The 57,671-nt window shown below is 73.0% G+C and carries 33 protein-coding genes; 20 read left to right on the top strand and 13 right to left on the bottom strand.

The window, feature by feature from the left end:
• The first annotated feature begins 30 nt into the window (after nt 1–30).
• The 9 genes from ACFRMQ_RS02095 (at nt 31) to ACFRMQ_RS02055 (ending at nt 23,371) form a co-directional block, all read left to right on the top strand.
• Complete coding sequence (locus tag ACFRMQ_RS02095; RefSeq protein ID WP_380725898.1) at nt 31–7,578, top strand: SDR family NAD(P)-dependent oxidoreductase; 7,548 nt, start codon at nt 31–33, stop codon at nt 7,576–7,578.
• A gap of 209 nt (nt 7,579–7,787) precedes the next feature.
• Nucleotides 7,788–8,219: a hypothetical protein gene (locus ACFRMQ_RS02090; protein ID WP_380725896.1), complete on the top strand. Its 432-nt coding sequence runs from the start codon at nt 7,788–7,790 to the stop codon at nt 8,217–8,219.
• Between the two features lie 109 nt (nt 8,220–8,328).
• Nucleotides 8,329–8,796: a nuclear transport factor 2 family protein gene (locus tag ACFRMQ_RS02085; RefSeq protein ID WP_380725894.1), complete on the top strand. Its 468-nt coding sequence runs from the start codon at nt 8,329–8,331 to the stop codon at nt 8,794–8,796.
• A 35-nt stretch (nt 8,797–8,831) separates the two neighbouring features.
• Nucleotides 8,832–10,442: a benzoylformate decarboxylase gene (mdlC, locus tag ACFRMQ_RS02080; RefSeq protein WP_380725892.1), complete on the top strand. Its 1,611-nt coding sequence runs from the start codon at nt 8,832–8,834 to the stop codon at nt 10,440–10,442.
• 507 nt (nt 10,443–10,949) lie between these two features.
• Entirely contained in the window at nt 10,950–11,636 is a 687-nt protein-coding gene (locus tag ACFRMQ_RS02075; protein ID WP_380725890.1) for a hypothetical protein, read from the top strand.
• A gap of 20 nt (nt 11,637–11,656) precedes the next feature.
• Nucleotides 11,657–15,661 carry a DUF6603 domain-containing protein gene (locus tag ACFRMQ_RS02070; protein ID WP_380725888.1) on the top strand — a complete coding sequence of 1,335 codons (4,005 nt, stop codon included), beginning with the start codon at nt 11,657–11,659 and terminating at the stop codon, nt 15,659–15,661.
• A gap of 13 nt (nt 15,662–15,674) precedes the next feature.
• On the top strand, nt 15,675–18,053 hold the full coding sequence (locus tag ACFRMQ_RS02065; RefSeq protein ID WP_380725886.1) for a hypothetical protein: 2,379 nt from the start codon (nt 15,675–15,677) through the stop codon (nt 18,051–18,053).
• Nucleotides 18,050–21,898: a hypothetical protein gene (locus ACFRMQ_RS02060; protein WP_380725884.1), complete on the top strand. Its 3,849-nt coding sequence runs from the start codon at nt 18,050–18,052 to the stop codon at nt 21,896–21,898. The genes ACFRMQ_RS02065 and ACFRMQ_RS02060 overlap by 4 nt, the downstream gene beginning before the upstream one ends.
• 99 nt (nt 21,899–21,997) lie before the next feature.
• Nucleotides 21,998–23,371, top strand: coding sequence for a hypothetical protein (locus ACFRMQ_RS02055; RefSeq protein ID WP_380725882.1), 1,374 nt, complete (start codon nt 21,998–22,000; stop codon nt 23,369–23,371).
• Between the two features lie 19 nt (nt 23,372–23,390).
• Here ACFRMQ_RS02055 and ACFRMQ_RS02050 read toward each other — a convergent pair whose 3' ends face one another.
• Together ACFRMQ_RS02050 and ACFRMQ_RS02045 are read right to left on the bottom strand one after the other, a co-directional pair.
• Nucleotides 23,391–29,057 (bottom strand): beta-ketoacyl synthase N-terminal-like domain-containing protein, encoded by a 5,667-nt coding sequence (locus ACFRMQ_RS02050; RefSeq protein WP_380725880.1) that lies wholly within the window; start codon nt 29,055–29,057, stop codon nt 23,391–23,393.
• 299 nt (nt 29,058–29,356) lie between these two features.
• On the bottom strand, nt 29,357–29,998 hold the full coding sequence (locus ACFRMQ_RS02045; RefSeq protein ID WP_380725878.1) for a TetR/AcrR family transcriptional regulator C-terminal domain-containing protein: 642 nt from the start codon (nt 29,996–29,998) through the stop codon (nt 29,357–29,359).
• 58 nt (nt 29,999–30,056) lie between these two features.
• Between ACFRMQ_RS02045 and ACFRMQ_RS02040 the strand changes: the two genes are divergently transcribed.
• Both ACFRMQ_RS02040 and ACFRMQ_RS02035 read left to right on the top strand, forming a co-directional pair.
• Nucleotides 30,057–31,592 carry an FAD-dependent monooxygenase gene (locus tag ACFRMQ_RS02040; RefSeq protein WP_380725876.1) on the top strand — a complete coding sequence of 512 codons (1,536 nt, stop codon included), beginning with the start codon at nt 30,057–30,059 and terminating at the stop codon, nt 31,590–31,592.
• A 140-nt stretch (nt 31,593–31,732) separates the two neighbouring features.
• A complete protein-coding gene (locus ACFRMQ_RS02035) occupies nt 31,733–32,746 on the top strand; it encodes a hypothetical protein (RefSeq protein WP_380725874.1) in 1,014 nt (337 codons plus the stop codon).
• Nucleotides 32,747–32,792: 46 nt separating this feature from the next.
• Here ACFRMQ_RS02035 and ACFRMQ_RS02030 read toward each other — a convergent pair whose 3' ends face one another.
• Entirely contained in the window at nt 32,793–33,434 is a 642-nt protein-coding gene (locus ACFRMQ_RS02030; protein WP_380725872.1) for a hypothetical protein, read from the bottom strand.
• 583 nt (nt 33,435–34,017) lie between these two features.
• Here ACFRMQ_RS02030 and ACFRMQ_RS02025 point away from each other — a divergent pair.
• Nucleotides 34,018–34,260, top strand: a complete 243-nt coding sequence (locus ACFRMQ_RS02025; protein ID WP_380725870.1) for a hypothetical protein — start codon at nt 34,018–34,020, stop codon at nt 34,258–34,260.
• Between the two features lie 88 nt (nt 34,261–34,348).
• Here ACFRMQ_RS02025 and ACFRMQ_RS02020 read toward each other — a convergent pair whose 3' ends face one another.
• From ACFRMQ_RS02020 to ACFRMQ_RS02010, 3 genes are all read right to left on the bottom strand, one after another.
• Nucleotides 34,349–34,897, bottom strand: coding sequence for a hypothetical protein (locus tag ACFRMQ_RS02020; protein ID WP_380725868.1), 549 nt, complete (start codon nt 34,895–34,897; stop codon nt 34,349–34,351).
• Between the two features lie 218 nt (nt 34,898–35,115).
• Nucleotides 35,116–36,300, bottom strand: a complete 1,185-nt coding sequence (locus ACFRMQ_RS02015) for a cytochrome P450 (RefSeq protein WP_380725866.1) — start codon at nt 36,298–36,300, stop codon at nt 35,116–35,118.
• A gap of 174 nt (nt 36,301–36,474) precedes the next feature.
• Nucleotides 36,475–37,734 carry an MFS transporter gene (locus tag ACFRMQ_RS02010; protein ID WP_380725864.1) on the bottom strand — a complete coding sequence of 420 codons (1,260 nt, stop codon included), beginning with the start codon at nt 37,732–37,734 and terminating at the stop codon, nt 36,475–36,477.
• Between ACFRMQ_RS02010 and ACFRMQ_RS02005 the strand changes: the two genes are divergently transcribed.
• Together ACFRMQ_RS02005 and ACFRMQ_RS02000 are read left to right on the top strand one after the other, a co-directional pair.
• Nucleotides 37,733–38,107 (top strand): MerR family transcriptional regulator, encoded by a 375-nt coding sequence (locus tag ACFRMQ_RS02005; protein WP_380725862.1) that lies wholly within the window; start codon nt 37,733–37,735, stop codon nt 38,105–38,107. The two genes, ACFRMQ_RS02010 and ACFRMQ_RS02005, sit on opposite strands and share 2 nt — an antisense overlap.
• A 358-nt stretch (nt 38,108–38,465) precedes the next feature.
• The gene (locus tag ACFRMQ_RS02000) at nt 38,466–39,644 is read left to right on the top strand and encodes a hypothetical protein (RefSeq protein ID WP_380725860.1); all 1,179 of its coding nucleotides are present in this window, start codon (nt 38,466–38,468) and stop codon (nt 39,642–39,644) included.
• A 200-nt stretch (nt 39,645–39,844) separates the two neighbouring features.
• On the opposite strand, the gene ACFRMQ_RS01995 is transcribed toward ACFRMQ_RS02000, so the two are convergent.
• The 4 genes from ACFRMQ_RS01995 to cas3 form a co-directional block, all read right to left on the bottom strand.
• Complete coding sequence (locus ACFRMQ_RS01995) at nt 39,845–40,300, bottom strand: hypothetical protein (RefSeq protein WP_380725858.1); 456 nt, start codon at nt 40,298–40,300, stop codon at nt 39,845–39,847.
• A 119-nt stretch (nt 40,301–40,419) separates the two neighbouring features.
• On the bottom strand, nt 40,420–40,881 hold the full coding sequence (locus ACFRMQ_RS01990) for a hypothetical protein (protein ID WP_380725855.1): 462 nt from the start codon (nt 40,879–40,881) through the stop codon (nt 40,420–40,422).
• Between the two features lie 248 nt (nt 40,882–41,129).
• Entirely contained in the window at nt 41,130–41,705 is a 576-nt protein-coding gene (locus ACFRMQ_RS01985; RefSeq protein WP_380725853.1) for a GNAT family N-acetyltransferase, read from the bottom strand.
• 259 nt (nt 41,706–41,964) lie between these two features.
• Complete coding sequence (gene cas3 / locus ACFRMQ_RS01980; RefSeq protein ID WP_380725851.1) at nt 41,965–44,976, bottom strand: CRISPR-associated helicase Cas3'; 3,012 nt, start codon at nt 44,974–44,976, stop codon at nt 41,965–41,967.
• A 171-nt stretch (nt 44,977–45,147) separates the two neighbouring features.
• Between cas3 and ACFRMQ_RS01975 the strand changes: the two genes are divergently transcribed.
• Genes ACFRMQ_RS01975 through cas6e form a run of 5 tightly spaced genes read left to right on the top strand, consistent with a single transcriptional unit; the run spans nt 45,148 to nt 50,199 of the window.
• Nucleotides 45,148–46,668: a type I-E CRISPR-associated protein Cse1/CasA gene (locus ACFRMQ_RS01975; protein WP_380725849.1), complete on the top strand. Its 1,521-nt coding sequence runs from the start codon at nt 45,148–45,150 to the stop codon at nt 46,666–46,668.
• Nucleotides 46,661–47,257 carry a type I-E CRISPR-associated protein Cse2/CasB gene (gene casB, locus ACFRMQ_RS01970; protein WP_380725847.1) on the top strand — a complete coding sequence of 199 codons (597 nt, stop codon included), beginning with the start codon at nt 46,661–46,663 and terminating at the stop codon, nt 47,255–47,257. The genes ACFRMQ_RS01975 and casB overlap by 8 nt, the downstream gene beginning before the upstream one ends.
• Nucleotides 47,258–47,261: 4 nt before the next feature.
• The gene (locus tag ACFRMQ_RS01965) at nt 47,262–48,629 is read left to right on the top strand and encodes a type I-E CRISPR-associated protein Cas7/Cse4/CasC (RefSeq protein ID WP_380725845.1); all 1,368 of its coding nucleotides are present in this window, start codon (nt 47,262–47,264) and stop codon (nt 48,627–48,629) included.
• Nucleotides 48,626–49,468: a type I-E CRISPR-associated protein Cas5/CasD gene (gene cas5e / locus ACFRMQ_RS01960; RefSeq protein WP_380725843.1), complete on the top strand. Its 843-nt coding sequence runs from the start codon at nt 48,626–48,628 to the stop codon at nt 49,466–49,468. Before ACFRMQ_RS01965 ends, cas5e begins: the two co-directional genes overlap by 4 nt.
• Nucleotides 49,465–50,199 carry a type I-E CRISPR-associated protein Cas6/Cse3/CasE gene (gene cas6e / locus ACFRMQ_RS01955; protein WP_380725841.1) on the top strand — a complete coding sequence of 245 codons (735 nt, stop codon included), beginning with the start codon at nt 49,465–49,467 and terminating at the stop codon, nt 50,197–50,199. The genes cas5e and cas6e overlap by 4 nt, the downstream gene beginning before the upstream one ends.
• 265 nt (nt 50,200–50,464) lie before the next feature.
• On the opposite strand, the gene ACFRMQ_RS01950 is transcribed toward cas6e, so the two are convergent.
• The 3 genes from ACFRMQ_RS01950 to ACFRMQ_RS01940 all read right to left on the bottom strand — a co-directional run bounded on the left by ACFRMQ_RS01950 (nt 50,465) and on the right by ACFRMQ_RS01940 (nt 55,188).
• A complete protein-coding gene (locus tag ACFRMQ_RS01950) occupies nt 50,465–50,662 on the bottom strand; it encodes a hypothetical protein (RefSeq protein ID WP_380725839.1) in 198 nt (65 codons plus the stop codon).
• Between the two features lie 2,697 nt (nt 50,663–53,359).
• Nucleotides 53,360–53,944 (bottom strand): exonuclease domain-containing protein, encoded by a 585-nt coding sequence (locus tag ACFRMQ_RS01945; protein WP_380725837.1) that lies wholly within the window; start codon nt 53,942–53,944, stop codon nt 53,360–53,362.
• Between the two features lie 623 nt (nt 53,945–54,567).
• Nucleotides 54,568–55,188, bottom strand: a complete 621-nt coding sequence (locus ACFRMQ_RS01940; protein ID WP_380725835.1) for a DUF6939 family protein — start codon at nt 55,186–55,188, stop codon at nt 54,568–54,570.
• A 1,477-nt stretch (nt 55,189–56,665) separates the two neighbouring features.
• Here ACFRMQ_RS01940 and ACFRMQ_RS01935 point away from each other — a divergent pair.
• Complete coding sequence (locus ACFRMQ_RS01935; protein ID WP_380725833.1) at nt 56,666–57,037, top strand: hypothetical protein; 372 nt, start codon at nt 56,666–56,668, stop codon at nt 57,035–57,037.
• Nucleotides 57,038–57,671: the final 634 nt, after the last annotated feature.

Here is a 57,671-nt window from a genome sequence, read left to right as displayed (position 1 = left end):
ATCGGATCGGGGCGTTGACGGGGAGCGGCAATGGGACGTGCGGCGAACATCGGTGGTGGCGGCGTCCACGTGCACGATGTGGCGGTCGTCGGGGTCTCCTGCCGTCTCCCCGGCGGCCTGAACGACCTCGATTCGCTGTGGTCGGCCCTTATCGAGGGCAGGGACCTGGTCACCCGGATGCCCGCCGAGCGCTTCGACGCGCAGGAGTTCACGGACGTGAATCCGCTTCGCCCGGGGCGCAGTTACACGGCGGCGGCCGGGGTGCTCGACGACATCGCGGGCTTCGACGCGGAGTACTTCTCCCTGTCCCCGCGCGAGGCGGCCCGGATGGATCCGCAGCAGCGGCTGCTGCTGGAACTGGCGGCGGAGAGCCTGGACGACGCCGGCCTGGCCCCCGAGGGACTCGCCGGTTCCGGCACCGGGGTCTTCGTCGGGGTGTCCAACCACGCCTACGGCAACCTCCAGCTGAGCCGGTTGGAGACGGTCGACCGGCACACGATGACCGGCCTGGCGACCGGCAACACCGCGGGCCGGCTCTCGCACGCCTTCGACCTGCGCGGCCCGAGCCTGGCTGTGGACACCGCCTGCTCCTCCAGCCTGACGGCCCTTCACCAGGCCTGCGGGTTCCTCGCCTCCGGCGGGGGACTGGCCCTCGCCGCCGGGGTCAACATCCTGATCGGTCCGCACGAGTTCGTCGGCTTCGCCAAAGCCTCGATGCTCTCGCCCACCGGCCGCTGCCGGACCTTCTCCGCCGCCGCCGACGGGTTCGTACGGGCCGAGGGCGGGGTGGTGCTCGTCCTCAAACCCCTCGACCGGGCCCTCGCCGACGGCGACCGCGTCCACGGCGTGATCGTGGCCACCGGCGTCAACAGCGACGGCCGCACCCCGGGTCTGGCCCAGCCCAGCGCGCGGGCCCAGGCCGCCCTCCTGCGCCGGGTGTACGGCACGCCCGGCCCGGACGCCCGCGAGCTGCTGTACCTGGAGGCACACGGCACGGGCACCCCGGTCGGCGACCCGCTGGAGTGCGAAGCCGTGGCGGCGGCCCTGACGAACCGGTGCTCCCCCCGTCGGCCGCTGCCGATCGGGTCGGTCAAGACCAACCTCGGGCACCTGGAGTCCGCCTCGGGCCTGGCGGGGCTGCTCAAGGCGGTCCTCGTCCTGCGGCACCGCGTCCTCCCGCCGTCCCTGCACGGGCTGCCGGTCAACCCGGCCATCGACTTCTCCGGCCTGGGCCTGGCGCCCGTGACCGCGCCTGTGCCGCTCGCCGCCGGGCCGGGCGGGCTGGTCGGCGTGAACTCCTTCGGGTTCGGCGGCTCCAACGCCCATGCCGTCCTCGCACCGGCACCCGCGCCGCCGCCGCGGAACGGTCCCCCTGCCGGTCCCCGCCCCGTCCTGGTCAGTGCCCGCTCCCCAGCCGCGCTCCCCCGGGCCGCCGCCGAACTCGCCGACCACCTCGAAACGGTGGACGGCAGCGCGTTCTACGACCTCGCCCACACCACGACGGTGCGGCGCGGTCGGCACCCCTTCCGCACGGCCGTCGTCGCCTCGGACGCCCGGACCGCCGCCGCCCGTCTGCGCGACGTGGCCGACGCCCCGCCCGTACCGGTGCCGACGAGCGGCGCGGTCGCCTTCGTCTACTGCGGCAACGGCGCCCAGTGGGCCGGCATGGGGCGTCAGCTGCTGACCGCTCCGGCGGACGGCGGGGCGACCGACGGGGCGGCCGCCTTCCGGCATGCCGTCGGCGAGGTGGACGCGGCCCTGGCCCCGCTGCTCGGCTGGTCGGTCCTCGACGAACTGGCGCACGGCACCGATACCGCCCGGCAGGCACGGACGGAAGTGGCCCAGCCGCTGCTCTTCGCCGTGCAGGTGGGGCTCACGGCGGCGCTGGCCGCGTACGGGGTGCGCCCGGCGGGCGTGGCCGGGCACAGCGTGGGCGAGGTCGCCGCCGCCCACGCCTGCGGCGCCCTGGACCTGGCCGCCGCCGCGCGGGTCGTCGCCCACCGCAGCCGGGCCCAGGCCCGTACGGCCGGGTCCGGGCGCATGGCGGCCGTGGGACTGTCCCCCGACCGGGCACGGGAGGAGCTGTCGGCCTTCGGCGGCGCCCTGGAGGTGGCCGCCGTCAACAGCCCGCAGGACGTCACGGTCGCCGGTGACGAGGCCGCCCTCAACCGGCTGGCCCGCCGACTGGCCGGGCAGGGAGTCCACTTCCGTCTGCTGGAGCTCGACCACGCCTTCCACACCGCCCGCATGGACCCCGTCGAAAAGGACCTGCTCACCGCCCTGGACGGACTGCGGCCGGGCCCCGCACGGACCGCGTTCGCCTCCACCGTGACCGGTGCCCTGCAGCCGGGCCAGGACCTGACGGCGCGGTACTGGTGGGACAACGTCCGCCGCCCGGTGCTGCTGCCGAACGCGGTGAGGGCACTGACCGGCCAGGGCTGCGGCGCCTTCGTGGAGATCGGCCCGCACCCCGTCCTCGGCCACTACCTGCGCCGTGTGCTCGCCGCGGACGGCACAGCCCCCACCGTGGTCCTGCCCACCCTCACGCGGGGGCGCGCCGACGTCGAGGCCCTGGAACGGACCGTCGCCGCGCTGCTCGCCGCCGGAGCCCAAACCGACACCGGCGCCTTCTTCCCCGTACCGGCCCGGGTGCTGAGCCTGCCCGCCTACCCCTGGCAGCGGGAACACCACTGGCACGGCTCTCCCGACTGGTTCGGGCACGGCTGCGGCGACGGCCGGCGCCACCACCCCCTGCTCGGCGAACGCACCTCCCACCCCGAGCCGCTGTGGCAGCTGCGGATCGACCCGAGCCGGGACCGGTGGCTCGCCGACCACGTCGTCACCGGCACCGCCGTCCTCCCCGCCGCCGCCTTCGCCGAGGCGGCCCTGGGCGCGGGCCGCCTCCACCACCAGTGCCCCGTGCAACTGGAGGACCTGGCCGTCGAACGCGCCCTCCCCCTGCCCTTCGACGACCCCGCCATGGACATCCGCCTCCAGACCTCGCTCGACGCGGCCGACGGCACGGTCCGCATCGCGAGCCGTGACGGCACCGGTCCCTGGCGCACCCACGCACGCGGGGTGATCCGCCGCCTCCTGCGGGAACGCCCTCCGGCCGAGGACCTCGCCGCGCTGCGGGACCGCATCACCGGCGCGGTCTGCGCGAGCGAAGCCCGGGCCCGGGCCGCCGCCGCGGGCATCGCCTACGGCCCCGCCTTCGAAGTCCTCACCACCCTGCGCGTCGGCGACGGCGAGACCCTCGCCCGCTACGCCCTGCCGGACCCGGACGGCCGAGCGGCGTACGTCCTGCACCCCGTGCTGCTCGACGGCGCGCTCCAGGCAGGCGCGCCCCTGCTCACCCACGGCGGCGACGGGCCCGACGCCCTCTTCCTCCCCTCGGCCGTCGCCGCCCTGCGGGTGTGGGAGGAAGCACCCGCCGAGGGCTGGGTGCACGTACGCCACCGCGACGCGAGCTCACGCGAGGTGTGCTGGGACGTCCGCCTGCTCGACGACCAGGGCCGGGTCACCGCCGAAGCCGACGGCTGCCGGCTGCGCCGCTTCGAGGCCACCGGCACCGCACCCGCCCACCTGACGACGGTCCTGCGCGCGTCGCCCGGCCACCAGCCCGGTTCCCTCGCGCCCCCGCCCGGAATCCCCGCGCCCCGCGACCTGGTCCGCGCGGCCCGGCACGCACTCGACGGACCGGCCTGGGACACCGAGCGGTACGCCGACGCCACGCTGCTGGCCGATCGGCTCGCGGCGCACTTCACCCTCCGCGCCGTCCGTGCCGTGGCCCCCGACGCCGCCTCGTACAGCCCCGAGACCCTGATCGCCGCCGGTGTGCTCCCGGTCCACCGCCGCCTGGTGCAGGCCTCGCTCCGCCAGGCCGAACGCGCGGGCGTCCTGGAACGCGGCGACGACGGCACCTGGACGGCGGCCGTGCGCCCCGATCCCGGCGCCGCCCTCGCGCGGCTGGTGCGAGCACACCCGGAATGCGCCACCGAAGCCGTCCTGCACTCCCACTGCGGCGCCGTGCTACCCGAGGTGCTGCTCGGCCGCAGGGACGCCGTAGCCCTGCTCTTCGACGAGAACACCCGTCACTGGGTCGAGGACTACTACGCCGCCACCACCGTCACACGGCGCTGCAACGCCCTGGCCGCCGGTGTCGTCCGCGAGCTCACCCGGCACTGGCCCGCCGGCCGGCCGCTGCGCGTCCTGGAAGTCGGCGCCGGCACCGGAGGCCTGACCGCGGCGCTCCTCGACGTCCTGCCGCCGGGGCGCACCCACTACACCTTCACCGACCTGTCCGACACGTTCTTCCCGCGCGCCCGTGCCCGCTTCGCCGGTCACGACACCATCGTCCACCGGCCGCTCGACCTGGACCGCGACCCCGAATCCCAGGGATACCGGCCGGGTTCGTACGACCTCGTCGTGGCCGGCAACGTCCTGCACGCCACCGCACGGCTGCGCGAGAGCACGGGACGGGTCACGCGCCTGCTCACCGAGGGCGGGCACCTGGTGGCCGTCGAGACCCACACCCTCGACCGTCTCCTGCCCTGCTTCGGTCCCCTGAGGAGCTTCTGGCACACCGACGACCCGGACCTGCGCCCCGACTCCCCGCTCCTGACCGCCACACAGTGGCAGGACCTGCTCACCGGCCAGGGCTTCGACGCCGCCGCCGGGCTCGGCGAGGACGGGTCGGACGCCGACCACCGCGAGACCGACTACTCCGTCCTCGTCGCCCGACGCGCCGCCGACCGGCCCCGCGCCGACACACGTACGGTCACCGACGCCCCCGCCCAACCGGCGTCCCCCGCCCCCACGACCTCGTGGATCATCGCGACCGAACGCCCCGGCACCCCGCTCGTCCGGTCGCTCCTCGCCGCGCTGCGCGCCACCGGCCCCGCCCCGGTGACCGTCGTCCGGGCCACGACCGACCCCGAGGAATGGGTCGGGCACCTGCGCGCCGACCCGGCGCGCCCCGCGCTGGTTCTCCTGTTCACGGACTCCGGCGGCTCCGGGGTGACGGCATCCGACGACGGCCGGGAGACGCTTGACGAGGCCGTGACCCGCACCGCCGTCCTGCGCGCCGTGGCCCAGGCCTGCGCCCGGCTCCCGCCCGCCGTCGACCCCCTGCTGTGGCTGGTCACCCGCCCGTCCGGCGCGCTGCCCACGGCGGGCGCCCAGCCCTTCCCCCCGGACTGCGTGCCCTGGGCGGTGTCACGCAGCCTCGCCAACGAGAAGCCCCGGCCGGGCGTCCGACGGCTGGCACTCGAACCGGGGCCGTCCGCGACGCTCGACGCGCGGCGGCTGGCCGTCGAGCTGACGACGCCCACGACGGAGGACGAGATCGTCCTCACCCCGGCCGGACGATTCGTCCCCCGGCTGCGCGAACTGCCCGCGCCGACCGCCCCCGCGGGCCGGCGCCCGTACCACCTGCGCCTGCTCCGGCCCGGCCTCGGACACTCCCTCGACTGGATCCCGGCATCCGACCCGCCGGCCCCCGGTCCCGGCGAGCTCGTGATCGAGGTGCGGGCGGCCGGGCTCAACTACCGTGACGTGCTGCTGGCCACCGGCTCGCTGCCGCCGGGCGCGGAACCCTCCCCACCCGGCGAGCACAGCCTCGGGCTGGAGGCCTCCGGCATCGTCACCGCCGTCGGGGAGGGAACCTCGCTCCGGGTGGGGGAACGCGTCTTCACCTGCGTGCCCGGAGCGCTGTCCTCACACCTCCTCGTGCCCGCGGCAGCCACCGGACGCATGCCGGACGGCATGACGTTCACCGAGGCCGCGACCCTGCCCGTCGCCTTCTTCACCGTCCAGCACTCCCTGGAGCACCTGGCCCGCCTCACCGCCGGGGAGACGCTCCTCCTGCACGGCGCCGCCGGCGGCGTGGGACTCGCCGCCCTCCAGTACGCCCACCACGTCGGAGCCCGGATCATCGCGACGGCCGGCAGCCCCGCCAAACGCAACCTGCTCGAACTGCTGGGCGCCGAACACGTCCTGGACTCCCGCACCCTCGCCTTCGCCGACCAGGTACGGGAACTCACCGACGGCGAGGGCGTCGACGTCGTCCTCAACTCGCTCGCCGGCGAGGCCATCAGCCGCAACCTCGGCGTGCTCCGCCCCGGTGGCCGCCTCGTCGAACTGGGCAAGCGCGACATCCACACCGGCGGTCGGCTGGCCCTGCGCGCCTTCCGCAACAACCTGTCGTTCCACGCCGTCGACGCCCTCCGACTGCTCTCCCGGCAACCGGAGCTGTCCGCGCGCCACTTCGACGCCCTCACCCGGCGCGTCCAGCAGGGCGTCTACCGCCCGCTGCCGTACCACCTCCACCCCGCCCACGACGTGACGGACGCGTTCACGCGACTGCGCCGCTCGCACCACGTCGGCAAGGTCGTCGTCACCCTCGACTCCGCACCGCGCCTTTCCGAACCGCCTCGCCGCCTCGTCTGCGACCCCACCGCCACCTACCTCGTCACCGGTGGTCTCACCGGCCTCGGCGCCGAGGTCGCCGGCCTCCTCGCCCAGCGCGGAGCCCGCCACCTGGCCCTGCTCTCCCGCCGCGGCTCCGCCACGCCGGGCGCCGACACCCTGGTGGCCGCACTGGCCCGCACGGGCGCCACCACCACGGCGTACGCGGCGGACGTCGCCGACCCCGACGCACTCGGCGACGTCCTCGCCCGCATCGCCGCCACCGGGCACCCCCTGCGCGGCATCGTCCACTCCGCCATGACCGTGGGCGACGCCCTGCTGACCGAGCTGGACGACGCGACCGTCGAATCGGTCCTCACTCCGAAACTCCGCGGCACCCTGCTCCTGGACCGCCTCAGCCGCGGCCTCCCGCTGGAGTTCTTCGTCGTCCACTCCTCCGTCTCCGCCACCGTCGGCCACCGCGCCCAGGCCGCCTACGCCGCCGGCAACCTCGCCATGGAGGGCGTCGTCCGCGCCCGCCGGGCCGCGGGCCTGCCAGGCCTGTCCATCGGCTGGGGACTCATCGGCGAGATCGGCAGCGCGGCGTACGAGGAGGTCAGCCGGGTACTGGAACGGATGGGCCTCGCCCCCATGCGCACCGACCGGATCCTCGCCGCCCTCGAAGACCTCATGACCCGCCCACACCGCGAACCCGGCGACACCGACACCCGGTCCGCGGTCGACGACCACGAGCAATCCGCCCTCCTGGTCGGCCACTTCGACTTCGCCCGCCTCGCCACGGTCCTGCCCGCCGTCCGCGCACCACGCTTCACCGCCGTCCTGCCCGCCCGGGATTCCGGCAACGTCCGCGCCGTCGCCCGACGCCCCCACGGCCCCGGGGACGCCCCCGCCCCCGGCCGGGCCGAACTCGCCGACCTGCTCGCGGCCCTCGTCGCCCGCATCACCCACCGCTCACCCGAGCGCGTCGACCGGTCCCGGGGGCTCGACGCGCTCGGCCTGGACTCCCTCATGGCCACCGAACTGGTGGTCGCCCTCCAACGCGAACTGGGCATCGACCTCCCCACCATCGAGGTCATCAACGCCGGCAGCGTCAACGACCTCGCCCACCGCCTCCAGGGCCTCCTGGGCCCAGCCGCAGCCCACCCGTGACCCCTGCGGCACCCATGCCCCGCCCAGGAGGCGGACGGCCCTCCGCCGCGCAGGCTCAGGGACCTCACGGCGAACCTGGTGAGCTGGGACAACGACCTGTACTCCACGCCAAGGGGACCGCGGGCGGCCAGGACCGCCACAATCTGGTCGAGGTCCTGGCCCGCCACCGCCGCTGCACCCCGGCCGAGGCCCGACAGGCGGCCGTCGCCATGCGTGACGCCGAGATGCGCGCGTTCGTCGAGCTGAGCCGAACCGTCCACGCGAACGGCGGCGACGCGGCCTCCGCGTACGCCCGGAGCCTCGGGCTATGGCTGCGCGGGCACATCGACTGGTCGAGCGGCAGCTCCCGGTTCGACGTACCGGCCCCTGCGGCCAGCGAGACCCTACGGCTCCACACCCCCAACTGGATCCTGATGCGCCGGGCAGTGGCACCGCTGCACTACGGCGGCGCCCTCCTGAGGCCGGGGGCGGAGATCCTCTTCAGCCCGGCCGCGCTGCACCGCTCCCCCTCCCCCTCCCCCTCCTCGGCCGCGCCCGAGATCCACGGCTTCCCCGGCGGCGAGGTCTTCGCCGTCCTGTCCTGGGGCAGCGACACCGCCCCCTTCACGCGGCACATGATCGTGATGAAGCGCGTCATGTGACACCCACTCGGGACCCGGTCCACCGGCGGCGCCCCATTCGTCCGGTTGCGGGGCGCCCGGAACCGGTGCTCTCCTGCTGGTGTCAGGCAGTGCGAGGATCGGAGCCGATGTGTCCTCCCCCGATGCCGTCGCGCCCCAGGAGGCCGCGGACCGGCTGGCCATCCGCCGGCTGGTCGACGCCTACGCGCACTGCGCGGACCGCCGGGACGCCGAGGGCCAGATGGCCCTGTTCACCGAGGACAGCCGCTTCCTGGTCCACCTGGACGCCACGGCCGACGAGCCGACCCAGGAGCTGCGCGGACGCGCCGCCCTCGCGCCGGTCTTCGCCGATCTCGACCGCTACCGGGCCACCACCCACTTCAACGGCCAGAGCACCGTGGCCCTCGACGGCGACCGGGCCGAGGGCGAGACCTACTGCCTGGCGCACCACGTCTCGTACGGCACGGACGACGAGCGCACGATCATGACCGCGTCCCTCCGCTACCTCGACCGGTTCGTCAGGCAGGACGGCGACTGGCTCTTCGCCGAACGCCGACTGCTGGTCGACTGGACCGAGACCCGCCCCTGCAAGCCCTGACGCCCGGCGTCCCCGGGGCGAAAGCGATGGCACCCATGGCCGAGCGATCCACCGTCCGCACCGTGACCTACGACCTGCTGCGCACGCTCGGGCTCACCACGGTCTTCGGCAACCCCGGCTCCACCGAGGAGCCCTTCCTCCAGGACTTCCCCCCGGACTTCCGCTACGTCCTGGCCCTCCAGGAGGCCTCCGCCGTCACCATGGCCGACGCCTTCGCCCAGGTCACCGGCCGCCCCGCGCTGGTCAACCTGCACTCCTCGGCCGGCACCGGCAACGCGATGGGCAACCTGGTGGCGGCGTACCACGCGCACACCCCCCTGATCGTCACCGCCGGCCAGCAGCACCGGGAGCTGCTGATCGGCGAGCCGTACCTCGCCAACCGCGAGGCGACCCTGCTGCCGCGGCCCTGGGTGAAGTGGTCCTACGAGCCGGCCCGCGCCCAGGACGTCCCCGAGGCCTTCATGCGCGCCTACGCGCAGGCGCTCCAACCGCCCGCCGGGCCGGTCTACCTGTCGATTCCGATGGACGACTGGCGGCAGCCGCTGCCCGGATTCACCCGGGTGCGGACGGTGAGCACCCGAGTGGCCCCCGACCCGGAGCGGCTGCGGGCCTTCGCCGAACGCCTCACCGCCGCCCGCAGGCCCGCGCTGGTCTTCGGACCCGAGGTCGACCGCGGCGGCGGCTGGGACGCGGCCGTCGCCCTGGCCGAGAAACTGCGCGCCGCCGTCTACGGCGCCCCGTTGGCGGAACGCGCTTCCTTCCCCGAGGACCATCCGCTCTACGCCGGCCCGCTGGGCCTGTCGGTGAAGGCCGTCGGCGACCGGCTGGCCGGGCACGACCTGGCCGTCGTGATCGGCGCGGAGGTGTTCCGCTACTACCCCTACGTTCCCGGCGACTACCTGCCCGCGGGCACCGACCTGCTGCAGATCACCGGCGACCCGCGGGCCGCCGCCGCGGCACGGGCCGGCGACAGCCTGCTCGGCGATCCCCGGCTCGCGGTCGAAGGACTGCTGGACCTGGTCGAGGAGGGCTCGGCCCGCACCGCCCCTGGCCCGATGCCACGGCCCCGGGTGCTGCCGTTCGCCCCGACCCTCCCGCTCCCACCGCCCGCGGTCTACGCCGCGCTGAGCCGGGTCCGCCCGCCGGACGCCGTCATCGTCAACGAGTCCACCTCGACCATGGCCGAGCAGCTCGAATGGCTGCCCGCCACCCGCCCCGGCTCCTTCTTCGCCACGGCCAGCGGCGGCATCGGCTGGGCCGTCCCGGCGGCGGTGGGCGTGGCGCTGGCCGACCGGGAGCGCGGGGTGCGGCGCCCGGTGGTCGGCCTGATCGGCGACGGCTCCTTCCAGTACTCCGTGCAGGCCCTCCACACCGCCGCCCGGCAGCGCCTGCCGATCGTCTACGTGGTCCTGCGCAACCACGAGTACGCGATCCTCAAGTCCTTCGCCCGGCTGGAGGACACCCCGGGGGTTCCCGGACTCGACCTGCCCGGTCTGGACATCGCCTCCCTCTCCCGCGGCTTCGGCTGCCGCGCCGTCGACGTGAGGACGGTCGAGGAGCTGGAGCGGGAGTTCGCGGCGGCGCTGGAGGCCGGCACCGCCACCGTCATCGTCGTCCCCACCCTGCCCCAGCCGGCCGCGCTGTAGGGCGCACGACGAGCCCGGACGACCCGATGGGATCAGGTCATCGAGCGCGGCGCGCGCCGGCCGACCGGCCGGCGCCGATTCAGCGGCCGTGACGGACGCCGCCCCCGCGCCCACCTGGCCTTCCTCGGCCCGGCCGCCGTCCCGCGCCGCCGCGGCCGGCCCTCGGGATCACCGCCGGGGGCACGGTCCTGGCCGCGGCCGGGACGGCTGGCGCGGGCCCGGGACGCGTACTCACATCCCAAGCCCCTGCTGGAACGAGCGTTCGACACCGGATGTCTCGCCGCCCGCGCGGAAGGCCCCCCGAGGTTCACGCGGCGGCTGTCCGAAAAGGTCGCCGCACCCACGCGGCGTGGTTGCGCGGGCCGCCTCGCGGCCGTGAGCCTGTGACGACGACCGTCGGGAGCGGCGCTCCACGGGTGGGGACCTGGCGGTGGCGGGGCGCAGCCGGGGCGGGCACGTCCGGTCGGGGAGGGGGAGGCTTTGGCACCGGTCAGTCACAACCTGGAGATGCCGGACAAGAGACCGTCACATCCGTACGGCTCCCTGCGCAGGGAGAGGGTTCCCGACCACGACGGAGACCTCGAAATGGCGCGCCACCACGTGACGCCCTACAACCAGCTCAAAGCCCTCTGGAACGCCAATTCCACGGCTCCGGAAGTCGCGAGGACCCTTCTCCTGGCGATCGACGCGAACATCGATGATTACAGCGACATGTCGGTTTCCGCCCGCAAGGACAACCAGCGAGTCCGCGAGTTCTGCGCGCTGGTCGCGAACGGTGAGGTCACCCACGATCCGAGCGGCGACCGGCATCCCGGCTGGGACGGCTTCTGCGAGATCTACGCCTGGCTCCCCGGGAACCTCTTCATCGGCCCCGCGAACCGAGCCGACGATCCTGGAGACCACTTCGAGAAGGACGCCCGGCCGATATTCTCGTCGGCCGGCGGAGCCGCTCCCCGCTACGAGCTCCTCTCCCTCGTCAACGCGAAGATCAGCGAACACCTGACGTCCAAGACCGTCCGGTCGGCCGAAGAGGCCTACGGAAAGCTGGCCGAGGTTGCCACGAACGCCCGCTACGTGGATTTCCAAGGGTGCCACTGGACATGGGAGAGCGACCCGGCGGAGCTGGAAAGGCTGAATCCGAAGGTGAGGAAACCGAACGCGGGGCCCAGGATCGCACCGGGCGCCGGCTCGTGACCGCGAGGAGGGGGACTCCAGTGGATCTTGACGCCCTGAAGGGGCACCTGACGGGTCTGGGGGACCCACCGACGCTGCGCGCCGACGACGCCGCGCTTCCCGGGCGGCTGCGCACCGTCCTGGCGGCCTTCCCGGACGGCGCGTGCCGGGGTGCGGCCGGCAGCGGGCGGCCCGACGTGGACGCGGGGCGTACGAAGCTGAGGCTCCCCCTCGTCTGGGAGTCCGCCGCCTGGCCCGCCGGGGCGCTGGTGGCCATGTCGGTGAAGACGGTGACGGTGACCGTGACCGCCCAGGGCTCGGTGTCCGTGGTGCTCGGCGGCACGTTCGACGGCGTCGAGGTGGAGTCGACGCTGGCCGTGGACGACGTCGGGTGGCTGACCGCCGCCGTGCGGCCGCGGCAGCCGGGCGCGTTCGCCCGCGCGCTGGACGAACTGGGCGGCCGTTTCGCGGGCGGCGACCTGTGGCGGACCGCGCGGGAGGGGCTGCGCGCGTTCGGATTCGATCCCGGGGACGTCGCGGGCTTCGACTACCGCCTGGTCAGGACGGGACAGGGCGCGTCGGCCGGCCACCAGGTGACCTCCGTCGCGATCGTCGCCGACCTCGACGTCAAGGGGCTTCCGCTGGAGGTCGCCCTGCGGCTTCCCGACCTGGGTGTCACCGGCAGGCTGCGCGACGGCAAGCCGGTCGACGTCCGGTCCCTCCTGGAGTCGTTCGGCATCCCCGCGGGAGAGGTGCCCGAGTCCGCCGCCGTCAGCGAGCTGACGTTCGGAGCCCGGCTCGGGGACTGGTACCTGCTCCAGGTGAAGGCCACCGGCGACTGGTCGCCCGGGCCCTTCACCGTCACCTCCCTGAGCCTGTACGTCTACCAGGACGCCCTCCAGGGGCTCACCGCCCGCATCGCGGGCACCGCGACGATCGGCTCCTCCCTCGACATCGAGGTCTCGGCCGCGAAGGCCGCCGACGACAAGGGCGGCTGGACCTTCGGCGGCGGCCTGGAGCCGGGCGAGGCGCTGCGCATGGCGGACGTCCTCGACGCCCTGCACCTGCCCGACGCGCCGGAGCCGGTCAAGGCGATGGAGCTCACCGCGCTGTGGCTGTCGCACACCACCGGCACCGGCACCCTCGACTTCGTCTGCCGGGGAGAGGTCACGATCGCGCAAGGCGTGACGGCCACGCTGGAGGCGAGGATCGGCAAGGACGACTCCGGCGCGCGGTACAGCGGCGTCCTCGACATCGACGGCTTCACCTTCGACGTCGTCTTCGACAGCCGGACCTCCGGCACCCACGTCCTGGCCGCCACCTACCGCAGCCCCGGCGAGGGCACCGGGATCGCCCTGCGGGACTGGGTCGCGCACTTCTCCCCCGCTCTGGCCGAGGACGTGCCCGACAGCCTGCGGATCGACCTCAAGGACGCCAAGTTCGTCCGGGTCACGCCGCCCGGCGGCCCCGCGCGGTTCTGCGTCGGCGTGGACCTCTCGGCGGACTTCGACCTCACCCACCTCCCCCTGGTCGGCGGGTTCCTCGCGGGGGCGGGCGGCGACCTGGCGGTGCGCAACCTCCAGGTCCTGTACAGCTCCGACGTCTTCGACAAGGAGACGACCGCCGTGGTGAACGCGCTGCTCGGGCAGGCGCGGGTGGTGCCGCTGCCGGAGGCGGGGCTGAAGGCCGGGGTGGGGGCCCTGGCGGACCTGCGGATCGGGAAGGACACCGTCCCGGTCGCCCTCGGCGTGCCCCCGGCGGGGACCGGTGGGGCGGGAACGCCCGGACAGCCGGCGGCACCAGGCGCGCCGGGCACGCCAAGCACGCCGAACACGCCCGCCGGCCCGGCGTCCACCGCCGTGTGGGTGCAGGTGCAGAAGCAGCTGGGCGTGGTGCAGATCAACCGGGTCGGGGTGGTCTACCAGAACAACGCGCTGCTGTTCGCCCTGGACGCGGGAGTCACCCTGGGTCCGCTGTCCCTCTCGCTGGACGGCCTGGCGGTCGGCTCGGCCCTGGACCACTTCGCGCCCGTCTTCCAGCTCGACGGCGTCGGCGTGGGATACACCGCTCCCCCGGTGGAGATCGCGGGCGCGCTGCTGCGCATCCCGGCCGCACAGCTGGGCCAGGACGTGCTCTTCCAGTTCGACGGGACGGCGACCATCGCCGTGCCCGACTTCTCGCTCGCCGCCATCGGCTCGTACGCCCAGCTGAAGGACGGCTGGCCGTCGCTGTTCCTGTTCGGCCAGCTGGAGGCGCCGCTCGGCGGGCCGCCGCCGCTGCTGGTCACGGGCCTGATGGCCGGGTTCGGCTTCAACCGGGAGCTGACCCTGCCGACCGCCCGGGAGGTGACCGGGTTCCCGCTGCTGACCCTGAACAAGCAGGGCCCCGACGCCGCCAAGCGGCCCTCCGACGTGCTGGACGTCCTGGAGGGGCGCGAACCCGCCGTGCCGGGCGGGCCGTCGCACACGTGGATCTCCCCGAAGGAGGGGTCCTACTGGCTGGCCCTCGGGATCGAGTTCACGGTCGCCGAAGTGGTCAACGCCAAGGTGCTGCTGGCCGCCGAGTTCGGCCGGGAACTGGCGCTGGCCGTCCTCGGCATCGCCACCGTCCAGCTGCCGATGCCTGCCGAGTCCGCGACCCGCACCTACGTGTACGCCGAACTGGGCCTGGAGGCGGAGGTCCGCCCGCTCGCCGGGAGCTTCGAGCTGGCCGCCCAGCTCGCGCCCGTGTCGTACGTGCTGACCCCGGACTGCCACCTCACCGGCGGGTTCGCCGCCGCCCTGTGGTTCGGGCCGCACCCGAACGCCGGTCAGTTCGTGGTCACCCTCGGCGGCTACCACCCCGCCTTCGAGAAGCCCGCCTCCTACCCCGACGTGCCACGCCTCGGCATCGACTGGGCGGTCAGCGGCAACCTGACGATCACCGCCCAGGCCTACCTCGCGGTGACCCCGTCCTGCGCGATGGCCGGGGGCCGGCTGAGCATCGACTTCCACGCCGGGGACTTCCGGGCGTGGTTCACCGCCCAGGCCGATCTGCTGCTGTCCTGGCGGCCGTTCTCCTTCACCGCCCGGATCTCGGTGAGCATCGGCGCCTCCTACACGATCAACGTCGGGATCATCCACAAGACGATCAGCGTGTCCGTGGGCGCCGACCTGGAACTGTGGGGGCCGCCGACGGGCGGCTCGGTCACCGCGCACTTCGTCGGCTTCTCCAAGACGATCGGCTTCGGTCCCGCCCGCTCCGGCACCGCCACCAAGGCGCTGGGCTGGAGCGAGTTCGCCGACCTGCTGCCGAAGCCCGCCGACGTCGTCACCGTCGGGCCGGTCGGCGGCATCGACGGGGCCGTCGAGGACACCGCCGGCCACGACCGGGGCAACAGCGGCAAGACCTGGTACGCCCGCGCCCGTGACCTGCGCTTCTTCACCCAGTCCGCGGTGCCCGCCAGCCACCTGCGGACCGGCACGGACCCGCTGTCCACACCCCGCGCCGAGGACGGCCCCGGCGTCGACGTGCGGCCCATGGACCTGTCCGGGCTGGTCGGCGAGCACCGGCTGACGCTGTTCCACGAGGACGCGCCCGCCCCGATGGACGGCTGGACGACGACCCCGCGCACCCACCACCTGCCCGCCGCCCTGTGGGGCGCCCCGCCGACCCCCTTCAGCCACACCCCGGGCGCCCCCAGCGCCGAGGTCCTCGCCGACCGCCCGGTCGGCTGGGACGTGCGGGCACCCCGGCCTCAACTCGCCGACTCGCGTGGGGTGTTCCCGCTCAGCGAGTACTCCGCCGACGAGATCCCGCCCGGCCTCGCCCCGCTGCCCTCCGCCCCCGCCGACCGTGACGACGTCTTCGTCCCCGACGACACCAGCGTGCGGCGCATCGGACAGACCGACCGGGGTCCGGCGCGGACCGGGCGCGACCAGGTGTGCGCGGCGCTCGTCGACGCCGGGCTGCTCGACGGCCCGTCCGACGCGCTGAGCACCCTGGCCGCCGGCGCCGGCCACTTCTTCGGCCAGGCACCGATGGTGCGCAACCCCGACCGGACGTGAGGGAGCAGACCACGTGAGCGCGAGCCCGCCGCACCCCGCCCGCGACACCATCCCCCTCGGGGACATCGAACTGCACGACCACTACCTGCCCGCCCTGCCCGCCGGGAACTACCGGATCGAGGCCACCCACACCCTGCGCACCGGCACCGACGCGGGCGCGAGGACCGTCGGCGGGCCGTTCCGGGCCGTGCAGCGGTTCACCGTGCGCGCACCCCAGGTGGCGATCGACGCCACCACCGCCGTCGTCGCCGAGCAGCCGCCGGACACCTCCGCCGGGCGGTTCGCCGACGTGCTGCCCCACCTGGTGCTCGCGGACCCGCTGCTGCCCTGGGAGCGGCCGCTGCGCGGGGCCGGGCGCGCCACCCCGTGGCTGGCGCTGCTCGTCCTGACCGACGACCAGCTCCTCGGCGGCGACACCTCCCCGAACCGGACGGAGTCCACCACCGTCGGCGCCTTCCTCGCCGCCGACCCCGCCGTGCTCAAGCCCGCGCTGCGCCGGGAGTCCGACATCGGGCCGGACGACCCCTGCCAGGTCATCCGGATCCCCGCGTCCGTGTTCCCGGCGGTCGTGCCCCGACTGGCGGAGCTGCCGTACCTCGCGCACTGCCGCGGCGCCAACACCGGGGACCGGCCCCTCCTCGGCCTCCAGGAGGACGGGCTGTTCTCCGTCGTCGTCGCCAACCGCTTCCCCGCCGCCGGCCCGCCCGGCTCACCACCGGAGGCCCGCACCAAGAACATCGTCCACCTGGTGTCCCTGGAGGGCCACGAGCCGCTCCTCGGACCCGACCCGGACTTCCAGGGCCGCGCCTCCGTCGCCCTGCTGTCGCTGTGCGCCTGGTCGTTCTGGGCCGAGCCGGACGGCAAGGCGCACTTCCGCGACCTCGCCGAAGGGCTCACCCGAACCCGGACCCCGGACGGCTCACGGACGGCCACCCGCGAGGAGATGTGGCTGCGCCTGCCCTCCCCGTACCAGGACACCGACGCCACCGCGCCCGCCCGGCGGCAGATCGCCCGGCGGATCGGCGACGGCCACGTGCCGCTGCCGTACCTGACCCGCTCCGGCGAACGCACCTTCGGCTGGTACCGCGGGCCGCTCACCCCCGTACCGCCCCAGCCCGTCGACCGGGTCGCGACGGCCACCGGCGCGGACGCCCTCCTCGGCTACGACCCCGCCTGGGGCAGCTTCGACGTGTCGCTCGCCATCGCGTTCGAGACCGGGCGGGCGCTCGCCCTCGCCGACGCGGCGTACGTACAGCAGCTGACCGCGTTCAAACGCGCCACCCACGAACTGGCCGACACCCTCTACCACCGGCGGACCAGCACCCATCTCCCACCCGACGGAGACGAAGGGCCGCGCACCGCCCGGGCGGCCTTCGGCACGCTGCTGGACGGGCCGCTGCTCACCGCCCTCGGCACGCCCCCCGCCCACTCCGGCGACCCCTGGTCACCGCCCGCCCCCGCACCCGCGCCGAGCGACCCGAGCGCCGACCTGGACGCCTTCCTGCGCTCCGACGCCGCCCGCGCGGCCGTCACCGAGGCCCTGGAGGCCGACGACGGCCTCGCCGCCCGGCTCGCCCCGGTCGCCGACTGGCTGGGGCAGCTGCTGCTGCTCACCCCGGTGCCGTTCACCCACCTCGTACCGGACGCCCGGATGCTGCCGCCCGAGTCCCTGCGCTTCTTCCACACCGACCCCAACTGGCTGGACGCGCTCGTCGGCGGGGCGCTGGGGATCGGCGCCCAGTCGAGCCGGGACACCCTCCAGGACGCGCTGGTGGCCGCCGCCGTCCGGGCCGAGGCCGCACGGGCCGCGGCCCGCCACCGCGACCGGCAGCGCGACGCCGAACCCGCCGACCCGGACGCCACCCTCGGCCCGGTCTGCGGACTGCTGCTGCGCTCCGCGCTGGTCTCCGGCTGGCCCCACCTCGCCGTCCGCGCCGTCGACGCGGCCGGCGCCCCACTGCCGGCGCTGCGGATGGACCACCTCTCCCCGAACGTGCTGCTGTGCCTGTTCAACGGGGTACCCGCCACCGTCGAACTCGCCGAACCCCAAGAAGGGTTCCGCTTCGGCGTCGAGGACGACGGGCTGATCCCACTGCGCAGCCTGCTGCCGGACGCCGGACCACGGCTGCCGCTGGGCGAACAGCTCGGCCCGGACATCACCTTCGACGTCCTGCGCCACCTGCGCCCGAACGCCGACCCCGCCGTACGGGTCCTCGACCTCACCGCTCTGGTGCCCGCGCTGGCCACCGCCCTGGACACCGCCCACGGCACGAGCATCGGCGGACTCGGCCCCGCCGACCTCGCCCTGCAACTGGTCAAGGTGCCGGAGGCGATCCGCTTCGACGGCCCCGACGGGGACCGCTTCCCCGCGACCGGAGGAGACCGACGATGAGTACCCGCCCCGCCCTCGTCGTGCCCGTCGGACTCGACGCGCTCGTCGTCAACCCGGCCCTGCTGCGCCGCGACGGCTTCCGGACCTGGCGGCAGAACTACCAGGCCCTGGACGACTTCATCAGCCCCGAACCCGACGAGGGCGACCGGCAGAGCGACGACCCCCAGTTCCGGCAGACCGGCGTCCACCTGCACTGGACGCTCCCCCGGGGCCTGCGCCACGGCGTGCAGGACCCGGCGACCGGCGAGGTCCGCTACCCGCTGGTGCCCAACCGCTGGCTCGTCACCCGCTTCAGCGGCGCCGCCACCCGGCGGGTCAGGGCCTGGGTGATCGAGAGCGACTGCCCGCACACCGCCTACGCCCTGCGGCAGGGCCACCCCCTCGAACACTCCAGCCCCCACCTGGTCACCGACGCCACCCTGAACGCCTGGCGCTCCAGCCGGGACCCGTACCGCGGCGCCCGCACCGACCCCGCCCCCCAGGTCCTGCTCGGGCTCGCCTTCCCCCTCACCGACGGCACCCCCTGGACCGAACGGGCCGCGAGCGACCCGCTGTTCCTCACCGCCATGGGCGCGGGCGACCAGCACTTCACCACCTACGTCCCGCACAACACCAACGTCTTCTCCTTCCTCGACGACCTCGCCGACGTCACCGCCGCGGACACCCTCGGCTACCAGGTCGTCGGCTGGTACTCCGACCCGGCCGCCGACATCCTCGCCACCCTCCCGCCCGGCACCTCCTACCCCGACCTGCTCGGCCGGCTGGACTGGCGGGACCCAAGGCTCACCGGCGACCCGGCCCAGGACGCGGCCGTCCCGCCCGCCGTCCGCAGCCTCTACCAGGGCCTGGCCCTGACCGTGCCCTGGGACCCGGCCGGCAACGCCGCCATCCCCTCCCCCGACCCGCTGCAGACCGTCCGGAACAACCGGACCCTCAACGTCAGCCTCGGCGCCACCACCGAGGACGCCTTCACCGCGCTCGCCGGACACGCGCTCCAGGCCACCGGCGCCCGGCCCGCCGCCGCGGACCTGCAACTGCTCCGGGCGTTCCTGCACGACCTGCTCGCCGTCGCCGACGAGAAGGGCGGCGACGAACGCGTGCGGCGCGCCGTCCACGCCGCCTCGTTCGGGCCCTCCTCCGGCGGATACCGATGGACGGTGACACCGCCGCCGGCCGACCCGGCATCCGACCCCGCGCCCGACCCGGCATCCGACGACACCACCGCGGTGTCCTTCACACCGCCCGCCTGGCTCACCACCCTCAACGACGACCAGAACCGGCTCGACACACTGCTCGGCGAGGTACACGCCCTCCAGTGGCGGCTCAACTCCCTCTGGTTCAAGAACGGCGTCCTGGAGTTCATCCCCCCACCGCCGCCCTGGGACGCCCCCGACCAGGACGACATCCAGGCGGAACTGGACCCCACCCGGCCCGGCTCCCTCGCCCACACCCTGCGCGAGAAAAGCGCCCAGGCACGCGCGCTCGCCGCCCTGGTACCCCAGCCGGACCCGTCCACCCGGCACGCCACCGCCCAGGAGGCACTCCAGGCCGGAATCGCCGCCTTCGCCCGGGCCAAGGGCCTCACCGGCGGCGCCACCCTCAAGGCCGTGCCCCGGCCCGCGTACTGGCGCAGCGCCAACCCGGTGGTGAGCGTCTCGGGCATCCGCCCCCCGGCCGACGCCGTCGTCCCCGACGAACCGGTACCCGTGCGCCCGCTCGCCGACCACACCCCGACCCCACCGGTCAGCGCCCTCTCCGTCAGGGGCCGGGCCGTCACCGCCACCCCGGGACAAGGCGGACTGCCCACCCTGCCGGGGCTCGGCGCCCTGCCGGGCGAGATCGCCACGCTGCTCACCGAGTACTACCTGCTGGACCCGGGCAACGCCCCCGCCCTCGCCGCCGCCACCGGCCTGACGGCGGCCGACCTCACCACCGCGCTCACCGCCCACCGCCCCACCGACTACACCGGCACCCTGCCCGCACTCGGCCTGGCCCCCTGGAGCCAGCCCTGGGAACCGCTGTTCATGGAGTGGAACGTCTCCTACCGGCACATCCCCCACTCCGTCGACGGCCACGACTGCTGGGCCTTCGACGGCACCGACTACCGCTACACCCCGGGCGCCCGCCTCGACGGGGACCCGGTCACCGTCACCGGCATCTCCGCCCTCGGCCCGCACCCCCGCGCCCTGTTCGCCTCGCGGCTGAACGAGTTCGTCTCCCGGCACGGCTCCACCGCCCAGCGCGGACAGCTCGCCGACTGGCTCTCCGCCATCGGCGACTGGGGCATCCTCGCCCAGGAACTGACCGGCTTCAACGACCGCCTCGCCGCCCGCGACACCCGCGCCTTCCGCCGCCCCACCACCGGCGACGAGGACTTCCCGCAGGTCGCGGGCCTGGCCGGCTACCCCGACGCCGACACCGAGGACGCCCTGCCCGCCCGCTACCGGGGCCGGGTCACCAACGTCCCCTACCTCCCCGGCGGCGAGAGCACCGACTTCCACGAGACCCGCCAGGGCCAGATCCACGTCCTGGAACTCTTCCTCTACGACAAGTTCGGCCGCGTCCTCGACGTCGTCAGCCCCGACCTCCGGCAGGGCGGCCTGCACGAGTACCGCAGCTTCCCGCTGATCGTCGACACCGCGCTGACCACCGAATCCTCGCTCGCCCCGACCGTCGCCGCCGTCGCCCAACTGCCCCCGCGCCCCCTCCAGCCCGCCCGGCTCGACTTCGACCTGCTGGACGCCGCCACCGGCACCAGGGTCGTGGAGACCGCCGCCGACCCCAGCCCCGTCACCGGCTGGCTGCTGCCCGACCACCTCGACCGCAGCCTCCTGCTGTACGACCCGGCGGGCCGCTTCCTGGGCACCTACCGGCTGCTCACCGACGGCACCGGCACCCGCACCGGCCAGTGGGAGCCCCCGCCCGACGGCACCGTCACCACCCTCGCCCAGGTCGAGGCCCTCGCCCCCGACCTCGCCGGCCTGCTGCGCTCCCGGCGCCTGGCCACCGAGGCCAACCTCACCGCCTTCCTGGACGCCGTCGACTCCACCCTGTGGACCACCGACCCGCTCGGACGCCGCACCGACCAGACGCTCTCCGCCCTCGTCGGACGACCGCTGGCCCTCGTCCACGCCCGGCTCCGGCTGACCCTGGACGGGCCGCCCCTGACCGACCCCGGCTGGGCCGCCACCCTCGACCCGCCGGCCCCCGCTTTCACCTCCGACCCGTTCGCCGTCCGCCTCGGCGACCAGGCCGCCCGCGACGACGGCCTCATCGGCTTCTTCCGGACCGCTCCCGGCGGAGGCTACGACTACGAACGCTTCGACAGCGTCACCGCCCCCGACGGCGGCCAGGACCTCATCAGCCCGATCGGGCCGCTCGGCGCGCCCGGCACGCCCGGCGCCCTCCCGGACCCGACGCGCGGCGCCAACTACCTGAACCTGACCTTCGGCGATCCCGCGCCCACCCGGCTGCTCCTGCTCGTCGACCCGCGCGCGAGCGTCCACGCCGTCACCGGCATCACCCCCACCGTCGCCGTGACCGTCCAGCCACCGCACGTCGACGGGGCGCTGCGCCGCCTCCAGGCCCAGTTCCGGTTCGGGCCCGTCCTGGGCGGCGGCGAGGACGGGGCGATCCCGTTCCCCCGGCCCGGCACCCGGCACGGCACCTGGTCCTGGCTGCGCCCCGGGCCGCCGCCAGACGGCCACTGGACGTCGTACGACCTGACCCCGGCACAGGTGAACGCGCGGTTCCCGGACCGTCCCCCGACGCTCCAGGACGGCCTGCTCCGGCTCCTCACCGAGCCCGAGGCCGAGTCCGAGCACCAGCCCCGGCCCGAGTCCTGATCCGAGTCCTGCCCCGGCCCGAGTCCTGAACCAGCCCGAATCCTGAACCGGCTCCGGGCAGTCACCCGTCACCCGCACCCACCCCCAGGAGGCCCCGCCGTGTCCGACCAGCCCCCGCTGCTCACCTACCGCCCCTCCACCAGCCCGGCCCCGCTCCAGGCGAGCACCCCCGGGACCGAGACCCAGGGCCGGGTCAACCTGGCCGTCAGCGCCGGCAAGAACACCGTGTACTGCGACAAGATCCTGCTGAGCATCCCGAAGGACGCGGAGAGCGGCGGCGCCTACTTCGCTTCCAAACCGCACATCTCCACCGGCTCCGACCGATGGAACGTGGCGTCCCTGGTGGCCGTGTCCGCGGACGAGATCGGCGGGAAGGGCAAGGCCGAGTACTGGCGGGCCACCCTCACGTCCCCGGGCGAGGAGTACGACCAGGTCGAGGGCACCCTGGACTTCGGCATCACCGGCAGCCTCAGCACCAGCGCGGGCACGATGAACTGCTACGTCACCGAGTACTCCGCCGCCACGCCCGGCCGCAGGAACTACAGCCACGAGACGTTCGTCCTGCCCCTGCCCGTCACCGGCCCCGTCTTCTACCTCCACACCTTCCTCGCCCGCGGCAGCGCCAGTGCCACCGCCCCGAAGACGGTGTTCACCCGGGGCGAGTCCGTCCACCTCTCCTGGGAGAGCAACGGCGCGTGGTTCCGGGTGTACGACGGCGAGGGCAACATCGTCCACGAGGGCGCCGAGACCTTCTGCTCGCCCAGCGCCGACCACCTCACCATGGACACCACCTTCACGGTGGAGGCCTCGATGTCGTCGACCCCCGAGGGCGACTCCTTCAAGCCGGTCTACCAGTACGCCACGCTCGCCCTCAGTGTGAAGAACCCGGTGCTGGCCGCGCTGACCGTCCAAGGGGAGATATCCGGCCAGTCCGGGCTGGACGTGGCCGGGACCGCGACGGTGAACTACCTGACGGTGAACGGCTCGGCCAGTGTCGGGAGCAGCCTGTCGGTCAGCGGCAGCGCCTCCGTGCGGAGCAACATCACCACGGACAGCTACCTGAGCGTCGGGAGCACCGTGTACGCCAACAGCGACCTGCGGGTCAGCGGCACCCTGAACGCCGACGGTGACCTGAACGCCAACAGCAGCCTGAACGCCAACGGCCAGGTCAACGCGGTCAGTGACAACTACGTCCGGATCCGCGAACTGCGCGGCCCGTACGGCGGAGCGCTCATCATCAACAGCAACACCGAGCTGATCTCGGGCGTGCAGCTGGACGTGTCGGGGGACATCAAGATCAAGGGCTACGGAGTGCTCTCCGACCAGGACGTCGTCGGGCTCAACAACGAGTACTACGGCGGGTACCTCTACGCCAGCGACTACAAGCACGACGGCGACCGCCGGATCCCGTTCGTGTGGACGCCGGGCGGCCCGGTGGCGCAGTCGAACTGGCGCATCCACCGCGGCGGCTGACGGCGGCCGAGGGCGGCACTCACCGGGGCGGGGGCGGCGAGGACGGCAGGGACGGCGTCCGGGAGAGCCACTCCCGGATCGCCGCCGCCGTCGTGGCCGCGTGCTCGTCGAGGATCGAGTGGTGGTCGCCCGGTACCTCACCGGCCCGCAGGCGCAGGGTGGGGACGGCCGTCTCCTCCTCCCGGTCCAGGAAGAGGCGGACGTAGGCGCCCATCGCCGCGAGACCGGGCTCGTCGAGGCGCAGCGCGCCGCGGACCGCCAGTTCGGTGAGCCGCTCCTCGTCCCGGACGGGGTGGGTGTCCACCAGCACCACCGCCTCGGCGCCGACGTGTTCCGCGACGGCCTGGGCGACCAGGCCGCCGCTGGAGCGGCCCAGCAGCACCACCGGCCGGCCGAGCTGCCGGATCGCGGCGGCGTGGGCCCGGACCAGGGCCACCACGTCCTCCGGGACGGGCCCGCCGTCGTAGCCCGGGTGCGGGAGCACCCACAGGTCCGGCAGGTGCCGGGCGAGCGGGCCGTACTCACCAGGGGGTGAGGCGAAGGCGGGGAAGCAGACGATGGCCGGGCCTTCCCCGCCGGGCTCCTCACCGCTTCGCCCCTCGCCGCCGAGTCTCTGCGGAGTGGTCGGCGGAAACGTGGCCGCCGACGGCAGCGCCCAGGACGCGGAGACGAGCAGGTGCATGGCCTCCCGGTGCCGGCCCAGCTCGCACAGCCGGTGGTGGAGGAACGTGAGCGTCCCCGGGGCGGGCGCCGGACGCAGCTGCTCGGCGAGGGCCCTGGGGGTGGCGGCGTCGAACACCACCGTGGCGGGCAGCCGCAGGCCCATCCGCGCCTCCAGCCGGTTGCGCAGCTCGATCGATGTCAGCGAGTCGAAACCGAGGTCGAGGATCGGGGTGTCCGGGTGCACGTCCGGGTAGCTCAGCACGGCGGCGACCTCGGCACACACCAGCTCCAGCGTGGCGGCCGGTGTGGCTGGTTCGGGCGCCGTCGGTACCAGCGCTGTCGGTTCCGGCGTGCCCTGCGGTTCCGATGTCCGCCGTGGTTCCGATGTCCGCCGCGGTTCCGGCCAATTGGGTTCCGGCCGGGGCGGGCGGTCGAACGCGATCGGCACCAGGACCGGCTCGTCGGTGCCCAGCGCCGCCTCCAGCAGGGCCACGCCCTCGGCGGGTGTGAGGGGCGCCAGGCCGTTGGTGACCGTCCGGCCGGCCATCATCCCGACCGTCCAGGGGCCCCAGGCCAGGGAGAGCGCTGGGAGCCCCGATCTCCGCCGATGGCGGGCGAGTTCGTCCAGGTAGCTGTTGGCCGCCGCGTAGTTGGCCTGTCCGGCGTGGCCGAGCACCCCGGCCGCCGAGGAGAACAGCACGAAGGCGTCCAGCTCCCGGTGCGCCGTCAACTCGTGGAGCTGCCAGGCCGCTTCGGCCTTGGGACGCCACACCGTCTCCAGCCGCGCCGGGGTCATCGCCGTGAGCACTCCGTCGTCGAGCACCCCGGCGGTGTGCACGACGGCCCGCAGGTCCTCGATCGAGTCGACCAGCGCGGCCAGCGCCTCCCGGTCGGTGACGTCCAGCCGTGTCTCAGCGCTGCGGCCGGCGACCACGACGCGCGCGCCCCTGGCCCGCAGGTGGTCGGCGACGGCCCGGCCCAGCGCGCCGCCGCCGGTGATCAGGACCGTCCCGCGCCGGCCGAAGGCGCCGCCCGGCCCGCCCGGCCCGCCCGGCCCTCGCGGGACCGGCACCGGGACCGGGACCAGGTCCGCGTGCTCGGACACGATCTCCGTCCGCCCGTCGCCGAGTTCGGCGAGGGTGAACCGGCCGGGGTGCTCCCGCTGCGCGACCCGGACCAGCCCGGAGACCGCCGCTCCGGCGAGGTCCCCCGGCCGTACCAGGACGGTGAGGTGCTCGTGGCCGGCCTGCAACTCCCACAGCGCGAGCGCGAGCGCGGCGGGCGCGTCGCCCGGCAGCACCTCGTGGACGTGGCCGCGCGGCCGGCCCGGAGTCCGGCGCCACTCCGGGCGGAACAGCGCGCCCCGGCCACCGCCCATGGGCCGCACCGTCAGTGATTCGACGCACGCCACCGGACGGCCCGCCTGGTCGGTGACGGCGACCCGCCCCGCGCCGATGCGCACCCTCAGCCCGGTGGCGCCCCGTGCCAGCACGCGCACTCCGCACAGGGCGAACGGCACTCCGCCGCCGAGCAGCCGCGCCGGGTGCAGTGCCGCGTCGAACAGGGCGGGGTGGAGCGCGAACCGCCCCGCGTCCGGGAAGTCCCCGCGCACCTCGCCGAAGAGCTCCTCGCCGCGGCGCCACATCCGGGTGAGCCCGCGGAACGCCGGCCCGTAGTCGGCGTGTCCGACCTCGACCTCCTCGGCGTCCGGCGGGGGCCACGCGCCGGTGTCCACCCTCGGCGCGGGGCGGGAGCCCAGCCGGCCGCCGGCGCACAGGACTCCGCCGGCGTGCACCTCGAACGGCCGCACGCCGTCGACGTCCCTGCGGACCACGATCTCGGCACGCCGGGTCCGCGGCAGGTGCATCGGCGCGTACAGCACCAGTTCGTCGACGGTGTCGCGGCCGGCCCGCTCCCCCGCGTACAGGACCAGTTCCAGGATCGCGGTGGCGGGCACGATCGCCGTTCCGTCGACGACGTGGTCGAGCAGCCACGCGGGGGTGAGGTCGGCGGTGCACACCACCTCCCCGGAGCCGGGCACGACGACGGTCGACTCGATCAGCGGGTGCTCGGCGGCGCGGTCGAGCCAGTAGCGCCGTCGCTGGAAGGCGCGGGTGCCGCGCGGCCGGGGCGCCGCCGCAGCCGACCGCTCGTGCTCGTCGGCCTCCCCGTGCCCCTCGTACTCCCCGTACTCCTCGTACTCCTCGACGATCACGTGCGCGTTGGTCCCGGAGATCCCGAAGGCCGACACCCCGGCCCGACGTGGGCGGTGGCGCGAGGAGGGGGGTGTGGGCCAGGGTGTCGGCTCGGTGACCAGGCGGACCGCGCCGGCGGACCAGTCGACGTGCGGGGTGGGCTCGTCGACGTGCAGCGTGGCGGGCACGGTGCGGTGCCGCATCGCCATCACGGCCTTGATCACGCCCGCGACCCCGGCGGCCGCCTGGGTGTGCCCGAGGTTGGACTTGACGGTGCCGACCAGGACCGGGTCCGACCGGTCCTGACCGTACGTGGCGAGCAGGGCCGCCGCCTCGATCGGGTCTCCCAGGGCGGTGCCCGTCCCGTGGGCCTCGACCACGTCCACGTCGGCGCCGGTCAGCCCGGCGTCGGCCAGCGCCCGCTGGATCACGGCCGCCTGGGCGGGGCCGCTGGGCGCCGTCAGACCGTTGGACGCCCCGTCCTGGTTGACGGCGGAACCGCGCAGCAGGGCCAGGATCGGGTGGCCGTTGCGCAGCGCGTCGGACACCCGCTCCAGGACCAGCAGCCCCACCCCTTCCGACCAGACGGTGCCGTCGGCGGCCGCGGAGAACGGCTTCACCCGTCCGTCCGGGGCCAGGCCGCGCTGCCGGCTGAACACCACGAAGCTGTCCGGTGTCGCCATGACGGTCGCGCCCCCGGCCAGGGCCAGGTCGCACTGGCCGGCCCGCAGGGCGTCCGCCGCGAGGTGCATGGCGACCAGTGAGGAGGAGCAGGCCGTGTCCAGGGTGAGCGCCGGCCCGTGCAGCCCCAGACTGTGGGCGATCCGCCCCGAAGCCACACTGCCCGCCGATCCCAGGGCGATCTGGGCCTGGAGCGGGTGCGCGGTGCCCCGGAAGCGGCCGCCGTAGTCGTCGTACATCAGCCCGACGAACACCCCGGTGTTGCTGCCCCGCAGTGACTCGGGCGCGATGCCCGCCCGCTCGGCCGCCTCCCAGGCCGTCTCCAGCAGCAGCCGCTGCTGGGGGTCGGTGGCCAGGGCCTCGCGCGGCGACATCCGGAAGAACGCCGCGTCGAAGTCGGCCGCGCCGGTGAGGAAACCGCCGCGCGTCACGTAGCTGGTGCCGGCGTGGTCCGGGTCGGGGTGGTACAGCTCGTCCAGGGGCCAGCCCCGGTCGGTGGGGAATCCGGTGATCGTGTCCTGGCCGGCGGCGACCACCCGCCACAGGTCCTCGGGGCCGTCGATCCCCCCGGGGTAGCGGCAGGCCATGCCGACGATCGCGACCGGCTCGGTGGCCTTGCGGGCGGGCGCCGGCGCGTCGGCGGCCCCGCCCGCGAGGTGGTCGGCCAGCGCCTGGGGCGTGGGGTGGTCGTACACCAGGGACGGCGGCAGCGTGACGCCCAGGTCCGCGCCGAGGCGCTCCCCCAGCCGGACGGCGCCGAGCGAGTCCAGACCGGCTTCGGCGAAGGGCTGGTCCGCCTCGGGCCGCCGGCCGGTGATCCCCTCCGCGGCCCTCCGGACCAGGTCGAGCAGGTACTGGAAGCGCAGCCGCCGCCGGAGCGGCTTGCCCGAGGAGGTCTGCGGAATCCGGCTGACGGGGCGGACGGACTCCGGCATCCGGTGCGCCGGCAGCCGGCGGCGGCAGTGGGCCAGCAGCGCCGCCGGATCCGCGTCCCCGACGACGTAGGCGACCGGCACCTCGCCGAGCAGCGCGTCGCTCTCGCCCGCCACCGCCGCCTCCCGGACGCCCGGGCGGCCGGCCAGCACCTGTTCGATCTCGGCCGGGTGGATGTTCTCCCCGCCCCGGATGATCACCTCGCCGGCCCTCCCGATCACCACCAGCCGGCCGTCCTCCTCGTGACCGAGGTCCCCGGTGGCGTGCCAGCGGTCGGAGCCGGGCATCCTCAGCCGGATCTCGCCGCGCACGAACCGGGTGTCGATCCCGGGCAGCACGACCCCGTCGACGGCGATCTTGCCGGACGCCTCCGTGCTCCCGTAGCCGTCGTGCAGGTCATGGCCGACCGCGCGGCGGAACCGCGCCCGCAGCTCCCGCGGCAGCGGGGCCCCGGCGGACAGGCAGAGCGGTGGCAGCGGCGCCCCGGCGTCCAGGAGCTGGGTGAAGACCGTCGGCACGCCGCCCAGCGCGGTGAAGGGCGTGCGGCGCAGCAGAGCGGCCGCCCGGTCGGCGGTGAAGCCCTCCATCACGTGGGCGCTCGCCCCCAGCGCCAGGACGCCCACCACGCACAGCGAGTGCCCGAACGCGTGGAACAGCGGCAGCGGCCACAGCAGGTGGTCCTCACCGGACACGCCCAGCAGCCCCCGGTAGGCGCGATCGGCCGACCGCAGCCACGCCTCCTGGGTGGAGAGCACGCCCTTCGGGTCCCCGCTGGTCCCCGAGGTGTAGTGGATCCAGGCGGGCTCGTCGGGTCCCAGGTCGTCCCGTGGCCGCGCGGGGGACGGCGCGAGCAGCTCGTCCACGGTCACCACACGGACCCCGGCCACCCGCCGGAGCCGGGCCAGGTGCTCGCGGTCGGTGACCACCAGCCCGGCGCCGCTGTCCTCCAGCCGGAAGCGGAGGTCCTCGTCGGTGCCGCGCGGATCGAGCAGGACACCGACGGCGGCCGCGCGGCAGACCCCGAGGGTGGCCACGACGGCCGGCACCCCGTTGGACAGGCACAGCGCCACCCGGCCGCCGCGCTCGACCCGGAGATCGCCGGCCAGCAGTGCCGTGCGGCGGGCGAGTTCGCCGTAGCTCACCGCGCCGCCGGCATCGGAGAAGGCGATCTTGCCTTCGATGTCGGCAGCATGACGGAGGATCAGCTCGTGCACGTCGCACCTCCCGCGGGTCGGTGTACGAAGTCTTAACACACGCCTCTGACACTCCCGGCCCGTACGGGTGCGCGAGCGCAATCGCCAGCGCGGGTGCGGGTGCGAGCGCCGGCCCCGGCGGCGGGGGCCTCGACGGCCGCCTCCCTCGCCCTCCCGCACCCGCCGCCCGTGCCGTGCGCGCCCTGATGCCCGGGCCCTCGTTCGCCTTCCGGCCCTGATCGACGGCCGACGGGGGCCGCCGGTGCCGACGGCGCGTCAGCCGGTCGCGTACGCCAGGGCCCTTCCTCTCCGCCCCCTCGTCACGCCCCGCCGGCCGGCCCGAGGGGCCGCAGCAGCTGGTCGAGGCCGAACTCGAAGCGCTCGTCGAACGCCGTGTCCTCCAGGTGCGGCACCACCCGGTCGAGGGCGGGGTAGCTCCCGGCGGCGAGCGCGGGGCCGAGGGTGTGCTCCTCGCCGGAGGCGGTGAGGGCCTGTTCCTCCTGTGTCAGGCCGAGCGCCAGGTACTGGATGCTCCAGAACGTCCAGGCGGCCCGGCGTTCGTCGAGTCCGGCGTCGAGCAGGGCCGCCACGACGTGCTCGGCGAAGGCGAGGGTGGCGGGTTCGGCGGCGTAGGTGCCGGCGACGACGGCCGCGCCGTCGCGGTGGGCGAGCATGCCGCGGCGGTAGCGGCGGGCCAGTTCGCGCACGCGCTCGTCCGGGGCGGCGGGCAGGCCGGTGAGCGTGACCTCGGCGACGATCGCCTCGGCCATCAGCTCCAGCAGCCGGGCCTTGGTCTTGGCGTGCCACAGCACGGTGTTCATCCGCACGCCGAGGCGTTCGGCCGTGCCGCGCAGGGAGACGGCGTCGGCGCCCTTCTCGTCGAGCAGTTCGAGCGCCGCGCGCACCACGGCGGCCGGGTCGAGCCGGGGCCGCAGGGCGGCCGGAGGTTGCTTCTTGGTCACTGACCTAGTCTACTGGAGGCATCACTATTGGTCAGTGACCAAGAAGGGGAGCTTCGTCATGCCCACAGGAACGCGCACCACCACGGCCCCACCCGACACGGAGCACGGCGTCCTCATCTCCGGAGGCGGACCGGTCGGACTCTGGCTCGCCCGCGAACTGCGCCTCCACGGCGTCGACGTGACCGTGCTGGAGACCCGCGCCGCACCCGACCCGCACTCCCGCGCCCTCACCGTCCACCCACGCACCCTCGAACTCCTCGCCGCCCGGGGACTGGTGGCCCCCTTCCTCGCCGAAGGACTACGGGTGCCCAGCGGACACTTCGCCGCGCTCACCACCCGGATGGACTTCTCCCGGCTCGACACGCCCTACCCGTTCACCCTCGTCCTGCCGCAGGTCCGCACCGAGGAACTCATCGCCGCCCACGCCGAGGACGTCGGCGTCCGCCTGCTGCGCGAACACCGGGTGACCGGCCTGACCCAGCACCCCGACGCCGTGACCGTCGAGGTCGACACCCCCGCCGGGCCCCGGCGACTGCGCGCCGCCTACCTGGTCGGCTGCGACGGCAGCCGCAGCACCGTACGCACCGCCGCGGGCATCGGCTTCCCCGGCACGGCCGCCACCCGGTGGGCCTGGATGGCCGACGTCACGCTCGACGCACCGCCCGTCGCGCACTCCACCTCCAACGAGCACGGCGTCGTCATGGTCTTCCCGCTGCCCGACGGCCTCCACCGGGTCGTCGGCAACGACCCGGACAGCGTCCAGGAGCCGCCCGCGACCCCCACCATCGAGGAACTCCGCACCCGGGTACGGCGGATCACCGGCACCGACCTCGGCATGCGCGACCCGCGCTGGATCTCCGTCTTCGGCAACGCCTCCCGCCAGGCCGAGCACTACCGCCACGCCCGGGTCCTGCTCGCCGGCGACGCCGCCCACACCCACTTCCCGGCCGGCGGACCCGGCCTCAACGTCGGTCTCCAGGACGCCGGCAACCTCGGCTGGAAGCTCGCCCAGACCCTCGCCGGCACCGCCCCCGACGGCCTGCTCGACAGCTACCACACCGAACGCCACCCGGTCGGCGCCGAACTGCTGCGCAGCACCAGCGCGCAGACCGGCCTGATGACCAGCTACACCCCGGAGGCCCTGGCCCTGCGCGACCTGCTGGGCGAACTCATCGGCGGCGTGCCGGAGTTCTCCGACGCCCTGGCCCAGCGCTCCGCCGGCCTCGCGACCGCCTACCCGGCCACCGCGACGTCCGACGAACCACGCAGCACCCACCCGCTCACCGGGACCCACGCCCCCGACCTCCCCGTCCACGGCGGCGGCACCCTGCTCCCCCTGCTGCGCCGCGGCCGCTACGTCCTGCTCGACCTGACCACCGCCCCCGACACCCCGTCACCGCTCGCCCCACTGGCCCACGACGTGACGCCCGGCCTCGACGTCCACACCGCGCCTCCGGCCGACACCCGCCCCACCTGGTCCGGCGTCACCGCCGCCCTCGTGCGCCCCGACGGCCACCTCGCCTGGCTCTCCACCGCCGCCGACCCCCGCGACGCCGCCCGCACCGCGGTCACGGCGACACTCGCCCGCCGGTAGGTGCCCGGAGGGCGTCGCCGGTCCGGGAAGCCCCGCGCCGGCCCCCGCGCCGACCCGCGCGTGGCCCCCGCACCGGCGCCGGACCGTCCGTGACCGAAGCGCGAGGTGTCTCGTTGTGGGGGCATGGAACTGGACGACCGGTGACCGAGCGTCCCCCTCGCGCCAGGGGCGCGGCTCGCCGAATCCACCGGCCGACGGCGCGCGCCAGGACCGCCCGCGCTACCGACGGCACCGAGGCCGCCGCCGAACCCACCGCGAAGCCGCAGGACGACCGGACCAGGGCGTTCCTGGAGAAGGCCGCCTACGTCGTGGCCCCGGGATCGGTCATCGTGGGCCTGCTGTACTACATCGGCAGGACCTACACGGCGTCGTACTACCTCCACCTCGGCGTCCCGACGAGCGACCTGGAACTGTCGCGTGAGAGCTACCTGGCCGTCAGCCCCACCGCCCTGTTCCTCCCCCTGTGGATCCTGCTGTGGTGCCTGCTCCTCGTCCTGGCGTTCTTCGCCCTGGTCGAACACTGGCTGGCGCGCCCACGGGAGAAGCCGCTGCGGCAGCGGACCGCCGCCGTGTTCGGACTCGCCGGCGGCCTGCTGCTCCTGCTGGGATTCTTCGTCTTCACCCAGCCGCCCTGGTGGACCCACGGCGTCCTGTCACTGCTGGAGGCCGGCTGGCCGCGCACGGTCGTTCCCCCGCTGGTGGTGGCGCTCGGCGCCACGCTGGCCCTGTTCGCGCTGCGCCTCCACCGGGTCGGCCTCCGGGAGCGGGGCGGTCCGCCGGCCGGAGGGCGGATCCCGGCGCTCGCCGGCGCGGCGCTCATCGGGCTGCTGACGATGAGCCTGTTCTTCTCCCTGGCCCGCTACGCGGACGAAGCCGGGGACGACCAGGCCGCTCGCGACTCGGAGGCCGGATTCGCGGGACGGGTCAGCGTCCTGATCTACTCCCGTTCCCTCATCACCCACGATGCCAGCGGCATCTACTTCACGGACCTCGGCGATTCGGGCGGGCCGTACCGCTACCAGTACCGGGGGTTCATCCTGCTCGCCAAGTCCACCGCCCGCTACTACCTCGTCTCCTACGACCGCCGCCAGCCCAAGGACGTGACCGTGGTCCTCCGGGACGACAACGACATCCGCATCGAGACGCTCGGCTGAGGTCGTCGGTCGCCTCAGCTCCCGGTCGCCTCAGCTCTTGCTCGGCTCAGCTCTTGCTCGCCCCAGCCGTGGGCGACGCGAGCGAGGGAGAAGCCGCTGAGGGCGACGCCGCCGGAGACGTGATCCCGGGCGTGAGCGAACTCTCCGAAGGGGACGGCGACGATGAGTTCGACTCCACCCCCTCACCGATCAACTCTGTGCGGTACTCCGTGTCGGCCGCCGAGGTGTCGACGGTGAGTTCGGCCGAGTGCGTGCCGACGGTCGTCGGAGCGAACGCGACCGTGATGGCGCAGGTGTCCCCGGGCTGAAGAGTCCTTCCGGTACACGGGTTGTCGGCCACCGAGAAGCTTCCTGCCGGCAGATGCACGGCGCCGATCGTCGTGCCGGCGGTGGAGAGCTTGGTGGAGCCGCCGTCGGGGGTGTTGAGAGGTCCGGCGAGCACCACGGTCTCGGTGGTCTGCCCGCCGAGCGGAGTGGCGGGGAGTTTCGCCTTGGTCACCACCGTGCCGCCCTTGCTGCCCGGGAAGAGCGAGGCGATCGACTTCGGACTCGGATTCGAGCCGGTCGGCGAGGTCGGTGCAGTCGGTGCAGTCGGTGCAGTCGGCGGGGTCGTCGCGGGCGTCGCGGGCGCCGTGCCGGAGGACGAGCCACCGCCACCACCGCACCCGGTTGCCAGCACCAGCAGCACGACCGGCGCGGCCACCTGCGCCAGCCGCCCCACACGAACAGCATTCCGTCCGGCAGCCACAGGAGCCTCCGCATCCGCGAGAAGGGATCGTGGCCGAACCCTCGCGCACTCGCGCGTCAGGGTAGCCCCAGCCCGCTTCCACGACACGAGTCATCACTCGGACGGACGGCGAGGGGGACCCGTTCAAAGTCGCCGGGCGGACGGGATCGCGCCCACGACCGGCCGGTCCGGCAGGCGGAGCCGTAGGAGCCCGGCGCCGTGGGAAGCGTCCGTGCCGTACCGGGCCGGGTGGTCGGCGGTCGTCGAAGGAGTCGTCGGGTCCACCGGGCTCGTACGGCTCGAAGTCGGGGCGATCGATGCGCTCGGCGACCGAGAAGAGGGCCGGTGGTCGGTGAGGAGCCGGAGGACGAACTCGGCGGTGGAACCGTCGAAACGCGCCAGGCTGTCGCCGTCCTCGTTGCGGGCGATGACCGGCCACCGGTTCGGGTCCGAGCCCTTCCGTCAGCCAGGAGAACCGGTCGGCCCGCACGGAGTCGGCCCACCGCAGGAGCCCGCCCGGGGCGGGGTGGAGCCCGTGGGGGCGGTGGAGGCCAGCGATCTCGGGGTCGGCGGCGGCGAGTTCGGCCGGGTGGTGGGCGTGCTCGACGAGGCACGGGACCTGCGGGAACGGGTTCTCGTGGCCGGGAGGGGGAGCCGGGCAGGGCGGCGCCGAGCCTGGACCCGGCCGACGACCAGTCGACGGACCACCGCCGGGGCTGCGGACCACCGCCGGGACCACGGCTGCCCCGTCACGGCGGCCAACCGCCGCACCCAGGACCGCGGCTGACCGACGCACCCGCCCGGCCCCGTCGGCCATAGCCGGCGGGGCGGCGGGTGGCCGCCTCGTGGTGGGGTCGGGTGGGCGGGTTCCCGCGTCAGTACAGGATCTCGTTGCCCGCGGGGGAAGGCCAGTTGAGGGGCCCGCCGCCGTGCTGGTAGGGGGAGGGCTTGCCGGGGGTGTAGTCGTACTCGTAGTAGTAGTACGGGTTCCAGTTGACCGGTTGGGTCACGCCCGGGGCGGGGGATGTCCCCGTGGCCGGGAGGGCCCGGACGGTCAGCGTCACAGTACGGCTGTCGCCGGGGGCGATCGGGACACGGGGGTGGAAGGTGGCGCTCTTCGCCGTGTGGGAGCAGTCCGCGATGTCACCGCCGCAGTCGATGACCTCGATGATCCCGGACCAGGTGTTCAGCGGGTAGTTGGCCTCGATGTACTGGTAGGCGAACACGACGCCCGTGGTCTCGGTGTTGCGCAGGGCCATCGAGACGGTGAAGGTCTCCCCCGGCCGGACGACGGGCTTGTCGACGGAGTAGGTGATCCGGGGGTCCGCTGCGGCGGCGGACGCCGGAGACGCCACCAGTGCACCGACAACTCCCAGCAAGAGAGCGAGAGTTGTGGCGATCCTGCGCATTCGGAACGCTGTCATGCCGGGGAGGATACGAGTGCCGCGCACCCTTGTCCACATGTTCACGACACTTCTGAGGTGAACCGGCGTCCGCCCGACCCGGCCCCGGGCCCGTCCCGCCCTCACCGGTCGTTCCGGAACGAGTCGGGATACGGGCCTCGCGGTCGGTCCCGCGCGGCGGCGCGCCGGGGATGCGAGGAACGGGTCGGGCGAGCTCCTCGACCCCCAGGGTTCTTCGGTCACGCCCGGAACCGCACCGGCAGGCACGTCAGCCCCCTCAGCAGGGTGCTCGGCCGCCACACGAGGTCCGCCGGGTCGGCGTCGAGGGCGAGGTGGGGGCGACGATCGATCAGGGCGCGCAGGGCGATGGCGGCTTCGACCCGGGCGAGCGGAGCGCCGAGGCAGTGGTGGATGCCGTGGCCGAAGGCCAGGTGGCCGGCCGGCTTGCGGTGGATGTCGAAGCGGTCCGGGTCAGGGAAGTGGCGCGGGTCGCGTGAGGCCGCGGCCAGGGAGACGAGGACGCTGTCGCCCGCCGGGATGGTGGTGTCGCCGATCCGTACCGGTTCGGCGGCGAAGCGGAAGGCCGCGGCCCCCACCGGGCCGTCGTGGCGGAGGGTCTCCTCGATCGCGTTGTCGACGAGGCCGGGATCGGCGCGCAGGGCGGTGAGCTGCTCGGGGTGGGTGAGCAGGGCCAGGACCGCTCCCGAGACGAGGTTCACGGTGGTCTCGTGTCCCGCGACGAGGAGGAGGAAGGCCATCCCGAGCAGTTCCTCGGCGCAGAGCCCGTCGGCGGTCGGGGTGGCGAGCGCGCTGAGCAGGTCCTCGCGCGGGGCGGCCCGGCGTTCCTCGATGAGGGCGGTGAGGTGGCCGGTCATCGCGGCGACCGCCGCGCCGGCGGCCTGCGGGGAGCTGGGCGCGACCAGTTCGGTGGACCAGGCGCGGTAGCTCGCGCGGTCCGCCGTCGGCACGCCGAGCAGCTCGCAGATGACGGTCATCGGCAGCGGCAGCGCGTAGGAGGCGACGAGGTCGGCGGAGCCGGTGTCGGGCAGCGCGTCGAGCAGACCGTCCGCGATCTCCTGGATGCGGGGACGCAGCGCCCGGATCCGGCCGGCCGTGAACTTCCCGGCGACCAGGTCGCGCAGCCGGGTGTGCTGGGGCGGGTCGGTCTGGAGCATGTTGACCCCGAGGGCGTGGCCGCCGTCGTCGGTCCACGAGGAGGAGTGCCGGATGTCGTTGCTCAGCCGTGGATCGGTGAGGGCGGCGCGGACTTCGTCACGGGTGACGACCAGCCATGCTTCGCCGGAGCCCGGAACGAGTATCCGGTGGACCGGTCCCTTCTCGCGGAGTGCCGCGTAGGCGGGGTACGGGTCGACGGTGACGTCGAGGCCCTCAGGCGACAGTTCCTGAAGCGTCGGAGCCGGCATGCGCTTTCCCCTCCCGAGAAACGGGGAGTACTCCCCGGTGATGGCTCGACTATACCAAACCGGGGGAGCATCCCCACTTCTTGCGCGCCTCCCCGGACCCATCAGCCGGACCGGACCGGCCGGACGACCACACCGGTCCGATCCGGTCCGATCCGGTCCGATCCGGTTCCCCGATCAGACCCCCCGCCCCGATGGCCGACAGCCCGCCGCGACGGCCCGGCCCCGCCCCGGGTGCCGAGCCCCGGCATCCCCCACGGCGACGAGCACGAGCGCCGCGACGGTGAAACCGACCCCGATCAGCAGGGTGCCGCGCAGGTCGCCGCCCCCGGCGGTGATCGCCCGGCTTCCCAACGTCGTCGCGGCCGCTACCCCGAGGGTGATGGCGGAAGTGTGCACGGTGTTCACCAGCACACCGGGGTCGGCCACCGCCACCACCCGGTTGACCAGCAGCGGGTTCAGCGCGATGCCGGTCCCGCCGAGGAGCACCACCGCCACGACCACCGGCAGCGGCCTCCCGGGCGCGAGGACCAGGACCAGCAGCGCCGCGAGCTGGACGACGAGCCCCGCCAGCAGCCACGGCCGGGCCGCCCCGGCCCGCACCCGGCCGCCCCACCGGTTGACGAGGAAGGCCGCGCCACCGAAGCCGAGCATCGTCAGCGTGCTCCGCCCGGAACCCAGGCCGGCACCGCGCAGGATCGGATCGATGAACGCGAACGCCGCGAACACCCCACCGATCGTCAGGAAACTGCTCAGATAGCACAGCCACAGCCGGCCGTCGCGCAGCTCACCCGACGACGGCGGCCCGTCGTGCCCCGCCACGGACTCCGGCAGGCAGACGAACACCGCGAGGGCCATCACCGCGGCACCCACGGCGAGCAGGAAGAACGAGGCCCGCCAGCCGAGCGTCGAGGCGAGCAGGTGACTCAGCGGCAGCCCGAACAGCGTCCCGGCCATCAGCCCGCCCAGCACCACCGCCGAACCCCGGGCCCGCTCGCCCACGGAACCCAACCCCATGGCGGCGGACAGCGCCATCCCGAACGCCGCGCCCGACAGCGCCCCGGTGACCACGCGCAGCACCAGCAGCGCCCCCTCCTCCCCCGCCACCCCGGCCATCGCCTCGACCACCGCGTAACAGCCCAGGACCAGCACCAGACCGGCACGCACACCCACCCCGCGCAGACACCACGCGACAACCGGCCCACCCAGACCCATCCCCAACGAATAGGCAGTCACCAGCAGACCGAGGTCCCCGACCGGGACACCGAGATCACGGGACATCGCCCCCAGCATCGCGGAGACCTGGAACTCACTGGTCGTGACCACGAACAAGGCACAGGCCAGCACCAGGACAGAAATCTTCGAAGACGAACGTTGCATGCCCGAAGCATCAACCTTCACACTGGTATGAAGGTCAAGCCCCCGAAGGAGCACCATGCGGATCGCCGATGCCGCCGCCCGGGTCGGCGTCCCCGCCCACCGGCTGCGCCACTACGAGGCGACGGGCCTGCTCATCCCCGAACGCAGCCGGGCCGGGTACCGCGACTACACCCCGGAGGACGTCGAGCGGGCCCAACAGATCAGGGCCCTCCTCGACTCCGGCTTCACCGCCAACGACGTCGCCCTGATGCTCCCCTGCCTGCGACCCGACCCCGACGACGACCGCAGGTGCTGCGACGTCACCCGAGCCCGCCTGACCCGGCGCCTCGCCGAGATCCAGGAGCGACGCGAACAACTCCAGCGCACCGAACAGGCCCTCACCTCCTGGCTCGCCACCCCCGTCGAACCACCCCCGCCGGCCACGCCCTGACCCCCGGCGGCCCGCGCCCGGCGCCCCCCGTACTCACCGCCGCCCGGCCCCGAACGGCGGGACCGAACGCCGATTTCGGTCTGATCAGCCGGAGAACCGGAGCTTCTCCCCCTACGAGGACGACGACCGCGAACTCCTGCCTCGCGCTGCCGGCCGCCGCGCCCCACGCAACCCGGCGGCCATGCCCGGAAAACGCCTACGAAGCGACCGCTCCGTTGCCACGGAAGAGCATGTGCCGGTTGCATGGGTGCTTCCGTGCGGCATCTTCACAGAGGGAGACATGGCTGTGCCACGAGCCGAAGTTCGAACGGTCATCCGGACAGCGTCCACGAGGCGGGGCTGGACGAAGAGCGCGGCGGTGCTGATCGGCATCGCCGCAGTCGTCGTTCCGGCGACGCCCGCGGGAGCGGCGGCCGCGCCCCCCGGCGGCGCGCAGCGGGCCTTATCCGGGCACACGGTCTCAGCCGGGCACACGACCGCGACCGCCCCGGAGCAGGCCGACGACCCGGGGCAGGCCGCCGACGTGGACTCCGACGTGCTCCTGGCGGCGACCCCCACGGGCAGCGGGGTCGGCGCTGCCGGTGCGGGAGGCGGCTGGTGGAGCGCGTCCACGGCCGAGGACGGCCCGGAGCCCTCCTCGGTGTGGGCCGGGCGCCTCGACGGCGTCGGCGGGGACCAGCGGATCAGCCCCGACGACGGACGCCGCCACGTACGTCCGGTCACCGACGGGAAGACCGTGGTGTGGTCGGCCTACCAGGACCGGTCGTGCTACCTCCTGGCCCGGCCGCTCACCGACGGACCGGTCCAGGAGCTGGTGACCAGCCAGGGCCTCAACTGCTCCTTCGTCGCACAGGGCGTCGAGGGAAACACCGTGACCTACACCGACGCCGGCTACAAGAGCCGCCCGACGCGTGCGGCGTACCTGCGGATCGGTGGGAGCGGCCCGGTCGGCATCCCTCCCACGGGCGGCGGGAACCCGCAGACGACCTCGACGCGCTTCCCGTCCCTGCACGACGGCAGGATCGCCTTCGACGACTGCAGGTACACCGCCGCCACCGGCACCCACTGCCGGATAGCCGTCCTGGACGTCACGACCGGCCGGCGCACCGAGGTGGCCGACACCAAACTCCCCACACCGACCGCCATCACCTCCCGGTACGTCTACTGGCTGGACATCGAGGACGACGGGACGGGATCGGGGCCGACGGCGCTGCGCCGGGCGAACCTGGACGGCTCGGACCCCGTCGTCCTCAGCCCCGCCTCGGGCGCGGACGCGCTGCTCATCGACGGCCTCACCGCCTCCGAGGACGCGGTGACCGTCAGCGCACGGACCGTCGATGGCACCACGGGCCCCGGGGCCCCGGCCAAGCTGTGGCAGTTCTCGCCGGACGGCGCGCACCGCGAGCGGGTCTCCTGCAACCACGGCGACCAGCTGCTGCCCGCCGCCGCGGACGCCCGGCAGGTGGTGTGGATCGACACGACCACCGGCTCGAACAGTCTCGTGACCCGTACTCAGCCGGTCGGCACCTGCGCCTGACCCGTGCAGCGGCGCGCCACCCTTCCACCGCTGGGCTCCGGGGGATCGCGAGCGACCGCCTCGCGGGCGACCTCCTCGCGGGCGACCTACTCGCGGTCGACGGCGGTGAGGGTGGCGTGCCGGGCGGCCGGGCACACGCGCGGCTCCGGGCGAGCTCCCAGCGCACCGAGGCCGCGGAGGGGTGCTTCCCGGCGCCGGTGTCAGGACGCGGCCGCGCGCGCCGCCTCCAACTCGGCCACCAGCCGTACGACCCGCTTGTTGGTCCGGCCCGAGCCGGGGCCCGACAGCATCGACAACTGGTCCGTCCCACCGGAGGCCAGTACCAGCTCCGGAACGTCGGACGAGCGGAATCTGCCCGGCAGGACGGCCACCCGCACCTCCCGGACGTCCGCCCACGCGTGGGAGCGCGCCCCGAGCAGCCCGGAGTACCTCAACCCGGCCGACCCGTAGGAGACGCCGAACACCGGCGCACGGAACGTCAGCAGCACACCGGGTACGCCCAGGAGCACGATCGGGATCAGGCCCAGGAGCGGGCTCACCACCTGACCCGCGGCCGCCGCCTTCACCACGCCCACCGCCATCACGGCGGCGACCAGCAGGAGCACGGCGCCCGTCGGGAAGTAGACGAGCGACCAGGGAGTGCGCCTCGTCCGCATGTCCGGCCCCCTCCTCCACGACGTACGGCACCGTCCGGGCCCTGAAGGGCCGCCGCCGCCCGTGGACAAGCATACGAACGGTGACCGGCCGCGCCGCCGGCAACGTCCCGGGCTCCGGGTCACTCCCCGGCGGCGAGCCAGCGCAGTCGTCCGTCCTTGGCGTACGTCCGGCAGGTCAGGGCGATGCCCGCCGAGGAGGTCGCGGTGGCGCCGGCTTGCCCGCACTTGCGGTGCGGCTCGTTGCAGCTGCCCTTCTTCTTCCCGGGTATCTGGGCGCAGTTCTCGGTGTCGTGCGCTTCCTTCCCGGCGGCCGAGAGGTTGTCGTAGTCGCTCCCGTCGTGCCGTCCGGGAGAGTCGCCGCCCGTGGTGCCCGCGCCGGACTCCGTCCCGCTTCCGGCTCCCCTGCGCGGTGTGGCGGCCGCCGCGGGCGGAGCCGGCTTGGTGGTCGCCGACGCGGTGGTCGCCGTCTGCGGTGCGGGCGGCGGGACCGGCACGGGCGGGGCCGGCTCGACGGGCGAGGCCGGCTCGACGGGCGAGGACTGCGGGGAGGACGGCAGCGGCGACGGCACGGCCGAACTCACCGACTCCATCGCGGAAGCCGGCACCGAAGACGAAGCCGTGCCGGCCGTATCGGCTGTTCCGGACGCGCCGGGACCGCAGGCCGTGGCCATGGCGAGGAGCAGTGCCACGGCGCCGACAGCCACCGCCTTCGGCATCGTTCGCATACTGAACTCGGGACGGGACATCAGGCCAGTCTAGACAACCGATGATCTTGACCTGCCGGCCGGCCCGGCCTCCCCGAGCAGCCGTCCCGGGCGGCCCCGGCCGCTCAGCTCGGATCCCTGCGCATGCACCACGCGCGGGGGCCGCCGTCCGGGAGCTGGACCTCGGCCGTCACCCGGAAGCCGAGCCGCCGGTAGAAGCGGACGTTGGCCTCCCTGGAGGTCTCCAGGAAGGCCGGGTAGCCGGCGCGCTCCGCCTCCGCGATGCCTGGCAGCAGCACGGCCCGGCCCAGGCCGCGCCCCTGTGCTTCGGGCGCGACCCCGACGGTGCTGAGGAACCACACCGGCTCCTGCGGCCGGTGCGGCTCCACGACCCGCTCGGCCGCCTCGAAGGCGGCCTGCCGGTCGCCGGCCAGTTCTCCCAGCGCCGGCCCGAGTTCGGCGAAGGCGGGCGAGGGGTCCCGATCCGGCACGGACCAGGCGGCCACGGCCAGGCCGCCCTCGGCGACCCACACACGGCCGTAGGCCATGCCGATACGGGTGAGACAGATCTCCTGGAAGCGCCTGACCCGCGCCTCGTGATCGTCGGCGGCGATCACGTGCCGGGTGAAGGGATAGTCGGCGAAGGCGCGGCCGAGGGTGTCGACCGCGGTGGGGATGTCGGCGTCCGTGATGGGGCGCACGGAGAGGGGGGTACGTGGAGCCTGTTCGTCGTTCACCGCACCGATCCTGTCACCGGGCCACGTGCCCGACCACGCGTTTTGCCCTCGACAGGCCCACCCGGGCACGCCGCCCCACTGACACAGGGGGCTGCTCCCCCTTGGGGCCCAGGGGGTGGAGGCCGGCTGACCCCCGCTGGCGCGGGGAGCATGGAAGCGGAGAGCTCGGGACATCGGGCCCATCCCCGCGGACGCGGGGAGCAGGGATGGGCAGCGTACCGTTTCACCGCCGCAGGGCGAGGTGAAGACCCCTGTCCGGGTCGTAGCGGAGCCACTTGAGCGCGCTCCCCTCCGCAGCGGTGCCGTCCGGCTCCAGGATGACGACGCGCAAGTGGCGCAGGACTCCGATGCCCGGGTTCTCCCAGTATTCGGGGCGTGGAAGGTGCTCGAACCAGTGGTTCGGGACGGACACCGTGTTGAGCGACAGTTCCTGCTGCTGGGCTCGCCTGGCGGCACGGTCCGCCGCCCGTCGGCTGTACCACGTGAGGTCCGCCCTGATCCGGCCTCGCGGGTCGTAGCTGTAGTGCCTGCTGGGATGTTCGCCGACCCGGGGGTGGTGGTAGAGCAGGACGGCCTCGACGGAAGGCTCCGTGAGGCGTGACCGAGCGGTCAGGCCGGGGGTGCCGTCGTGGCCGCGCCCGTTCGCGCCCCCGCTCACCAGGAGGTGGAGGTCGCTGGGGGTTCCGTCGACGGGGTGGTAGGGCTGCAGGACGTAGGCCTTGGCGGTGTTCGCGTGCCCGGCCAGTTCGGTGGTCCAGCCCTCCCAGGTCGTCGACAGCAGGGTCCCCATGGGGATCTGTGGGAACGGACCGGGGTCGTAGACGGCTTCGATCAGGGCCTCGTTGTCGCGCGGGGTGGACAGGCAGGCGATCCGGGCGGCCGGGTCGGCCCGCCGGGCGTCCTCGCAGTCCGGGCAAGCCCTGTCGGCGGTGCGCTGCGCAAGCTGGTGGTAGGTCGCGGCGAGCGCGTAGGGCGCGTACACGAGGCCGTCGCGGCTGCCCGGGGTGCGGCCGGTCGGGGGCTCGACGAGTGGCAGACCCGTCCGGTCGGGCCGCCACAGGACGGTCATCCGGGGGGTGCGCATGCCGAGCGGGCGGGTGCCGGCCGCGTCGTTGACGGCGTGTCGGTGGAGGCGGCCCCGCCGCTGGATGAGCAGGTCGACGGGGGCCAGATCGGTGTAGAGGCGGTCGCTGTCCAGGTCCAGCGACTGTTCGATCACCTGGGTGGCGATGACGAGCAACCGAGTCGGGCGCCGCGGGTTGGGTGCTCGCCGGTCCTCCCCCGGGCCGATGAGCCGACGGATCGCGGCTTCCCGGGACAGCCGGTCGCGCGGCACGAGCCCGCCGTGCAGGAGCAGGATCTCGTCGCGGCGCCAACCGTGCTTTTCGGCCTGGTCGAGGGCATGGACGTACAGCTCGTGGGCGGCGGCGACCCGATTGCGGACGACGGTGGTGACGCCCCCGGCGGAGGCTTCGCACAGGAGCCGCTCGGCGAGGGCTGCGGCGCCCGGGTCGGGCAGCAGGTCGAGCCGGGTGTGGAGTTCGGCCGGTGCTTCGTCGGGGGCCGCACGGGTGATGCGGCCCTGGCGGTCGACGACGGTGACCGGGCCCTTCGCCTCGGTGGGTCGGGCGGCGGTGCGGTGGCCTCGGCACCAGGCGGCGACCAATGCCTCGCGGGTGACGGCGGGCAAGGTGGCGGAGAGGACCACGACGGAGGCTCCCGCGTCGGCGAGCCAGGAGACGGCCGCCTCCAGCAGCCGTTCCTGAAAGAGCTGGTACGCGTGGGCCTCATCGATGACGAGGGTCTTGTTGGCAAGCCCGAAAAGGCGCAGGAACCAGTGCGCGGAGCGCTGCGAGGCCAGGGTGACCTGGTCGACGGTACCGACGCCGAAGGTGGAGACCAGGCCGAGGCAGCGGCGCAGGTACCAGGGGTCGAGAACGACGTCGGCGGCCGTGTCCCGGTCGTGGCGGTCGCAGAGGGTGGCTTCGACGAAGGGCGTGAGGTCGGTGAGGTCGTCCCGCCGAGCGGGAGCCTCCCCCGCGTCGAGGAGTCGGTGCACGGTGTCCGTCGCTTCCCCGGCCCCGTGGACGACGGCGAGATTGGCCTCGCCGGGCCGGCCGAAGGCCCGGGTGAGGAACTCGATGTGCTCCGTCGCGGCCTGGTCGGTGGCCGCCCGGGTGGGCATCGCCGTGTAGAGGCCGTGGTAGCCGTTGGTCCGGGCCAGGTGGTGGGCGTACCAGAGGGCCAGGGCGGTCTTCCCCGATCCGGTGCCGGCCTCGATGACGACCAGGGCCGGCCCGTCCTGCGGAGCGGCGCTCATGGCCGCCACCTGGAACGGGCGGGGCTCCGGGGTGCGTGGGAAGAGCCGGGCCCACGGCTCGGGCTTCGGTTCCCAGCCGCGCAGTCTCAGGTCGTGCACCGCGGTGCGCGCCGACTTCTTCGCGTCGTGCCACCACTGCTGGATGCTTGCCGCCCGGCGGTACTCGAAGCGGTTGTCGTCGGAGGCGATCCAGTCGGCGGTGACGACCAAGCCCGCGAACAGGAGGCCGGCCGCCGGACGAGAGAAGGTGGTCCGGTCCGGCAGCCGATCCAGCTCGACGTCCAGGATCGACGCCACGGCCTCGATCAGGAACCGCTGGATGCCGTCCCAGTCCTCCGGCGGGGCCGCCGTCGGTGCCCGCCCGAGAAGGGCCTCACCGGGGATGTGACCGTGGTGGCCGCCGAGGAGCAGTGCCACCCGGTGGAGACCGAGGTGCGGGGCACCCGTACCTCCGCAGCCCTCGCAAGCACAGCCGAGGAGCCGGGGCAGGCAGTGGGCGGTGATGAGTTCGTGCCGCAACCGGCGGGCCGCTCGGGAGTCGGCGGGGAGCGGTACCCCGTTCCGGCGAGCCTGCGCGAGCCAGTCCCTGGCCGCCTTGCGCAGGTGGCCTTTGTCGGTGTCGAAGAACTGGAGCTGGAAGCCCGCCGAGGCCTTCCCCAGGTCGTGCATGGCCGCGTAGAACATCGTGTTCCGTCGGGCGATGGCGATGTCCCCGGATCCGAGGGCTTCGGCGAGGCGGTCGCGGACGGGCGTCGCGAGGTAGTGGTCCCAGAGCTCTCCGGCACACGCGGCGGTGTCGAGCATGTGCGCCAGCAGCGGGTTCCACTTCGGACCGCCGCGCCTCTCACTGATCTTGTAGCGGTCGGTCTTGCCCCAGACCGTGACACCCGCACGGGTGATTTCCAGAGGTTCCATCGCTTGGCCGCTCCCGAGCCAGTAGGGTCCGCGATTATGACGAATCGTCAGATCGCAAGGATGTCCCGAGATCTCCTCAAATCTCGGGACACGTTGTCGAGTTGGGATCCACGGACGGAAGCATGCCAGCCGGCACTGACACGTCCCGACCGGCACCGGCCGACGGGAGAGATGGAGTCGACCGCACGTTCGACCGGGGTTCGCCGGGTGGGACTGGTCGAACTCCTCAGGCACGCCGAGGACTTCACGACGCTGGTCAGCTCGACCCCGGGCGAGGAAGTCGCCGTGCTCGAATACCTGATGGCGATCATGTACGCGTCCGAGTGCGTGCCGGACACCCACGACGCCTGGCGTCGGTGGGTGCGGGACGGGCACCCGCTGGAGAAGGCGGCGACCTGGCTGGAGAGACAGCCGCCCGACCACTGGGACCTGTTCCACCCCCAGCGCCCGTTGGGCCAGAACGCGCTGCTGGCCCCGTTCATGGCCGCGAGCGGTGTCGGTACGGCCCAGCTCGTCATCGAACGCACCGGCGACTACAACCAGTTCTTCGACAAGGTGCACCTGCACGACCCCGAGCCGATGCCGCCGGACGCGGCGTTCCGGGCCATGCTCACCCAGCACGCGTACGGCCTCGGCGGGCGTGCCATGGCCAAGGCCGACTGGCTGGGCCCCCAGCTGACCTATCAGGCGGTGGGCCGGCTCGGCACCCGCATCCGCGTGCTGGCCAGGGGAAGGACGCTGGGCGATACCCTGCGGCTGAACATCGTGCCGTGCAAGCCCACCGACACCGGGACCTTCAACTACTCCTGGACCGACGGCCGCACCGGCCGCCGCACCTTCCGCGGCCGGAAGGTGTCACGGCTGCCGGACGGGCCGGCCGACCTCCACTCCTTCCTCGGCCGCTCGATCCTCCTGCGTCCCGTCCTGGTGAACGGCAAGGTCATGGTCGACCGGGTCCTTCGGGCCGCCGGCGAGATCCTCGATCCGCCGGCGCCCGTACACCTTCAGGACGCCGTCCTGGTGGCGGGCCGGAAGGGCGGTGATCCGGAAGCCCTGCGTCCGAGCGAGGACCGGGCGCTCTGGCGGGAGTCCCACGCGCTGTACGCGGCCACCTACAAGGCCGACCCGACCCTGGCCAAGGACACCGACCTGTACGACCGCCTCGCAGGCCTGAGCGATCGACGGGTGGACCTGACCGCCGTGGGCCTGATCTCCCGGCAGGCGACCGCCACCGCCTGGGTCTCGGACACCTTCCCCTACGTGCCCGACCACAGGGAGCAGCTCAAGTGGGCCGCCGACGAGGGCTCACTGATCTGCGAGTACGCCGCCAAGTGCCTGTACGCCGCCGCGGTCGTGGCCCGTGACAAGGCGTACTCCAACCCGAAACCCTCCGACAAGGCGTCCCTCCTCAAGCGCTTCAACGCCGAACCGGACCTGTGGGCGGGCGCCGCCGACCACTTCTCGTTCCTGATCGCCGAGGTGAGCGACGGGAAGCCCGCCGGAGAGGGCCCGCTGGCGGAGTTCGGCAGGGAGATCCACTACCTGACCTGGAAGCTCCTCCGCGCCCGGCTGCTGTCCCTGCCGCCCAGCGGGCCGGGAAAGCGCGCCCGGGCCGAGGCGGAACTGAAGCTGAAGAAGATGCTGGCGAGTCCGGCCTGCCCGCCGTACCTGAAGGAGCCCCCGCGTGATTGACGAACAGCTGTCGCTGGACCTGAGCAAGGTCTTCGAACCGGTCGCCGCCCCCGACGGCGCACCCGACGACGGAGTTGCGGCCGAACGCACCCCCGCCCAACGCCTCACCGGCTGGCTGTGCAGCCTGGTGTGGTCCCACGACTACGGCCGCCTCGCCGACCTGCGCCGCCCCGAGGCCCTGTCGGAGCCCAGACTGCGGGCGGCCTCCTTCAGCTCCGAGGAGGAACAGCGGCCGGTCTTCGAGAAGGTCGCCTTCCTCTTCGCCCGCTACCACGCCGGCAGGAGAGTGCCCCAGGCGGGATTCGGCTCGATGGGAGACGCCCTGGGTCGTGTCGGCTCCCCCGCCGGCCGGGGCAGGGACGACCCGGGTGCCAGGCGTCTGCTCGACCGCCTGGTGGCCTCCCGCGAACTGCCCGTACGCCACCTCCAGCACGCCGTCGAACGCGTACGGGCCTGCGAGGTGACACCACCGTCCTGGGCCCGGCTCGTCGAGGACCTGTCCGCGTGGAAGGCCTCCGGCAAGGCGACCCCGTACGGCTGGGCACGCGACTTCTACACCCCCGAACACCCCGCCAAGAAGAACGGCTGACAACATGACGATCATCCGGACCAGCGCCGTCTCCGAGCGGCTCGACGGCCACCAGTTCCTGTCCCTGCACGCCCTCGAAAGCCTGGTCGCCGTCCTGCCGGTCCGCGACGAGAACGGCATGGCGAAGATCATCCCGTTCGGCGGCGAGACCCGGAACCTGATCACCTCCCAGGCCCGCCGCCGCGCCGAGCGCACCCTGAGCCGGGACAAGGCCAACGCCGGCGAGGGCGCCCTGGCCGGCTACACCATGGGCATCCGCACCCGGGAGTGGGCGCTGCTCACCGCCGAGGCCCTGCGCGGAACGGGCTGGGTGGAGCAGGACGCGCTGCCCGTCGCCAAGGCCGTGCTGGAGGGCGTGGGCCTCAAGTTCGGCGACAAGGAACGCACCCGCAACCTGACCAAGGTGCTGCTCTTCGCCCCGGAGGACGCCGGAGCCAAACTCGCGGAGTACCTCGACGCCAACCGGGACGACGTCGTCTCCTGGGTCGGAGAGTTCGAGGAGGCCCGCAAGGTCGCCGAAACCGCCAAAGCCAAGACCAAGGGCAGGAAGCGCGCGGCGGCCGCCGACGAGGACATCCTGCCCGTCGAAGTCGAAGAGAGCGCGACCGAGACCGGGATCCCCGCTCTGCCCAAGGCCGTACGCGCGGCCGTGCTGGCAGCCCTCGCACCCCGCGACGCCATCGACATCGCCCTCTACGGCCGATTCCTCGCCGAGATCGCCGATTCCCCGAACGTGGACGGCGCTGTGATGACCGGCCCCGCCTTCACCGTCCACGCCGCCTCCCAGATCGATGACTTCTACAGCGCCGCCGATGACTCCAAGATCCGCCGCAAGGCCAACGCCCTGGACTACCTCGACGCCGCGGACGACGCCGGCGCCGGCATGACCGGCTACCAGTCCCTCATCTCCGGCACCTTCTACCGGCACGCCGCCCTCGACCGGGTCCAACTGCGCGTCAACCTGATGGCCGGCGGCATGAGCGCCGAGGCCGCGGACCAGGCCGCGGTCGCCGCCGAGCGCCAGTTCGTCGAGGCGTTCGTCGACGCCATGCCCGCGGCCAAGAAGAACACCACCGCCTCCACCGGGTCCCTGCCCAAGCTCGTCCTGGCCTTCGACGGCAAGCGCCCCTTCAACTACTCCTCCGTGTTCGAGAAGCCCATCGACGAGCAAGCCGACGGCGGGGCCAGCCGCGTGGCCGCCGAAAGGCTCCTGAAGCACCACCGGCTCGTCACCCGCAAGCGCTCCGACATCGCCGGCGGCCGCGTCCTCACCTACGACCTCGGCATCCAGGACCTTCTGGACGACCTCACCGCCCAGGGCGCTCTCGCTGCCACCGAGGCCGACACCGCCGAGGAGCTGACCGCCCCGTGAGCCGGTCGTACGTACTGCTGGCCCGTCTCGCCGGGCCGCTCCAGGCCTGGGGACTGGTCTCCCGCTTCGACCGGCGCGACACCCACCTGAGGCCCACCAAATCCGGCTTCCTCGGCCTGCTCGCGGCGGCCGCCGGCTACTCCCGCGACGAGTCCCTCCATCCGCTGGACGAACTCCGCTTCGCCGTCCGCGCCGACCGGCCCGGCATTCCCGTGCGCGACTACCACACCGTCGGCGGCGGCCGGTACCCGCTGCGTCCGCGCGACCTGATCACCGACCACCGTCGTGCCCAGCAGGCCTCCACCGCCCTGGAGGCGGCCACCGGACCGGTGTTCGGCGCCACGACGGCCCGGGCCCTCACCGGCTGGTACGGGGCCCCCAAGGGCATCGCCCCCGACCCCGACGGCGGGCCACTCCTCGCCCGCAGAGTCGGCCGTGACCCGATGATCACCAGCCGCAGCTATCTGGCGGACGCCAAATTCGTCGCTGCCGTCGAACACCCGGACCGGAACCTGCTGGAGGAGCTGGCGACAGCCCTCGAACAGCCCCGGCGGCTGCTCTGGCTCGGCCGCAAGAACTGCCCGCCCACCGGCGAGATCTCCGGCGGCGTCCACCCCGGGAGCCTCGAAGAAGTGCTCGCACGGACCCGGTTGCTGCCGAAGTCCGCCGTCGACCGCCCCTGGACGTGGATCGAGGTGCCCGCCGGCACCGCCGGAGCCTCCCCGGTCACCGACCACCCGATCAGCTTCCACACCGTGCACCGGTCCTACGCGCCCCGCTGGGAACAACGCGTGCGCATCGAACCCGGCGAGTCCATCGGATGGGACCACTTGCTGTGACCACTGCCTCCACCGACACCGCCCGCTTCGTGGCCTGCCACAGCATCCTGCACCTGGACGCCACGCACGCGCTGGCCCAGAAGGCGATCCTCGACCCGCACGTCATGCACCGGCTGGTCATGTCCGGCTTCTACGGCTGGACCGAGCCGGGCGAGGCCGACCCGCGCGCCCAGATGGGCATCCTCAACACCTGGACGCTCGACCTCCGGAACAACAGCCTGGTGGTCATCGTCCAGTCCCGCGTCCAACCCGACTGGTCCTCGATCCCCCGCTCGGCACTGGCCGACAGGATCGCCCTGCTCCAGGTCGACACCACGGTGCGCACCGGCGCCACGTACGGCTTCCGGATCGTCGTGAACCCCACCCGCGACCGCCAGACCCGCACCGGCGACGGCGCCCTCGTCCGCAAGCGCCTCTCCGACACCACCCCCCGCCACGTCAAGGACTGGTTCGCCGCCCGACTCCAACCCGTCGGCGCCGACCGCGTCGGCCCGGCCGGCGTCCGCCGCATCGGCGCCGACGGCGACCCGGACACCATGGCGATCCGCGTGCTGCCCAAACTCGGCCTGACCGCCAAGCACCAGGGCACCAAGATCGGCCGCGCCGAGATCAAGGGCACCCTCATCGTCACCGACCCGCGCGCCTTCACCGAAGCCCTCGCCACCGGCATCGGCCGCGCCCGCTCCTACAGCGCGGGACTGCTGCTGGTCCGGCCCGTCGGGAACGGGTAGCGGGCACTCCCTCGGGCCTGCGGAGCAGGTGACCACGGGCCCGGAAGCCGGGCCCTCTACCCTGCTCTGCCACGGACACTCATGTCGGCCACGTAAGCTACTTCCTACCCCGATGAGTCCTGACCGGTAGCCGCTCCCAAACCCGCTACATGGCCACGACTCGAAGAGGGCCGCCGCCTCATCGCCCTGAAGAGCAAAGGCGACGGCCCCGCACGGTGAGAACGGCTCGTGGCTGAGCTCCTACTCAGCTACGGGCCTTTCCCGTTCAATCGATCAGGTCCACCAAGCTCGCGGCGAACGAGAGCACGGCCCTCACGAGACCGTCGATGAAGGCGTAGCGCATCCGCAACGCCTCCAGCCTGCTCCCGTCCGCGAACTCGCGGACCGCATCGACATCGGGATCGGTTCGTCGATCCGTCGCACCGTGCTCCGCCCGATCGTCACCGTTCGCGTGAGTGCTCAAGCGGGGCTCCCTTCCCTGAGACGCTTTGTCCCGGACCATCCGGACGTCTCCCGAGAACGCCCGGCAGGCGAGAAGGGCTGAACCGAGAATCAGCGTATAGGCCACTGAGACCTCGCCTTGTGGGTCAGCAAGGAGCGCCTGGCCGCAGGCTCAACGCTCTTGACGCATCATCACATCGATCAGAACTACGCCATCGGCGTTGTCCTCGACAGATCCAGCCCGGATGGCAGTTCGCGGCCGTGTGGAGCCATGGTGCATCCTCATGTTCCGCCTAACACGATGACTACTGGTGTCTTACTTGCTTCGCAGCACTTGTATACCGGCACTCATCACCGCACGCTGTTCACCCATCCGATGCCGCCTGGATTGAAGCCCCACATTGACAGCTTGCCCATGAGGGTGCAGTAGCCATTCCACCTTCGGATGATCACGGGTGCTTTCCCCTGGATCCGTGACGGTCGATCGAGACACACCCGGTGGCAATTCGGCTATGTTGTGGAACTGCTGCAAGGTGGCCGCTGCCGGTCACCGCAGCCACCTTCGGCCGATACCCACAAGTTCGTCCCCGCGCTAGCGGGGGTCAGCCGACTACTGGCGTGTCACTTGCTGGTTTGGGTGAACTACTCCCCGCGCCAGCGGGGGCCAGCCGGGCGTCCGGGCCATCGAGGAGCGACTGGGCAACTCCTCCCCGCGCCAGCGGAAGTCCGCCTCGCTGCGGGACCGACCGTTCGCCCTCCCCGTACTCATCGCCACATGAGGGGCAGTCAGTCTCTCAACAACGAGGCGAAGGGTGGCGAAGTCTCCTCCTGGTGCAACGGGGCGACGTCCATCTCGGTCTGGGTGGATCTTGCTCGTCGATGTCGGACAGCCACCCACGCGACAACCTATAGCCGTACCCGGGCTCCGGCACCCAGCCCAGGTGATCCGACGGTCATCCATCAGATCGAGCTGACACGGATGGCTTGCACCGGGCCTGCAATATCTATTCGATGTTTACTGAGTCTTTTATGTTCTCAGCATTGACCGCAGAAAAGGCTCGCCGCAAAATTTCGCGATCTCCTGACGTTATGAGCCTCCATCGGCTTGGACAAGCCCGGCGAAGAGCTTCCACTGCCCCAGTCCGTCGGAAGCTCGTTCACACGCGTCGCTCTGGCAGCATGCCGAAGCAACTGGTGAGCCACCAACCACAAAGCACAATGCGAGTCGGACTCGGAACGTGGTCCGGGCGGGAAACGTCCGCGACATCCATCCGCGCTCCGACTGCACCTCCTACAGCGGGCCAGAGGTTCCGCCGACAGCCGACGCCGAGAGCCATGCCCTGAACGAGCTGGCCGGCGAGATCACGGATCAGCACCAAGGCGAGGGCATGCGTCCGGGACACTTCTGCGGCCCGGACCATCAAGCGTGGGTCGGTGTGCCGATGGATCCGCCCTGAGGTCGGAGGGTGCTTTCCATTCGGCTGAAGTGGTCCTGTCGGCAACAGCTCCGGTCCCCGGGTTGATCTCCGCCATCACGCTGTGACGTCTGTGAAGACCTCACGTCTGTGCAGTCAGCTCTTGCGAACCAGGACAGCTGGCGGAGGCGTACTCTTCCGCGATGTTGACCCCTCCGACACAACGTTGGTGTTCGGCGTTGCCGAAGAAGTACGTGAATCCGCTGGCGAGCGCCTCTTGTCCGTCCCCGCCGGCGGTCCGATGTAGCCACACTCCAGCCCGGAGAACCCCTCAGAGGAGTCCCACGCCGTCGGCGGTTGGCCACGGTGCTCTGGCGTCGTGCGCGGGCGCCCCGCGAAGGCGAGTGGAACACGGATACCGGCCGAGAACTTGGCCGAGCATGCTGGCGTCGTTCAGTCTTCCCGGGCGTGAGGACGGACCGGCAGCGCCAACCTGCGGCTACCGACGACGGAAGTGGACCTTGGTGGTCATCCCGCCGCAGGACCGGTCGAGGGCCTGGCATGCCTGCGAGCGGACCGAGTTCTCGAGTTCGTAATCCCCTCGGGCCTACCTTTGCGGGAGCCCGCCGCGTCCGGCAGCTCACCTCAACCTGCCACAGGGTCATCCACTGGGAGCCGGACTCAGTAGTCACGCGCAACCCCGTAGCCCTCTCCACCTTGACCGAACACTGGATCCGCCTTCACGCCGCTCGCAGAGCCCACCGGATGAGCGAGTCCCGGTCGTGTTCGTGGAGCCGTTCGACCGTGCGCCGGTAGCGCTCCGAGGTGATCGGCGGCCCCTCCGGCGGCGAGGTGCACCAGGAATCCCAGCGCCACTGCCCGGTTCCCTGCCGGTTCGGAGGAGCCGAGGTGCATCCGGGGAGGCATCATCGGTCCGGCCGGCAGCAGGTAGCCGCCGGAGCGGCTATGGAGGACCGGGGCGAACAGGCGGTCACCCTATCTGCGAGCCGCCGCGTAGTCCTTCGCGCCCGCCAGTCCACGCAGCGCCTCCGGGCTCTCCTGCCCCGCTGACCGGGTAGTGGTCGGGACCGCTGTAGAGGTGCGCTCGGTGGACGGGATCGAGACCCTCGTCGAGGACTTCCATCAGGTCAGGCCTCAGCTGTACCGATCGGAGCCTGCGCATCCGTGGTCGCCTGATCCTCGGCCTCCAGTGTGCCCCGCAGGCCTTCGCCGGAATTGGGCTTGGGTTGCCTCTGGGGTGACCGATATCGGGTCCACGAGGCTGGACCGGGTGAGCGGGTGCGTCAGACGGAGTCTTCGACGACGGCCGGCCAGGCATCCCGTTCGGACAGGTGGAGCACGAGGGCGGCGATGTTCCAGGCGTCGTCCTCGCCCCGGTGGTGACGGCCTTCGAGCCGCCGCCCGGCGATCTCCAGAGCTTGTGCCATGCCGGGTCGTTTGCGCAGGCCGTACGCCTCGGTGAAGACCGCCTTGGCGTTGGTGTGGTGGCGGCCGAAGGGGTAGGGCGTCCGAGTGGCCTGGCACTGCCGGGTGAACTGATGGCGGTCGTAGTCGCCCCAGCTGACCCACGGCCGCACGCCCGCGCGATGCTCGGCCGCCAGTAGACGGCACGCCTCGGCGAAGCCGACCCCCTGGTCGACCTCGTCCTGGGTGAGGCCGGTCAGCTCCGTGCAGAACTCGCTGACCGTGGACCGGGCAGGCCTCACCAGAATCCCGTGCCGGGCGACGCGCTCACCGGCTTCCAGGTCGATGACGGTCAGTCCGATCTCGATGATCTCGCTGACCGCGCCAGGCGGCTCGGAACCGGCCCAGCAGGTTGCTTCGACGTCCACGACGTTGACGAGGCGCTCGGTCCGGGTGCTGTCCATGCCGGGAAGCGTAGGGAGGACCGGCAGCTGGGGCACCTGATTTTCGTCCTCGGCCGTCTTGGACTCCACCGGCTCACCGGCCATGGTCTTCGCCGGAGTTCAGCTCGGGTTGATCTCTGAGGCGAACGGCGCCGGGTTGGTGAGGGTGAACAGGCCCGGCCGGGCTCGGATTCGGTGGGGATGCCGCGGCTGGCCACGCGACTCAGCCAGGCGCAGGCGTTGTTGATGTGCCTCGGCGGTTTGGCGCCCAGGCCGAGGGCTTGGCAGTCCGTCCTCTCCGTGGGAGGCGGCGGGTAATTTTCTGCGGAAAATCGAAGGCTACTGGAGGCGGACGGCAGCGGTGCCGGCCGCCGGTACCGGTGCGGAGGCGTCACTCCCCCGCTGCCCTTCGAGACCGCACCCGTCTTGGCGTCGAGGCGTGTCCGACTCAGGGTGGGCCGTCACCACGGTCTCAGCCTCCCCGGGGCCCCTTCAGAATTTTCCGCGGAAAATCGGAGGGACTCAGCAGGGACTGACGCAACGGGATAGTCGGCCGTCGATGATGCCGATCGGCACGGCCTGGGCTGCGACTGCGACCAGCCGCAGCCCACCCATCACGGCCCGACTTCCCGTGCCCGGATCACTCATGGCATCGGATCGCTGATGCCATCGGCAGCGTCACCTTCCTCCTCGCTGGGCCAGCGCCCTTCGATGTACAGCTGGATGAGCGCCGCGTGGGAGAGCGGGGTGGCGGGATCGGTGACGTCACCGTTGGTCGTGTAGTCCAGGAGGACAACGTCCCCCTTGCCTCGCAGCAGCTCGACCAGGTCTGCGACGCGGTGTTCGAGGACCCAACGGTAGGCCGGCAGGTAGATCCGGCGGCGGGCCGTCCCGTAGGACAGCAGCTGCTCTCCGTGCAGGCCGGTTCGGTGACCCCTGACGGGACCGTACCGACGCACCGTCCGCTTCAGCCCTTTCATGGTGGTGACCCCGAGCTTCGAAGTATCGACATCCGCGTCCTCGAAGACCTTGAGGGCTTGCCAGATTCCTTCCACCGACTGGCTGGTCGTACCGTCGCTGTACGGAACCGGGATACCGCCGTGCGGATAGAAGGGGCTCAGTCGGACCCATGGTTCGGGAGCCTTGGAGGTCACGTCGATGATCTCGGCGCCGGGGAAGGCCGCAGTCAGTGACGCCATCGCACGGCGACGGCTGGCAATACGGATCGGCATCTGGAAGCCCCCTGACTCGATGACATCAGCCATTGAGCATCCCGGATGCCACTGACATCCCGCCGCTCCCCAACCACTGGTCGGCATCGCCGGGAAATTTTCCGCAGAAAATTCGTGTTCGCCGAGAACCGCCCACGCGGGCTACCGGGCTCGGTACGACCGGTGCCGCTGCTCAGGCAACCCGCGTGACCAGGCTGTGGCTGCCACCAGTGTCCGAGAATTTTCCGCGGAAAATCAGTGGCCCTGCACTCCCTCGCACGGACAGTGGATGACAGCTAAAGAAGGCAGGACACCGGGTGCACCACCGCCACTCCCCCACTGTCTTGAACCAAGCACGGCAGTGGAAACGAGAGCCTGTGCCCCACGGGCATCCGTCTCGAAGACCGGCTCACATACTCGGGGTGCGGGGGCCATCGGGTACGTCCACCGAACCACAGCCCGGGGTGGATCCTGCAGCCCGTCCCTCAGCATCCAGTTGAAGTCCGCACCCCTGGCTGCCGCCCCACGATGCCCGAAGGCGTCTTCGGTCCGCCCGAAGAATTTTCCACGGAAAATTCGGGGCCACCAGAAGCACCCCAAGGGCACGCATCCGTCAGTAGTGCGCCGACCTCTGCCAGCTCGCATCGCCGGCCCGACGGCCGACCCTTCACGCCACAGAATTTTCCGCAGAAAATCTGAAGCCCCTCGCCAACGCCACCCCAGAGCATCCGTCCCATCAGCATCGGCAGTGCAGCCACCTCGCCTCCTGGCCGCGTCACTTCCCTGGTACCAACGCCCGGCAAGAGCGATCCGAGGGAACCAGCCGCTCCTGCTCGATGGCGGACTTGAATCGCTCGCACTCCACCGGGTCGAGGTCTGCCGCGTTCCGACTGATGCGCGCCCGCGTGTCCGCGCTCTGTCGTCGATCGACAGCCGGGTGTAGCCGCAACATTCAAGCGCCTGGGCATAGGTACTCCTGCCCGGGTCGGGTAGGCCGCGCATCACCACGACAAGGCCGCGCTCTCGTCCGTCCAGGTGCGACGGAAGATCCACTTCCCTCACACCGACGAGGCTGGTGTTCGGGCGACCGGTCGTGCGTGGGGTCTTCTCCAGCGCACACCTGCCGCCCGGGCACTCGAGTTCGCGGGCTCAGAGACGGGAACGACGATGGTCAGCCCAGTAGGTGAGAGTGGCCCAGATTGATCCGCCCTCCCAGACGCAAGACGGTCCACGCCACCGAGCATCGCCCGCGACTCCACGAAGGGCGGCCTCGGTCCGCCCGGAGAATTTTCCGCGGAAAATCCGGAGCTCACCGGAGGCGATGTCTGCCGCCGGGCCGCTGCTCTACGGTGTCATCGGCTGGGGGGCGAGAGACGGCCGGCTTCGTCCACACCCGAGTAGCGGCGATCGGTCAGCGGTGCTGGGACGGCAGTTGGTGATCTTGAATGCCGTGAGTGCTCACCAGGGACGACATCATCTGACAACTGCGATCGTCTTCATGAACGATGGGCGGCCTGGGTACGGTGGCGGCATGGCCACGATCCTGCGACACCCCCGACCTGGAATCACCTGGGATTGGTGGGCCGTGGACACCCAGGGTTTCCTCGTGCAGTTCAGCGATGGCCCCGCTCCTGAACACCTGCTGGCGCATGTGAATCATGTCGACACCGCGACTGCGTGGGCAGAGAAGAACTGCCTCGCATGGTTCACCGGCACTCCCCCGCCGCTCCACGCCTTCAGCTGCAACGGCGAGCGACCGACCTACACCCGCAGCAGCGTCCCGGGCTTCCCACTGCGGCTCGCCGACGCGCCGGCAGCGATCGCGGATGTCGCGGCTTTGGTTCAGCTGCACCGGGCAGTGGGCGACGCTTGGACGATCTACCTCGACGGGGGATGGGTATAGAGCTTCTCTTCTGATCTTCTGAGTCACTCCGCCCAGAAGAGAGCGGATGCTGATCCTGACCAATCCTCGGAGCATGTCCGCTGTACGACAGGCGACCACGTTCCTGGGCGGTCGTGATCGTCATGACGGACCTGGGACAGGCGGTGCAGAGCTACCGGCAGCCGTCCCTGCGTCAAGGCGACCCCGGATTTTCCGCGGAAAATCCGGGGCCTGCGGAAGCCGCTTCCGACGGCAAACCTTGGACGGCTCGGACCGCCAGGCCGACAGCTGACGGACACTCTCCGCGCCACGGAATTTTCTGCGGAAAATTCCGAGCTCGCTGGAGACGGTGCCTACGCCCGGACCGCTGTCCCTTGGTGCCATCAGCAGGGAAGAGTGGATCAGTAGCGATTCTCGACCACGTTGACCAGGTGCCTGTTGACCAAGGGAGCACTAGCCTCGGCAACCGTGCGCACGGATGTCCGTAGCGGCATCGAGTTCCGCAACCCCGACGTCGACGCCGACTACTCCGACGGCGAGCCATGGAATAGGGCGATGGAGCTGAGGCCGCTCCTCGGGCCCCCCCAACAGGTGCCCCCGGCGCGGCCGCCGGCAGTAAACGACGCGGTAGGCCCCCCCCCCGTCACCCACAACC

This window comes from Kitasatospora sp. NPDC056783 (assembly GCF_042789895.1).
Lineage (GTDB): Bacteria > Actinomycetota > Actinomycetes > Streptomycetales > Streptomycetaceae > Kitasatospora.
Note: the sequence above shows the minus strand (reverse complement) of the source record. Positions and strands in the feature narration are given on the sequence as shown.

Excerpts from the sequence above, each read along its gene's own strand:
- ACFRMQ_RS02095 (WP_380725898.1), top strand. The coding sequence starts at position 31 with ATGGGACGTGCGGCGAACATCGGTGGTGGCGGCGTCCACGTGCACGAT.
- ACFRMQ_RS01975 (WP_380725849.1), top strand. The coding sequence starts at position 45,148 with ATGGAGTCGACCGCACGTTCGACCGGGGTTCGCCGGGTGGGACTGGTC.
- ACFRMQ_RS02015 (WP_380725866.1), bottom strand. The coding sequence starts at position 36,300 with ATGCCGGCTCCGACGCTTCAGGAACTGTCGCCTGAGGGCCTCGACGTC.
- ACFRMQ_RS01940 (WP_380725835.1), bottom strand. The coding sequence starts at position 55,188 with ATGGCTGATGTCATCGAGTCAGGGGGCTTCCAGATGCCGATCCGTATT.
- ACFRMQ_RS01945 (WP_380725837.1), bottom strand. The coding sequence starts at position 53,944 with ATGGACAGCACCCGGACCGAGCGCCTCGTCAACGTCGTGGACGTCGAA.
- ACFRMQ_RS01965 (WP_380725845.1), top strand. The coding sequence starts at position 47,262 with ATGACGATCATCCGGACCAGCGCCGTCTCCGAGCGGCTCGACGGCCAC.
- ACFRMQ_RS02040 (WP_380725876.1), top strand. The coding sequence starts at position 30,057 with ATGCCCACAGGAACGCGCACCACCACGGCCCCACCCGACACGGAGCAC.
- ACFRMQ_RS02060 (WP_380725884.1), top strand. The coding sequence starts at position 18,050 with ATGAGTACCCGCCCCGCCCTCGTCGTGCCCGTCGGACTCGACGCGCTC.
- ACFRMQ_RS02090 (WP_380725896.1), top strand. The coding sequence starts at position 7,788 with ATGCGTGACGCCGAGATGCGCGCGTTCGTCGAGCTGAGCCGAACCGTC.
- ACFRMQ_RS02075 (WP_380725890.1), top strand. The coding sequence starts at position 10,950 with ATGCCGGACAAGAGACCGTCACATCCGTACGGCTCCCTGCGCAGGGAG.
- ACFRMQ_RS01995 (WP_380725858.1), bottom strand. The coding sequence starts at position 40,300 with ATGCGGACGAGGCGCACTCCCTGGTCGCTCGTCTACTTCCCGACGGGC.
- ACFRMQ_RS02020 (WP_380725868.1), bottom strand. The coding sequence starts at position 34,897 with ATGACAGCGTTCCGAATGCGCAGGATCGCCACAACTCTCGCTCTCTTG.
- mdlC (WP_380725892.1), top strand. The coding sequence starts at position 8,832 with ATGGCCGAGCGATCCACCGTCCGCACCGTGACCTACGACCTGCTGCGC.
- ACFRMQ_RS01935 (WP_380725833.1), top strand. The coding sequence starts at position 56,666 with ATGGCCACGATCCTGCGACACCCCCGACCTGGAATCACCTGGGATTGG.
- ACFRMQ_RS02010 (WP_380725864.1), bottom strand. The coding sequence starts at position 37,734 with ATGGTGCTCCTTCGGGGGCTTGACCTTCATACCAGTGTGAAGGTTGAT.
- cas3 (WP_380725851.1), bottom strand. The coding sequence starts at position 44,976 with ATGGAACCTCTGGAAATCACCCGTGCGGGTGTCACGGTCTGGGGCAAG.
- ACFRMQ_RS02005 (WP_380725862.1), top strand. The coding sequence starts at position 37,733 with ATGCGGATCGCCGATGCCGCCGCCCGGGTCGGCGTCCCCGCCCACCGG.